The sequence below is a fragment of the Shewanella sp. DNRA4 genome, assembly GCF_012843185.1.
GTDB lineage: Bacteria > Pseudomonadota > Gammaproteobacteria > Enterobacterales > Shewanellaceae > Shewanella > Shewanella xiamenensis.
On sequence record NZ_JABAIP010000008.1, the window covers coordinates 57,672 to 115,342 of the forward strand.

Annotated in this window: 54 protein-coding genes and 1 pseudogene (2 of these 55 cut by a window edge); 3 read left to right on the forward strand and 52 right to left on the reverse strand. The window is 44.8% G+C overall.

All coding sequences use genetic code 11. The annotated features are described in order from the left end of the window. The 6 genes from rfbA to rfaH all read right to left on the reverse strand — a co-directional run. On the reverse strand, positions 1-715 hold the 5' portion of the coding sequence (gene rfbA / locus HG547_RS10145) for a glucose-1-phosphate thymidylyltransferase RfbA (RefSeq protein WP_169547786.1). It extends 161 nt beyond the left edge of the window; 715 of the gene's 876 nt are visible here — the first part of the coding sequence; it begins with the start codon at positions 713-715; the stop codon falls past the left edge of the window. A gap of 70 nt (positions 716-785) precedes the next feature. Then, positions 786-1,865, reverse strand: a complete 1,080-nt coding sequence (gene rfbB, locus HG547_RS10150) for a dTDP-glucose 4,6-dehydratase (RefSeq protein WP_169547787.1) — start codon at positions 1,863-1,865, stop codon at positions 786-788. Positions 1,866-2,093: 228 nt separating this feature from the next. Next, positions 2,094-3,056 carry a Wzz/FepE/Etk N-terminal domain-containing protein gene (locus HG547_RS10155; protein ID WP_169547788.1) on the reverse strand — a complete coding sequence of 321 codons (963 nt, stop codon included), beginning with the start codon at positions 3,054-3,056 and terminating at the stop codon, positions 2,094-2,096. Between the two features lie 253 nt (positions 3,057-3,309). Next, positions 3,310-3,669, reverse strand: a complete 360-nt coding sequence (locus tag HG547_RS10160) for a four helix bundle protein (protein ID WP_169547789.1) — start codon at positions 3,667-3,669, stop codon at positions 3,310-3,312. A 232-nt stretch (positions 3,670-3,901) separates the two neighbouring features. Beyond that, positions 3,902-6,391, reverse strand: coding sequence for an SLBB domain-containing protein (locus HG547_RS10165; RefSeq protein ID WP_169547790.1), 2,490 nt, complete (start codon positions 6,389-6,391; stop codon positions 3,902-3,904). A 917-nt stretch (positions 6,392-7,308) separates the two neighbouring features. After that, entirely contained in the window at positions 7,309-7,809 is a 501-nt protein-coding gene (rfaH, locus tag HG547_RS10170; RefSeq protein ID WP_037424726.1) for a transcription/translation regulatory transformer protein RfaH, read from the reverse strand. A 475-nt stretch (positions 7,810-8,284) separates the two neighbouring features. Here rfaH and HG547_RS10175 point away from each other — a divergent pair, with 475 nt between their 5' ends. Continuing rightward, positions 8,285-9,754, forward strand: coding sequence for a peptide MFS transporter (locus HG547_RS10175; RefSeq protein WP_037420415.1), 1,470 nt, complete (start codon positions 8,285-8,287; stop codon positions 9,752-9,754). A 304-nt stretch (positions 9,755-10,058) separates the two neighbouring features. Here the strand turns inward: HG547_RS10175 and HG547_RS10180 are convergent, their stop codons facing one another. After that, a complete protein-coding gene (locus HG547_RS10180) occupies positions 10,059-11,162 on the reverse strand; it encodes a response regulator (RefSeq protein WP_037424734.1) in 1,104 nt (367 codons plus the stop codon). Positions 11,163-11,282: 120 nt separating this feature from the next. Then, entirely contained in the window at positions 11,283-12,068 is a 786-nt protein-coding gene (locus tag HG547_RS10185) for a VacJ family lipoprotein (RefSeq protein ID WP_144375168.1), read from the reverse strand. 220 nt (positions 12,069-12,288) lie between these two features. Here HG547_RS10185 and HG547_RS10190 point away from each other — a divergent pair, with 220 nt between their 5' ends. Next, positions 12,289-14,289 (forward strand): hypothetical protein, encoded by a 2,001-nt coding sequence (locus tag HG547_RS10190; protein WP_169547791.1) that lies wholly within the window; start codon positions 12,289-12,291, stop codon positions 14,287-14,289. Positions 14,290-14,304: 15 nt separating this feature from the next. Next, positions 14,305-14,613 carry an EscU/YscU/HrcU family type III secretion system export apparatus switch protein gene (locus tag HG547_RS10195; protein WP_037420403.1) on the forward strand — a complete coding sequence of 103 codons (309 nt, stop codon included), beginning with the start codon at positions 14,305-14,307 and terminating at the stop codon, positions 14,611-14,613. A gap of 95 nt (positions 14,614-14,708) precedes the next feature. Here HG547_RS10195 and HG547_RS10200 read toward each other — a convergent pair whose 3' ends face one another. The 44 genes and pseudogenes from HG547_RS10200 to flgF form a co-directional block, all read right to left on the reverse strand. Beyond that, positions 14,709-15,107 (reverse strand): DUF2802 domain-containing protein, encoded by a 399-nt coding sequence (locus HG547_RS10200; RefSeq protein WP_037420401.1) that lies wholly within the window; start codon positions 15,105-15,107, stop codon positions 14,709-14,711. A 147-nt stretch (positions 15,108-15,254) separates the two neighbouring features. Further along, positions 15,255-15,749: a chemotaxis protein CheW gene (locus HG547_RS10205; RefSeq protein WP_011073088.1), complete on the reverse strand. Its 495-nt coding sequence runs from the start codon at positions 15,747-15,749 to the stop codon at positions 15,255-15,257. Between the two features lie 7 nt (positions 15,750-15,756). Further along, a complete protein-coding gene (locus HG547_RS10210; RefSeq protein WP_055647473.1) occupies positions 15,757-16,737 on the reverse strand; it encodes a chemotaxis protein CheW in 981 nt (326 codons plus the stop codon). Next, positions 16,721-17,512, reverse strand: a complete 792-nt coding sequence (locus HG547_RS10215; RefSeq protein ID WP_037420395.1) for a ParA family protein — start codon at positions 17,510-17,512, stop codon at positions 16,721-16,723. The genes HG547_RS10210 and HG547_RS10215 overlap by 17 nt, the downstream gene beginning before the upstream one ends. Before the next feature lie 66 nt (positions 17,513-17,578). Then, positions 17,579-18,073 (reverse strand): membrane anchored protein in chemotaxis locus, encoded by a 495-nt coding sequence (locus tag HG547_RS10220; protein WP_109277579.1) that lies wholly within the window; start codon positions 18,071-18,073, stop codon positions 17,579-17,581. A 37-nt stretch (positions 18,074-18,110) separates the two neighbouring features. Further along, on the reverse strand, positions 18,111-19,235 hold the full coding sequence (locus tag HG547_RS10225; protein WP_055647472.1) for a chemotaxis response regulator protein-glutamate methylesterase: 1,125 nt from the start codon (positions 19,233-19,235) through the stop codon (positions 18,111-18,113). A gap of 20 nt (positions 19,236-19,255) precedes the next feature. Then, entirely contained in the window at positions 19,256-21,559 is a 2,304-nt protein-coding gene (locus tag HG547_RS10230) for a chemotaxis protein CheA (RefSeq protein ID WP_169547792.1), read from the reverse strand. Between the two features lie 15 nt (positions 21,560-21,574). Next, a complete protein-coding gene (locus tag HG547_RS10235; RefSeq protein ID WP_037424753.1) occupies positions 21,575-22,312 on the reverse strand; it encodes a protein phosphatase CheZ in 738 nt (245 codons plus the stop codon). Positions 22,313-22,325: 13 nt separating this feature from the next. After that, a complete protein-coding gene (gene cheY / locus HG547_RS10240; protein WP_007649667.1) occupies positions 22,326-22,709 on the reverse strand; it encodes a chemotaxis response regulator CheY in 384 nt (127 codons plus the stop codon). Positions 22,710-22,756: 47 nt separating this feature from the next. Then, entirely contained in the window at positions 22,757-23,470 is a 714-nt protein-coding gene (locus tag HG547_RS10245; RefSeq protein ID WP_047539533.1) for an RNA polymerase sigma factor FliA, read from the reverse strand. After that, positions 23,463-24,344 carry a MinD/ParA family protein gene (locus HG547_RS10250; protein ID WP_037420384.1) on the reverse strand — a complete coding sequence of 294 codons (882 nt, stop codon included), beginning with the start codon at positions 24,342-24,344 and terminating at the stop codon, positions 23,463-23,465. The genes HG547_RS10245 and HG547_RS10250 overlap by 8 nt, the downstream gene beginning before the upstream one ends. Positions 24,345-24,348: 4 nt before the next feature. Continuing rightward, a complete protein-coding gene (gene flhF / locus HG547_RS10255) occupies positions 24,349-25,728 on the reverse strand; it encodes a flagellar biosynthesis protein FlhF (RefSeq protein WP_037420382.1) in 1,380 nt (459 codons plus the stop codon). A gap of 11 nt (positions 25,729-25,739) precedes the next feature. Beyond that, positions 25,740-27,839: pseudogene (gene flhA, locus HG547_RS10260) on the reverse strand (flagellar biosynthesis protein FlhA). A gap of 610 nt (positions 27,840-28,449) precedes the next feature. Then, the gene (gene flhB / locus HG547_RS10265; RefSeq protein ID WP_037424768.1) at positions 28,450-29,580 is read right to left on the reverse strand and encodes a flagellar biosynthesis protein FlhB; all 1,131 of its coding nucleotides are present in this window, start codon (positions 29,578-29,580) and stop codon (positions 28,450-28,452) included. 17 nt (positions 29,581-29,597) lie between these two features. Continuing rightward, a complete protein-coding gene (gene fliR, locus HG547_RS10270) occupies positions 29,598-30,395 on the reverse strand; it encodes a flagellar biosynthetic protein FliR (protein ID WP_069453227.1) in 798 nt (265 codons plus the stop codon). A 4-nt stretch (positions 30,396-30,399) separates the two neighbouring features. Continuing rightward, positions 30,400-30,669 (reverse strand): flagellar biosynthesis protein FliQ, encoded by a 270-nt coding sequence (fliQ, locus tag HG547_RS10275; protein ID WP_037420368.1) that lies wholly within the window; start codon positions 30,667-30,669, stop codon positions 30,400-30,402. Positions 30,670-30,686: 17 nt separating this feature from the next. Then, positions 30,687-31,430 carry a flagellar type III secretion system pore protein FliP gene (gene fliP / locus HG547_RS10280; protein WP_172588141.1) on the reverse strand — a complete coding sequence of 248 codons (744 nt, stop codon included), beginning with the start codon at positions 31,428-31,430 and terminating at the stop codon, positions 30,687-30,689. After that, positions 31,430-31,837, reverse strand: coding sequence for a flagellar biosynthetic protein FliO (gene fliO / locus HG547_RS10285; protein ID WP_037424769.1), 408 nt, complete (start codon positions 31,835-31,837; stop codon positions 31,430-31,432). Before fliO ends, fliP begins: the two co-directional genes overlap by 1 nt. A gap of 34 nt (positions 31,838-31,871) precedes the next feature. Beyond that, positions 31,872-32,246 (reverse strand): flagellar motor switch protein FliN, encoded by a 375-nt coding sequence (gene fliN / locus HG547_RS10290; RefSeq protein WP_037420360.1) that lies wholly within the window; start codon positions 32,244-32,246, stop codon positions 31,872-31,874. Positions 32,247-32,258: 12 nt separating this feature from the next. Continuing rightward, positions 32,259-33,290, reverse strand: coding sequence for a flagellar motor switch protein FliM (gene fliM / locus HG547_RS10295; RefSeq protein ID WP_037420356.1), 1,032 nt, complete (start codon positions 33,288-33,290; stop codon positions 32,259-32,261). Positions 33,291-33,330: 40 nt separating this feature from the next. After that, positions 33,331-33,852, reverse strand: a complete 522-nt coding sequence (gene fliL / locus HG547_RS10300; protein WP_037420354.1) for a flagellar basal body-associated protein FliL — start codon at positions 33,850-33,852, stop codon at positions 33,331-33,333. An 83-nt stretch (positions 33,853-33,935) separates the two neighbouring features. After that, entirely contained in the window at positions 33,936-35,630 is a 1,695-nt protein-coding gene (locus HG547_RS10305; protein WP_169547793.1) for a flagellar hook-length control protein FliK, read from the reverse strand. 150 nt (positions 35,631-35,780) lie between these two features. Further along, complete coding sequence (gene fliJ, locus HG547_RS10310; RefSeq protein ID WP_047539527.1) at positions 35,781-36,224, reverse strand: flagellar export protein FliJ; 444 nt, start codon at positions 36,222-36,224, stop codon at positions 35,781-35,783. Positions 36,225-36,235: 11 nt separating this feature from the next. Then, a complete protein-coding gene (gene fliI / locus HG547_RS10315; protein WP_037420345.1) occupies positions 36,236-37,573 on the reverse strand; it encodes a flagellar protein export ATPase FliI in 1,338 nt (445 codons plus the stop codon). Beyond that, complete coding sequence (gene fliH / locus HG547_RS10320; RefSeq protein WP_169547794.1) at positions 37,542-38,489, reverse strand: flagellar assembly protein FliH; 948 nt, start codon at positions 38,487-38,489, stop codon at positions 37,542-37,544. Before fliH ends, fliI begins: the two co-directional genes overlap by 32 nt. Further along, complete coding sequence (gene fliG / locus HG547_RS10325) at positions 38,476-39,522, reverse strand: flagellar motor switch protein FliG (RefSeq protein ID WP_169547795.1); 1,047 nt, start codon at positions 39,520-39,522, stop codon at positions 38,476-38,478. The genes fliH and fliG overlap by 14 nt, the downstream gene beginning before the upstream one ends. Further along, entirely contained in the window at positions 39,515-41,200 is a 1,686-nt protein-coding gene (gene fliF / locus HG547_RS10330) for a flagellar basal-body MS-ring/collar protein FliF (protein ID WP_037420337.1), read from the reverse strand. The genes fliG and fliF overlap by 8 nt, the downstream gene beginning before the upstream one ends. 44 nt (positions 41,201-41,244) lie before the next feature. Next, positions 41,245-41,583 carry a flagellar hook-basal body complex protein FliE gene (gene fliE, locus HG547_RS10335; protein WP_011625692.1) on the reverse strand — a complete coding sequence of 113 codons (339 nt, stop codon included), beginning with the start codon at positions 41,581-41,583 and terminating at the stop codon, positions 41,245-41,247. A 175-nt stretch (positions 41,584-41,758) separates the two neighbouring features. Then, positions 41,759-43,099, reverse strand: coding sequence for a sigma-54 dependent transcriptional regulator (locus HG547_RS10340; protein ID WP_169547796.1), 1,341 nt, complete (start codon positions 43,097-43,099; stop codon positions 41,759-41,761). Next, entirely contained in the window at positions 43,092-44,174 is a 1,083-nt protein-coding gene (locus HG547_RS10345; protein WP_169547797.1) for an ATP-binding protein, read from the reverse strand. Before HG547_RS10345 ends, HG547_RS10340 begins: the two co-directional genes overlap by 8 nt. A 108-nt stretch (positions 44,175-44,282) precedes the next feature. Beyond that, positions 44,283-45,716, reverse strand: a complete 1,434-nt coding sequence (locus HG547_RS10350) for a sigma-54 dependent transcriptional regulator (RefSeq protein ID WP_069453234.1) — start codon at positions 45,714-45,716, stop codon at positions 44,283-44,285. Between the two features lie 286 nt (positions 45,717-46,002). Beyond that, positions 46,003-46,416, reverse strand: coding sequence for a flagellar export chaperone FliS (gene fliS, locus HG547_RS10355; protein WP_144375186.1), 414 nt, complete (start codon positions 46,414-46,416; stop codon positions 46,003-46,005). Positions 46,417-46,422: 6 nt separating this feature from the next. After that, entirely contained in the window at positions 46,423-46,743 is a 321-nt protein-coding gene (locus HG547_RS10360) for a flagella biosynthesis chaperone for FliD, FliT (protein ID WP_169547798.1), read from the reverse strand. A 28-nt stretch (positions 46,744-46,771) separates the two neighbouring features. Beyond that, on the reverse strand, positions 46,772-48,142 hold the full coding sequence (gene fliD, locus HG547_RS10365) for a flagellar filament capping protein FliD (protein ID WP_047539515.1): 1,371 nt from the start codon (positions 48,140-48,142) through the stop codon (positions 46,772-46,774). Between the two features lie 47 nt (positions 48,143-48,189). Beyond that, a complete protein-coding gene (locus tag HG547_RS10370; RefSeq protein WP_169547799.1) occupies positions 48,190-48,576 on the reverse strand; it encodes a flagellar protein FlaG in 387 nt (128 codons plus the stop codon). 131 nt (positions 48,577-48,707) lie between these two features. Next, positions 48,708-49,526 carry a flagellin gene (locus tag HG547_RS10375; RefSeq protein ID WP_109277546.1) on the reverse strand — a complete coding sequence of 273 codons (819 nt, stop codon included), beginning with the start codon at positions 49,524-49,526 and terminating at the stop codon, positions 48,708-48,710. 256 nt (positions 49,527-49,782) lie between these two features. After that, on the reverse strand, positions 49,783-50,604 hold the full coding sequence (locus tag HG547_RS10380; RefSeq protein ID WP_109277545.1) for a flagellin: 822 nt from the start codon (positions 50,602-50,604) through the stop codon (positions 49,783-49,785). A gap of 94 nt (positions 50,605-50,698) precedes the next feature. Beyond that, the gene (flgL, locus tag HG547_RS10385) at positions 50,699-51,910 is read right to left on the reverse strand and encodes a flagellar hook-associated protein FlgL (RefSeq protein WP_169547800.1); all 1,212 of its coding nucleotides are present in this window, start codon (positions 51,908-51,910) and stop codon (positions 50,699-50,701) included. 11 nt (positions 51,911-51,921) lie between these two features. Continuing rightward, complete coding sequence (gene flgK / locus HG547_RS10390) at positions 51,922-53,847, reverse strand: flagellar hook-associated protein FlgK (RefSeq protein WP_169547801.1); 1,926 nt, start codon at positions 53,845-53,847, stop codon at positions 51,922-51,924. A gap of 40 nt (positions 53,848-53,887) precedes the next feature. Beyond that, positions 53,888-55,042, reverse strand: a complete 1,155-nt coding sequence (gene flgJ, locus HG547_RS10395; protein ID WP_169547802.1) for a flagellar assembly peptidoglycan hydrolase FlgJ — start codon at positions 55,040-55,042, stop codon at positions 53,888-53,890. Positions 55,043-55,059: 17 nt separating this feature from the next. Further along, entirely contained in the window at positions 55,060-56,151 is a 1,092-nt protein-coding gene (locus HG547_RS10400; RefSeq protein WP_037420597.1) for a flagellar basal body P-ring protein FlgI, read from the reverse strand. A gap of 11 nt (positions 56,152-56,162) precedes the next feature. Then, the gene (flgH, locus tag HG547_RS10405) at positions 56,163-56,837 is read right to left on the reverse strand and encodes a flagellar basal body L-ring protein FlgH (RefSeq protein WP_011716401.1); all 675 of its coding nucleotides are present in this window, start codon (positions 56,835-56,837) and stop codon (positions 56,163-56,165) included. 12 nt (positions 56,838-56,849) lie between these two features. Beyond that, the gene (gene flgG / locus HG547_RS10410; protein ID WP_011716400.1) at positions 56,850-57,638 is read right to left on the reverse strand and encodes a flagellar basal-body rod protein FlgG; all 789 of its coding nucleotides are present in this window, start codon (positions 57,636-57,638) and stop codon (positions 56,850-56,852) included. Positions 57,639-57,648: 10 nt separating this feature from the next. Beyond that, positions 57,649-57,671: the final stretch of a flagellar basal-body rod protein FlgF gene (gene flgF / locus HG547_RS10415; protein WP_011716399.1), read on the reverse strand. The gene runs 721 nt beyond the window's last position; only the last 23 of its 744 coding nucleotides appear in the window; the start codon falls outside the window, past its right edge; it ends in the stop codon at positions 57,649-57,651.

Here is a 57,671-nt window from a genome sequence, read left to right on the forward strand (position 1 = left end):
ACTGTGCAGCTTCTAGTAAGCTTTCATGGGTACCAGTATCAAGCCAAGCAAAACCGCGCCCCAACATTTCAACATGCAAATGCCCCTGGTTAAGGTACATATCATTTAAGGTTGTAATTTCAAGTTCACCACGCTCAGATGGCTTAACTCGCTTTGCCATCTCAACGACATTATTAGGATAAAAATAAAGACCAGTAACTGCATAGTGACTTTTAGGATTGACAGGTTTTTCCTCAATAGAAATGGCTTTTTGGTTTTGGTCAAATTCAACAACACCAAAACGTTCAGGATCTTTAACTTGGTAACCAAAAACAGTCGCACCTTCGCCAGTCTGAGCCTTCTCAACAGCTTTTTTGAGCTTGGCACTAAAACCCTGACCATAAAAAATATTATCGCCAAGAACCAAACACACACTGGAATCACCAATGAACTCTTCACCAATAATAAATGCTTGTGCTAAACCATCGGGACTTGGCTGGAGAGCATATCCAAGTGTAATACCGAATTGGGAACCGTCACCCAAAAGACGCTTAAAGCTATCGCAATCTTCTGGAGTAGTGATAATCAAAATATCCTTAATACCCGCGAGCATTAATACCGATAACGGATAGTAAATCATCGGTTTATCGTAAACTGGTAGTAACTGCTTTGATACGCCCATAGTAATGGGATACAGTCGAGTGCCTGAGCCGCCAGCTAAAATAATTCCTTTCATTTAAATCAAGTTCCTAGGTAAATAGGCCCTAGGTAAAAACTAGGACTTTAAAATAAAGTTGTTAAAGAGATTAAATGCCTAAACGCTCTCGCTGATAGGTGCCATCTTGAACGTGGTGGCACCATTCTTGGTTAGCTAAATACCATTCGATGGTTTTACGCAGGCCAGTTTCAAAAGTTTCTTGTGGTTGCCAATTAAGCTCAGCAGTCATTTTGCTTGCATCAATGGCATAACGGCGATCATGGCCAGGTCTATCAGTTACATAGGTAATTTGCTCAGCATAAGACGTGGCTTTAGGGACTAATGAATCTAAGATTCTACAGATGGTTTGTACCACTTCTAAGTTCTGCTTTTCGTTATGCCCACCAATATTGTAGGTTTCACCAACTTTACCCTCTGTAACCACTTTGTATAGTGCACGAGCATGGTCTTCAACATACAGCCAATCACGGATCTGGTCGCCTTTTCCGTAAATAGGTAATGGCCTACCTTCGAGGGCATTTAAAATCACTAAGGGAATTAATTTTTCAGGGAAGTGATACGGACCATAGTTATTGGAACAATTAGTCACAATCGTTGGCAGGCCATAGGTACGCAGCCAAGCGCGAACTAAATGGTCGCTGGAAGCTTTAGAGGCAGAATAAGGGCTGCTTGGTGAATAAGGCGTGGTCTCGGTAAATAGAGGCAGCTGCTGATTAACCACTTGGCCTTCTTGTTCATCAGGATGTGGCAAATCACCATACACTTCATCGGTTGAAATATGATGAAAACGAAAAGCTGATTTACGCTCAGAATCAAGTTGCGTCCAATATTGACGGGCGGCTTCGAGTAGCGTGTAAGTCCCTACTATATTAGTTTGAATAAAATCAGCTGGGCCGGTAATTGAACGGTCTACATGGGACTCTGCCGCCAAATGCATTACTGCATCAGGTTTATATTGTGAAAAGACTCTATCCAGCTCAGCACGGTCACAAATATCGACTTGCTCAAATGCATAACGCTCACTTGCCGCCACGCTTACAAGCGATTCTAAATTACCTGCATAAGTCAATTTATCAAGGTTAATTACACTATCTTGAGTATTGCTGATAATATTACGAACCACTGCAGAGCCAATAAAACCTGCCCCACCTGTAACTAGAATTTTCATTTTTACTACCAAATTTGATGAGATTAGCTATTAGCTAATTAAAGGACTATTTTTGAGTGATAAATGATGAGAATTTTCATATATACATCTCAGCCTTCCAAACCAAGCTGAGACACTTTTCATCCATTTTGGGGGAGCCGTATTTATTTTTAAGTAAGCGCCATCCCATAACAGAAAGATTCTAGGTTCTAGGTCATAGAGGCCGAAGGCCGTCCTAGAATCTAGATTCTAGTTTTGTTCTTTTCTCATAAAATGCCTTACCAGCACTAACATCACCCCTAACATACCGCCGAGCATGGTGCCTAAAACACAAATTAATGCGCGTTTGGGTTTGGCCTTTTCTTCAGGCGCTAATGCGGGGTCAATGGTTTTGAAAACGTATTCATCACGCACTTCGGCAAACATAATGGTTTTTGCTTGTTCTTCAATCAACTTATAAAGAACGGTTTTGATATCTGCGACATTGGTTAAAGCGATTTGTTTATTTAAAAACTCAGTACTGCGGTGCGCTTCAGCAACATCACGCTCCTTCATTACTTTATTAATATCTTGAATTAACCAAGTCACCCATTGCTGCGCCACTGTTGGGGATAAATGCTCAACCGATAAAGTCACCATTCCTGTATCTTTGGCTTTATTGACAACAATCATTTTGCTAAAAGCTTTATAGGCTTCTTGCATTGATGGCTCAGGTTTAAATGGCGCTTTAACTTCGCGCACCCAAGTATTGGTTTGCTCGTTATATAGCTCAGGGTCGTAGATAATTTTATCTGCATCTCTATCCCATTTTTCTGCCGCCATTAAATCGGCAAGGATATTGTGCTTTTGAATAAACTCGCTGGTAAATTGGCGAGACTTTAATACCTCAATTGCCAATTCGGTTTTATCTGTACCGCCTTTAGCACCCAGATTCACGCCCGCAAGGCTAGCTAAACCTCCAAATTGCGATGCCAAGGCACTTAAGCCACCGCCCTGCTCCTCTGATGCTGGCGCCAACAACGCTTCGGATTTATAGATATTGGGTTGCAAAATAGCAAAGGCGACAGAGGCAATAGCAAAAACAGCGGTTATGGCAATAATGAGCCATTTGCCTTGCCAGATAACGGCAAAAAGCTCACGAAGATCGATTTCGTCGTCTTGCACTTGAGGGAATCTGGCGTCTTTCATATATTTATTTAATTCATTAGACATTTAAAACTTATCTCGTTATGTAAGTTCTCATAAACTGTTGGCGGGTTATCGTTGACGGTTGACGGAACGTTCGCAAGTTCTCTCACGGAACGCTCGATAACTGCTCCTGCGTTATTCTACCTCTGCATCCATGCAGTCGTTCGCTTACGGTAAGGGCAAAAACTTAGAGCGCTGCATTTACCGTGAGTGCTAAGCCCGTTCCGTTATCTGTGAGTCACGCAGTGACGTTCTGTAGTCTCAATCCGTCGTGCCCTTATTTATTTTCTGAACTTCGATCTTTAATCGATTTAATTAGTCCAGCTAACATTGCCGATATTCTTTCAGTTTTTATAAGTAATTCATTAACATCATTTGGCTCTAGATAGCCAATATCTCTGCCAATCATTGCTTGGGTTATCAATTCTGCAAGTGAAGCTTTTGCAATATATAAAAACTGTATTTGCTCTTTAGCGCCATAACGTTCCATTCCCTCAGCAATATTTGACGGAACGGAGAGCCCTGACCGAGTAATTTGATCTCTAAAGCCCCAATCTCGGAGGTCTTTTGTTGCTATATAAATAGAACACGACAATTCATAGCTAAGTTGCCAGACTTCTAGCTTTTGAAACTTCATATCCAGTCCTTGGAAACGTTAACGGAACAAGAAACGTTGACTGTTGACGGAACGCTCGATAACTACTCCTGCGTTATTCTACCTCCTGCATCCATGCAGTCGTTCGCTTACGGTAAGGGCAAAAACTTAGAGCGCTGCGTTTACCGTGAGGGCTAAGCACGTTCCGTTATCCGTGAGTCACGTAGTGACGTTCCGTTATCCTATTAACATCCGTGAGCCACGCAGTGGCGTTCTAAATCCCCGATATCGCGGATACAGCCACAGCGGTGTTATAGATAATGCCGGTCACTTGCGTCCATAGCGTGAGGTTATCTTTGTATTCGGTATCTAATGGCACAACGATAGTGTCGCCAGGCTCCATTGAGCTGCCACCAGTAAACCACATTGAAGATTCTGGCATTTGAACAGCACCATCGGCTTTTAATATGTAAGTACGAGATTCATCAGCACGTTTACGCGGGCCACCGGATAATGCTAAGTATTGCTCATAGGTTAAACCCGGTTTATAGCGATGAGTACTTGGGTGTTGTACTTGGCCCATAACTGATACAGTTTGGTTAGTTGCCGGAATATAAAGAGTATCGGCGTCTTCTAACATTAAATTGGCACTTTCGATACCTAATTCAATGGCATTAATATCAACCACTAAACGGCCAACGGTTTTTACATTTTCCAACTGATTTAACATCATTTGCGCGTCGTTATAACCCACCGTTGGAGTATCTTTGGTCAAGGCTTTAGCTGCAATCTCTCGGCGCAGTTCGTCGGCAAGTTTGGCAATCTCTTGCTGTTCTTTTTCTTGGATAGATTTACGTAAAAATACTGCACTACGTGGTGCGGCATCACTTGTCATACCGCCTGCTCGGGCAAGTACCTGTTTTAAGGTTTCGCCGCGCTGGATGCTGTAAGTACCAGGGAATTTAACTTCCCCCTTGATAGTCACCCAGCGGGTTTCTTGCCAGTCAGGCAAGGTACGTACCGTTAAGATGTCACGGCTTTGCAGTTTGATATTGGCGGCAGGATCATTTTGCATAACGCGATCTAAGCTCAACTGCACATGCTCCACTGTGACACCATTCAGCTCTGACACTTGTTGGCGAGTCAGTTCAGCAGATAAGGTGTATGCACCTTCTTCTAAACCACCTGCTGCGATGAGTAATTCTTTAACATCCGCATTAACCGTTATTGGATACTGTCCGGGGAAGCGTACATTACCATTGATATTAACCAGTTTGGCGGCATCACCAAAACGGCTTTGCTCTTTTAGCTTTTTAATGATGGGCTTAAGCAGCTCTTCACGGTCGGCATAGTCAAATACGATGACTGAATCCCGTGGTTTTAGCTGGAGGTTGTAATGGGATTTGGGTTCACCAATGGCACGGCCAAGATTAATCCGCTCAACTTCAATATCGCCGCGTTGGTTGATCTCTCGAACGAGTAGACTGTAATCCAAGTCGGCAGAGATGGTTAAATCCCCCCAAATTGAAGGCAATAAGTCAGCAACGGTTAAACCGTTAGTCCATTGATATTTACCAGGGCGAATTACCGCACCAGCAAGGGTGATTGCATTATCAATACGGCTTGAGGCTGAGCGCACATTGAGTAGATCGCCATTTTTAGCCAGCGTGCTTAGGCCTGAGTTTTCAGTTAAATCAACGGTAACAACAGTCTTTACCGCATCACGACTATAGCGCTCGATAGTACTGGCTTTGGGATAAGCGCCAGGATTTAAGCCACTGGCCATGTTAATCACATCAGCCATGGTCTCGTTATTTTTAAGCTCGTAAATCGCAGGGCGACGCACTTCACCAATAACGCTAACGGTGCCACCCGCTGATGGAATAAACACTACATCGCCAGATTGCAAGCGCATATCACCTGAAGCATCGCCACGCAGCAATAAATCATACAAGTCTAAACGGCCAATAGTGTTACCGGAGCGCTTTAATTGGATATTACGCAAGCTACCAATTTCATTTACCCCACCAGAGATAAACAAGGCTTGAGTAATTGTTGATAGACTTGATACGGTGTAAGAACCTGGTTTATATGCGTCACCGGCCACGAAAATTCGGATTGAACGCAACTCACCCATAGTGATGTTGGACTCAATACCTATCATGCTTTGGCTGATTTTTTGCTGTAATAATTCACGTGTTTCAGCAAAGGTTAAACCAACAAGTGAAATTGGGCCCAAATTCGGGAATTGCACTGCACCATCGCGGCCAACAGTTAATGTAAACTGATTGTTTTCTTTACCAAAAAGTTGCACGTTTAAGGTATCACCAGGGCCCATCATATATTCTGCGGGCACTGGCACATCTGAAACGGGGGCAAAAGTGCTTGGCGAGCCCGCAAAAAGATCGTAGCCAAAGCGTTTTAGCTCATTTTCTTTTTTGCTTTCAATTGCTTCAACCTTCGCTTCAGTTTTAGTTGCCTGATTAAGCTTATCGTCTTCTGATTGATCAGCGACACTGTTACCGTTTTCCGTTCGTGGCGTCACCACGGTTGGATTTTCAACAACCGTAGCGGCTGGTGAGGCTCCAATTATCATTGACGGATCAATACCGTACTGGCGAGCTAAACGTTCTTGCTCTGACTTAGGTAATTGCTTGAATTGTTCAATCATCTGCGGAGAGGGCGTAACGGCTTGCGCCTGAGTGCCCATCAATATCGTGGCACTTAAACCCACTATGATGAATTTTTTGATTTGTTGTAACACCAGATATCTCCGATTGGGTTAAAGATGGAAAACAATGATACAGCAGAGCGTCGCTACGCTCCTTCTAGATTCTAGAGCCACGTAGTGGCGTCCTAGAGCAGCGCTTTTTGCTGCGTCCTATCAGTTGCGAAGCAACGTCCTTCTTTTATTTCAGACACGCTACCGATTATTCCGTATGTCCATATACTCCACCCTGCGGGCTTGCTAAAGCAATTTTGAAGTGTTCCTGACACTTCTATCGCGTGGCGGCCGGAGGCCTTATTCAGTGCATCCAGCACTTCATCCTTCGGATCAGCTAACGCTGTTAATAATTGTTCCAGACAATTATTTGCGGCGTCCGCTTAACGAATGAAACTATTCATTCGATGCCTTTCAGGCACGCTACCGCCCATAGATTGCGGCCTCTATATTGCCCTTCGCTCTGCGAATATTCTAATTTTTCAAAAGGTTAAAGATTTTAGAATGACGAGATTTTACCTGCCATCAATCTAAAGTCATTAAAGTCTAAAGCCATTAAAGTTTACGATTTACACATCAAGAACCCTATGTGCTTCGATGAACCAAAAAGCCAATACTTAATGAAAATCTAAAACCTGATACTGCTACAACATAAAAACCAAGTAAAACTTTAGTTGTACAAACAGGTTTTGGCGACTTAAATGAGTCGCAAATTGTACTGCTAAACCACTACATTGCTTGTTTAATAAACGGGCACATAAATTGTTTTTGATTACTTATTGTGCAAAACCTGTTTTGATAAACAATGTAAAAACAAAAAAAACATGTAACACACTGAAATACAATAATTTTTTTATTTCTGCTTAATATTGCTTAAAATCAAAAAACTCAATCTATAGCAAATGTCCTACACGTCTCTAAGCAAAGATCCTACTTAGCAAAGTGAACTCATTAACAAATCACACTCGTTCAACTGAGTGTTCAGGTACAGATAAGGTATTGATCTGCCCCATAATATTAAATAAAACATGGCAACGTTTGTTTGGGCATTTTTCTTGAAAAATACCTTCTAAATCAACAAATGGGCCGTCTTTAAAGCGGATTTTCTCCCCTGTTTTTAGTTCAAATTCGCTGTCTAAAACAGATTGGGAAGGCGTTAATTCTTTCATGCGAATGGCGTGAATGACTCGGTCATCAATGGGTGTCATTCTTTCCTGACAATTGACAATACGACTCACACCGCGAGTAGAGTGGACCTGCTTAACGCTAGTTTGGCTTGGGTCAAAATTGATAAACAAATAATTTGGAAATAAAGGCACACGACAGATCCGCTTCTGACCGCGTTGAGATTTTTCTTCAGAGACCATTGGTAAATATGTCTCTAAATTTTGAAGAGCTAAATTTTGTTGTGCCCTCGCTTCACTACGAGGTTTACAGTACAAAAGGTACCATGCCTTCATCGATTAATCTCACTACCCTATGTTAAGTGACGTCCATTCACGGGTCGCAATCATAACAAAGTTGTCAAGACGGATGGAAGCAGTTTTTTGCCTTAAAACCCTTGCTGTTCGGTATCTAAACAAAGTGCCGATATATTAGGAAAATCAACATAAATCGATATTTGGTGGCGAGTTGCAGATAATCTCACCAGTTAGCAAGTCAAAATTGACTTTAGTGACTTTTAAAGGGTATATAAGGTGGGAATTTTAGCGAAAATATCCTAATTAACGCTTAAAATATTACTTTTATTATAAGAACGTAACAATAACTCATACTTAAATCTCAGCAATTCAACAATTTACTCATGCTTTTAAGCTAGAGCTAAATATCGAATTGACTCAAGATAAATGAGAAGAGCAACAATCATTTTTCTGTGGTGACATCATCCTGTTTCAGGGGCGCCACAGGCAATCACGAGCTTAAGGTGGAAACTTCATGAGCGTAGCAAAACCACAAGGGACAATGCTTGGCCATCCCAAAGGTCTGTTCCTACTGTTTACAACAGAACTCTGGGAACGTTTTAGTTATTATGCAATGCGTGCCATTTTGGTACTGTACTTAGTTGATAAAGTGCAAAGCGAAGGTGGACACGGTTTAGGTTGGAGCCAAGCTGATGCCATTTCGTTATATGGCACCTTCACTGGGCTTGTTTATTTGACCCCACTTCTAGGTGGTTGGTTAGCAGATACCTTTCTAGGCCAACGCCGCGCCATTATGATTGGCGGTACTTTAATGGCGGCTGGTCAATTTATTTTAGGTACGCCCCATGCGTGGGTACCTGGGATGGAAACCGAAGTATTCTACGTCGGCTTAGGCACGTTAATCTTAGGTAACGGCCTGTTTAAACCAAATATTTCTACTATGGTGGGCGATCTGTACCAAGAAGGAGATCACCGCCGTGACGGTGCTTTCACCATTTTCTATATGGGGATCAACGTTGGTGCTTTCCTCTCAGGTATTATCGTAGGCTCAGTAGTTGCCGCTTATGATGGTAATTTCCAAGCTGGTTTTATCTGCGCAGGTATCGGTATGATCCTGTCGTTAATCATCCAACTTGTGTTTGCACAAAAGTTACTCGGTGATATCGGTAGAACTCCTGCTGCTAAGCTTGAAAAGCAAAAAGCAGCAGAGAAAGGAGAAGTCCGTAAAGAACCACTGACGAAGGTTGAACGTGACCGTATTAAAGTCATCATGGTGATGGGTTTATTTACTATTATTTTCTGGGCGGGCTTCGAGCAAGCTGGCGGCCTGATGAACTTGTTCACGAACGATTTTACCGATCGCATGATCGGCACATGGGAAGTACCAACCACTTGGTTCCAATCCTTAAACGCAATGTTTATCGTTATTTTCGCCCCTGTTGTTGCTTCGATTTGGGTACGTTTAGGTAAGAACGAACCTAACTCCCCGATTAAGTTTGCTTTAGGCTTAGTGCTGTTAGCCGTTGGCTTCTTATTTATGATCGGTGCCGTTGTCGAAATGGGCGGTGACGCTACAGCTAAATCAAGCATGTGGTGGTTGGTTGGCGCTTATTTCTTCCATACCATGGGTGAACTTTGCTTGTCGCCTATTGGTTTATCTATGGTCACTAAGTTAGCTCCACTACGCATCGCTTCGTTAATGATGGGTTCTTGGTTCCTCTTTGTGGCTGCAGCTAACAAAATTGGTGGTGTGGTGGGTTCCTTTATTGGCCATGGCGGCGAAAAAGAAGAACAACTTGCCAATGCAATGGCTATCTTCTCGGGTATTGCGATTACCGCAGCACTTTCTGGTGTGATCTTATACTTTATGGCTGACAAATTAGTCGATTGGATGCACGGTGCGGAAAGCAAGCATCACAATGAAGCCGAAGCATTAGAAGATGAAATTGCGGTAACCGCTGAACACGAAGCCATTAAAAGATAACGCAGCTAGAAGCTAGGACGCAGCCAAATGCGCTGCTCTAGGTGACTTAGCTGCAAGAAAAAGCAGATCGGGCTTCGTCCTGATAGGGCGCTTCTACCATCCTGAATAATTTATATTCGATAAAAACGCTGCAGAAATGCAGCGTTTTTTATTGCTTTGCTCCCAAAGCACGTTGAGATTAGAGATGGGATGTTTCGCACACAGACAAATTAGAATATGGGGACTAGATGCTAGAGTCTAGCTTCTCGAGCCACGTAATGGCGTTCTAGCAGCGCTTTTGGCTGCGTCCTAGCATCTTATCTTCTTATAAACTTAATTGAATAAAACCACCCGCAGGCAAGTTTGAATTGTAGACTAATCCTTTAAATTGATTATCTAATAACTGCTGCTTATGTTCAGGCTCATTGGTTGCGATACAAAGTTGCTCCTGGGGCAGAATCGTTCGAAACTGAACACTCGGTTTACCCCAATCTAATACCCCTAGTGGTAAACTTTCTGAAATAGCCAATGGACTTAACCCTTTGTCATTACGTAAATAGCACCTCAGACCCTTGCCAGCTAGGGCAATGGCTGCACGATAACGTGTTAATTCGATTGCGACATAAACAATATCTACGGTGATATCTAAACCGGACTTGACTAAACGCTCATTCAAGTAGCTCAGCATATTGAACGGCTCGATAATGGTTTTACTCTGACCACTTCGATAACTTTTCAGCTTTTGGTTGACAAAACTGCGAAGCAAAACACAAGCAAACGCCGCGCGATTGTCTTCGGGATAGAGGTGAGCCATATACATGATCAAATGATCACTGCCCACCATTGTTGAGTCAATAAAGTAGCTACTGATATCACTGCTTTTAAATAAGCTGTAATCAACTTTGGCGGCGGGATAACTGATATTTGAGGCTGGGAAAAGTTGCTGCTGAACTTGTTTGGCCGCTTCAACACTTTGCTCTAATAAGGCTAAATTATCATTCAACTCTTGGTGAGATAAAGCATCAAAGTCTGCCTGAGTAATATCATCGGGGTGATTTCGCTGCAGCCCTTGTTGAATGGCTTGCTCGATAATAAAGAGATCGGCAACAGGTTTAACCAAATAATCACTCGCACCGATGCGCAGCGCCTCGACAACATCCGCCATAACATTATTACCTGAAATAACAATAGAAGGCACTAATGGCTCTAACCTGCTCATTTCCTTAAGCATATCTAAGCCACCAAGCTTTGGCATACTCAAATCGGCAAGTATGATATCGAAACGTTGTTGCTTGAAATGAATCAGCCCCTGCTCTCCATCGCCAGCCTGCACTACCTGTGCACCGCGACCATTTAGAAAGGTAGCAACGATTTGCCTGAATACTGGGTCATCTTCAACCCACAGAATTGAAACACCATTTAACGCCATAAAGATTCCCGCGTAACGTTTACTGCAACAGCAATCATTCGATGATGACATGGGAAGAATCATTTATACGGCATGGGCTTGGCTGCATATTCATGCCTGCAGCCAAGTTAGCGCATGAGCTTACTCAAGTTCCTGCATGTACTGGTCGAGTAACTCATCATCTTCTTGTTTTTGAGGAACATTGCCATCATAGACCTTATAGTCCATGTGTTGTAAGTACGCATCTTTCACGAAGGCATAGGGATCGAGCGCATTATCAACAAGTCTTTCCTGGTCAATTGCCGAGGCTCTAGCATGTAAGCTTTTAAGGCCCCATTTAACCACGGATTGCCACACTGTGAGTTCAGATAGTGGAAAGTATAGACCATCAACCCAATCTGATGCGAGTTCACGAACAACATATGGACCAGCAAAGGGTGCCATAAAATAGGGACCATTAGGTACACCGTAATAGCCCAACACTTCGTTAAACTCGTCCTGCTTACGTGGCATTCCCATCATATCAGCCACATCAATAACGCCTAGTAACCCTATCGTCGTGTTAACCGTAAAACGACCACCCGCATTCGCCGCCCAACCCCATTTGCCTTGCAATAAGTTGTTTACCACGCTGCTGGGTTCTTCCAAGTTTTGCACAAAGTTATTAATCCCTGTTTTAGCAGGCAACGGGATATAATCGTTATAACCATGTGCAACGGGCCGGTATAGGTACCTGTCGAGAAACAGATAGTTAAAGTCCCACATGGCACGGTTGAACCCTTCAAAGGGATCTCTTGGATCTTCGTAAGTAATTTTTACAGCTGAAGCCCCGTCCTTTGGAGTGCTATCGGGTACGGCTACCTCTGCGCCATAAACCTTGGGCAGTAATGCAAAGCCTAAAAGTCCCCCTATCCATTTCAACTTCATATTGCTCTCTTAAATAAATGTACTGCCGAGTTCACGAGTTTTCGTTAAAGTGACCATCAACAAGTGACGATAAAAGATTAGTCATCCGAGTCGTATACTAAGTATGACAGACAAAATGCCACTGACTTTACAAAGCGCATAAGCATACTTGGCAAAACAGTTTGGTCAATTGTTAATTTTTTAAATAACGCACCGCGAGTTATTCCAACAAAGGTTTAGTATGGAGTCGATTCCACTTAGTCAGATTACCAACGCACCATTAATCACTTCAGGGACTCAAAACACTGCCCTGAGCACCAATGCGCGTCCGATTCCCGCTGAAGTCCAACTATCTCCTGAAGGCGATAGTATTATTCTAAACGGTACAGAATATAATTTAAAGCTCGTTAATGCTCAGCAACGCCAAGCATTAATTATTGCTAGTCAATTTTTAGTCAATCAAGTCGTGAATAGCCCCTCTGAATCGAGTGCTATGACCCAAACCTCGCAACTGATTGCCTTGGGTTCGACAGTCAACCTTAAGCTCCCAGAAGCGATCACATTACTTGCACAACAAAATGGGATTTCAGAGACAAAATTATACGCTCTCTCTGCCCGCCCACAGGGCTACCCCCTCCCTAATGTCATTGTTACTGCAAAAGAATTCCAATTTACTAATGGAACTGTTGTGCCACAGGATCCAGGAACACGACTTAATGCGGGTGAATATCAAGCAAAAATTACCCTTTTACAAGGGAAACCTATTTTAGTGTTGACCCCAATACTGAGCAAACTCGAAATCCAAATTGGCGCTCCGATAAATGAAACTCAGCTTCCCATTATTGACAAGCAAGCGAGTCATGTTGTGATAAGCAAAATGGAACCCGTTCAGATTATTGCGAGTTTTTTACGGAAACTTGAGGGCTTAGTCCCCCAAACGGATAGCACTGCTGCAAAAGTGAATACGTCTAGCACCCAAGGTGGATCAATTTCCGACATAAAAATATCCCAGACTCAAACGGGTTCTATTGCGGATGAAGTGACATCCGTAAAAAACTCACCATCCAAGATTGCTATTAGCGTCAATTTACAATCCACCACTGAAGCAAAGCTGACGACAGGACAAACTACCAATCAACAAATTGATCCCAAAACGGCTATTCCTGAACCTAAGGCACTGACTAAAGATGCAAGCGCATCGGATGTAAAAAATACCGTAACGGTGTCAAATACTTTGCAAAGTCAACATGCAAAATCGGACTTTAGCAGCTTACAGACTAAACCACAGGTCCCCGCTAATGAGTTAGCGATGACCAAAAATTTGTCCAGTAATGAAACACAGCTAAATCTTAAAACCCCATCAGACTCGTTAGGTGCTGACAAACAAAATAAGCTCAACGAAGCCAATATCAATGTTAATCAAGTGCTTCAAAAAGCCTTTACCAAGGCCGGTGCTCTCCCCATCGAGCAGATGGTCTCTCGAGCTAGCACAAACTTAGCTGCCGAGCTGTTAAAACATTTGCCTCATCTAGCCCCACATCCTTTAGGTCAATTAAGCGATCCAAACGAACTAAAAGACAGCATCCTTGGTCTCGCAACCTTAAATTTAGCAACGCCGCAGCTCGCTCAAGCCTCAATGCTATTCAATGCGGGAGCCATTAGCTCATTGTTTCAGTTGTTATTGGGGTTTAGGGCAAATAATGCCAATAGTAAAATGAGTGCTAAATTGGCCGATTACTTAGAGCAACTCCAAACTAGAATCGGATTATCTAACCACCAGCTGGGACAATTTAGTAAAGCTGGCGGCCTAGAAAGCATGGTACAACTAGCTTCAAGCCTACAGCTTTATCAACAAGCCAGTAGTGAAAATAATGGTAATTTAGTGTGGTTTTTTGCCCTTCCCTATGGGATTAATCAACGTCATGAACAATTAGAAGGTAAATTCGAGCGAGAAGCCGATAGCGATGAACAGCAACATCATAAAGGCTGGAATTTACAATTGAAGTTTAATCTCGCCCAGGGTCCATTACTGATATCGGCACGTTTTCACCAACAAGTACTAGATATTCAGTTCAAAGGTGACAGTCAGTCATTACTTCGCCGAGTAGATAACTTTCTGGCTCCACTGGGACAAAAACTATCGCAATTAGGATTTACACCGGGTGAATTATCCACCCAATTAGCACCAGTTCCAGCAACGTTGCTGCCTGGTGATCATTTTCTTGTGAAAACAAGAGCATAATTAAAGAGTCTATCTATGGCGGAAGAATACAAAACCCAGCAAGCAGTTGCCTTGAGTTATGACGGAAAACATGCGCCTAAAGTAGTCGCATCGGGTGAAGGGCTAATCGCTGACGAAATTATCGCTCTAGCAAAGGCCTCAGGCGTTTATATTCACCAAGATCCGCACCTGAGTAACTTTCTTCGATTGCTTGAATTAGGCGAAGAAATTCCAAGAGAACTGTATCTGCTTATCGCCGAATTAATCGCATTTGTGTATATGTTGGACGGAAAATTCCCAGAACAATGGAACAATATGCATAAGAAGATTGTTGATAAGGCTTAAAGCAAAAGTGGCTAGCTCCTAGAGCCACAACGTGGCGTTCTAGAGCAGCACTTTGCTGCGGCCGAGAGTCACGAAGTGCGTCCCAAATTATTCACCTATTTACGGTGTAAACGAATTAACAACTCAGCTTCAGCTTTAGGCAATTCACACTCTTTGATTAGCTCATCTACACCAGCTCCGAGAGCCACCATCTTCATCGCACGCGTATAAAGCTTTGCTTGGGGATCCTGTTGAGTAGATTCTTCAATGCGTTCAGATTGTTGATGTAAGCGTTTTTCAAGCTCAATCACACGACGTCCCATACCAATAGTACCGCTTCGAAGCTCCTGCATTTCACGCTTAAAGCCCTCGCGCTGACGATCGCCCTCTTTCACTAATACGGTTAACGCTTCAACTTTACTGCGCAACTTACTTAATTGTTTCTGAAGGTAAAGAACTAAACCTAAACACGCAATCACATAAACTAAGGCTGCGATTAAAAATTCATCGCCCATTCATCATCCCTACGCATCACAATCAGCTGAAATTAGCACCGACTCATCAAGTGGCATTCTAAAAGAGTAAATTAAAGCCAAACGAACCGTTCGCATAACAAAAAGCAAAGCGGCAGATAGACACTATCTGCCGCCTCCGATGAATATTTAGAGTTGATTTAACTCAGCCCACTCTTCATCAGATAATAGTTTGTCTAAATCAACTAAGATCAATAACTCATTATCACGATTGCTGACGCCTTGAATAAACTTCGCACTCTCTTCTGTACCAACGTTAGGCGCGTTATCAATTTCAGAACGGCGTAAGTAAACGACTTCAGCAACACTATCGACCAAAATACCAATGACTTGTTTTTCTGCCTCGATGATCACGATACGTGTCGAATCATCCACTTCCGCTGATTGCAACCCAAAACGTGATCGGGTATCAATAACAGTAACCACATTACCGCGTAAATTAATAATCCCTAAAACATAGTGTGGTGCACCAGGTACGGGAGCAATTTCGGTGTAACGCAGCACTTCTTGCACTTGCATGACATTAATACCATAAGTTTCGTTGTCTAACTTAAAGGTAACCCATTGCAATACTGCATCATCTTTACTTGCAGCCACGGCTGCGACATTTCTTGTATCTTTCATGTTTACCTCAACCAATGGAGTCCTGACAGCCTAAACCCGCATCAAGCATTTCAACTAAGGCTTGTACGTGCAAAATGCCACACATTTGTTCTTTAACCACACCAGCTAGCCAAGGACGTTTCCCAGCTTTGCTGCGCCAATTTACTTGCGATTTGGTAATTTTTACTGCATTAAGCAGGGACTCACAAGCTAATCCCCAATTACTGCCCTCTAATAATACAAGATATTGATAATTTACCGATTGCGCCAGTTTATCTGTGTATTTTTCTGGCATAACCCATGCACAGGTATCCACTAGATTTAACTGTTCTTCTCGATGAGTTTGTACACCAAGGAACCAAGAAGGACGGCCAATAATATGATTAATCCGTTCTACTTTGACGATACCACCGAGACTGACTAATGGAACCGCTAACGTCAACCCAGCTACCTTAAAGAATAGTACTTGAAACTCATCATCGAGTACTTCTTGCAGATCTTTTGTCACACTTGGAGGCGCAAAGCCGACTTGAGTGTCGGGCACAGTCGATAAGTTATCGACTTGCGTCGGCGCAACATTCGCAGTCTCATCGACATCAGCTACCGTTATTACTACAGGTTGCTTGGGTGCTGGTAAAGGTTGCTCGATAACCTCCGTTGGCTTATCAACAACTGTAGCTTCCGCTTTTAGCACTGGCGCAAGCAGTCGTTCTAGCGACTGTTTATTCACTAACGGCTCAGCACTCTCCTTAGAGGAGACAGTAACAATGCTTTTTGCCCGAATAGGTTGTACTTCAGGTTCTAGAGTAGCTTTAACATCCGCTTTAGACCGCTCATGCTCTGCCAAAATGGCATTATTGAGCTGCTGAGTTTCCGTTTTTTTACTGCTATCAAAAGCGGTCGCAACATTTTCTTGAGATTTAATTGGGGAAGCACCAAAGGCACTATCATCTTCGTGCAATAATAATTCAAAAAAATCAAAAACAGTTTCATCAACCGATTTTGACATGGCCAAACTCCCCAGCTAAAAGAAAATCTAATAATCTTTCATAGGCCTTCACACCACGACAACCGCTTGCATAATGGGAGGCGGGTAAATGCGCTAAACTTGCATCTCTAAACTTAGTATCTACAGGAATAACATCACGCCATAGACTCTCACCATACTGTTCACTCAACACCTGCAACGCAGCAGGAGATGCCTTAGTACGCTTATCAAACATGGTTGGGACTACGGTATAACTGTAACGAGTCTTCTTTGACCGCCCCATGATTTCCATAGTTTTGACCATGCGCTCAAGCCCTTTAATCGCTAAGAACTCTGTTTGCACAGGAATGACAATATGTTGGCTTGCGGCTAACGCATTCACCATCAGCACACCTAAGACAGGCGGGCAGTCGACGATGGCAACATCATATTCATCAGCAACAAGGGCAAGCAAATTACGTAAGACAAGTCCCATGCCTTCTTGATGGCCTAAAGCTCTATCCAGTGTTGCTAGCGCCATAGTCGACGGTAATAAATCTAAACCATCCACCAAAGTTGGTACGATATGCGATTTAACCAGCTCTTTTGTAAGATGATTGTGCGCAACAAATACATCAAAAAGAGAACCGGGCACCTCTTCTGAGTCAACCCCAAGGTAGTAACCGAGTGAAGCATGAGGATCGGTATCAATCATCAAGACGCGCTTACCCCGTTTAGCGAGTGCTCCCGCTAAACTTGCTACCGAAGTGGTTTTACCGACCCCACCTTTTTGATTCGCTATGGTCCAGACTTTCAAAGCACTGACCTCTTAAATGTTGATTCTGTGCCATTTACAAGTGGAATGATTACGCGGCCCACCACGTTACTCTTCTTCCCTTGTCGTGACTCTTATGCCACCGTTAGGCAGACTTATCACCTTAACACCGTCGGCATTTTCCGAAATCACCACAGGAACTTGAGTCGACTCCTGTCGAACCTCTGTTGTCAATGCTGCTTCATTTTGCAAACGCAAAGAGACTGATGATTCAGCAGGTGACTGAGAGGATAACTGTTGTTTATCCATCTCAGGCACTTTTTCAAGTAAAGGCGGAATATTATTACCATCCGCCGCTGGCATTTCAGGCCCAAGAGTCACCGCATTATGTTCACCAGGCGCAACCATTTTTAGCATAGCCTTAGTTTGTTCTGGGTGTGTGGCAAGCCAATCAGCAATGACCTTAGCTTGTTCATCAGGCACCATGAGCACGACTTGGGTCGATGCTAAGCGTTTAACATCAGCAAGCAATTTTATGTTTTTTCGATGATAATCGAAACTTAAGGCACCAAGACAAACTATCGTCATCATCATTAGCACCATAATAAGCACAATATTTGTGCTTATCTGTGACTTGCTACTAGCCACGTGCAGACTCTTTTAAAATCGATTCAGCCATGTGCTCCAGTGAAATGGATTGAGTGGCAATTCCCGCACTGGCCACTGCTTGAGGCATGCCATAAACGACGCAACTCGCTTCATCCTGCGCCCAAATGGTCGCACCGGCAGCTTTAAGCATGCGTGCTCCTTCTCGGCCGTCAGCTCCCATTCCAGTTAACACTACAGCAAGCACATCTCCACCGTAGGCTTTTGAGGCTGAAGCAAAAGTGATATCGACACAAGGCTTATAATTCATTTCAGCACTACCGGCGAGCACTTTTATTCGGCCTGTGACGCCTGTACGCTCTACCATCATCTGCATTCCACCTGGCGCTAGATACGCACAACCTGGACGCAAAATATCGCCATTTGCCGCTTCTTTTACCTCGATTTTACATAAACCATTTAAACGATTTGCAAATGCTGGGGTAAAAGCGGCTGGCATGTGTTGGATCAGCAAAATAGGATGCGGATAATTTGCGGGAAACTGAGTCAAAATTTTCTGTAAGGCGACAGGCCCCCCCGTCGACGTACCGATTAACAATAATTTGTATTGCTTACCACTAGCACGAATAGACGATACAGGTGACGTACGCACTGGCGCAGGTGCACTTTGAACAGGAGTGGCCACATTCCCTAATACCGAGCCAGAGCTTGGTCTTGGGGTAATTGGGGCAACGCTAGGACGCGCCACTGGACGGAAAATTCGACGACGACCAAGAGCCTTGACTCTTTGCTGCAATAACAAAATCGCTTCATCTTTATTGGTCGCGATATCTTCAAAACGTTTAGGTAAAAAATCTAACGCACCCGCATCTAGGGCGTCTAAGGTGGCCTTAGCGCCATCATGGGTTAATGATGAAAACATCAGAATCGGGGTTGGACACTTTGCCATGATTTCACGGACGGCGGTGATACCGTCCATGACAGGCATTTCAATGTCCATAGTGATTACTTGGGGATTAAGCTCAGCAGCCATCTTCACCGCTTCAGCCCCGTTAGCAGCCGTCGCGATCACTTCCAGTTCAGGATCTTGATTGACTATTTCACTAACACGTCGTCTAAAAAAGCTTGAGTCATCAACGACTAATACTTTAATGGCCATTCCATTCCTTAACTTGGGAACTAACTTTTATTTTTCGCATAATGCTTTAATAGCCCAGGAACATCCAAGATAAGCGCAATACCACCATCGGATGTAATCGTTGCCCCAGCCATACCTGGCGTACCGTGCAACAAGGCTCCCAGTGGCTTAATCACCACCTCTTCTTGGCCAATCAGTGCATCCACAACAAAACCGATCTGCATCATACCTAACTGCACTATCACAACATGACCATGTTTCTTGTCACCATGTTTGAAGGTAGTTTTATTTCGATGCAACCAATGCTCTAGATAGAAGAGCGGCACGGCCTTGTTGCGAACGATGACAGTGAGTTGTCCGTCAACAATATTGGTTTTGGTAAGATCGAGATGAAAAATCTCATTAACACTGGATAAAGGTAATGCAAAAACTTGTTTCGCAACATCAACCATAAGCGTTGGCATAATTGCCAAGGTTAACGGCACTTTAATCTCAAGTATGGTGCCTTTGCCTTTCATCGAGTCAATATGCACAGTACCGTTGAGTTGGGTGATACGGGTTTTAACCACGTCCATTCCCACGCCACGACCAGAGATATCTGAAATCTCGACCTTGGTTGAAAAGCCTGGGGCAAAGATCAAGTTATAAGCTTCGTTGTCCGTCATACGCGCAGCGGAATCTTCATCCAGCACGCCACGTTTAATGGCAATCTGTTTTAACTTTTCGGGATCCATACCTGCGCCGTCATCTTCGATTTTTAGCAGAATATGGTCACCCTCTTGGCTTGCCGATAGAGTAATCGTCCCCGTCCTAGGTTTACCTGAGGCTTCACGGTCATTTGGCATTTCAATACCATGGTCGACCGAGTTACGAACCAAGTGCACTAAAGGATCCGCCAGCGCCTCAACCAAGTTTTTATCAAGGTCAGTTTCTTCACCGACCAACACTAAATCAATTTCTTTATTGAGCGTACGGGCTAAATCACGAACAACGCGAGGGAAACGGCCAAAAACCTTTTTAATTGGCTGCATACGGGTTTTCATGACCGCGCCTTGCAAATCAGCAGTCACTAAATCTAGATTCGCGAGTGCCTTAGACATCTCTTCGTCATCACGACTAATGCCCAAACTCACCAAACGGTTACGTACTAATACTAGCTCTCCCACCATATTCATGATTTGGTCGAGTCGTGCAGTATCTACGCGAACGGTCGTTTCACCTTGAGGAACATTTGCTGATGCGGCAGCGGCCGCTTTAACAGGAGCCTTCTCGGCGAGCGCAACTTCGGCCTGAGGTTTAACCGCTGGAGGGGTTACCGGAGTAACACTGGCTTTAGGCACAGCAGGAGCCGCAGCAGATGTGGCAGGAGTGGGAGTCGGTTTCGCAGATTCCACTTTTGCAACAGCTTTGGCTGGTGCCCCACCTTTTCCATGAAGTTCGTCGAGTAAACGCTCAAATTCATCGTCAGTAATTTCGTCTGAATCGACAGCAACAGCAGTTGGTGTTGACACTGGTACAGCAACAGTTTCAACCTTAGGCTGAGGTGATATAGGTGTATCTACTTTGCCATTAAATTTTCCTGAACCATGAAGCTCATCAAGCAGGGCTTCAAACTCATCGTCAGTGATATCATCACCCGAGCTGGTAGCTTGTTGTACTTTGGGCTTGGCTGTATTTGATACAGAGGGAATTGACGCAGTGGGCGCTGCCACAACATCAGCATTAGTAGTGTTAGTCACACCGGGACCTTTTCCACTACCGTGCAGTGCATCAAGCAAAGCCTCAAACTCCGCTTCATTAATCTCATCAATACTTGAGTTTGAAGAACTCACAGCCTCAACAGGCATCTCTTCAACTGCGACAACGTCAACAACAGTTTCAATAACGGGCTCGGGTTCGGGCTCAGCAATAGATTCAGGCTCTGACGCAGTTTGTCCTAATTCTGACGGCAGAGGCTCACCAGAACTAAGTAACTTTAATTTTGCAAGTAATGCAGCATCAGCAGGATCTTGTTGCTCTCCCTGCTGGGTTTGAGCAAACATGGTGTTAATTGCATCAACAGCCTGAAGAATAATATCCATTAATTCTGCTGTGACACTGCGCTTGCCAGTACGCAATAAATCGAATGTGTTTTCTGCCTCATGGCAGACATCAACCATGGGAGTCAAACTTAGGAAACCTGCGCCGCCCTTTACGGTGTGAAACCCCCTAAAAATGGCATTTAGCAAGTCAGTATCATCAGGATTATTCTCAAGGGCAACAAGCTGCTCTTGAAGCAACTCTAATATTTCCCCCGCCTCGATTAAAAAGTCCTGGAGTATCTCTTCATCTACATCAAAGGCCATCAAATTGACTCCCAGTTAGAAACCCAGACTCGATAGCAGATCATCCACTTCGTCTTGACCTGTTACTACATCTTGACGAAGCTCGGCATTCATTATCGGCCCTTCAGCTTCAATATTATTTTTCTGAGTAATCTGACTCTCAATCATTGGCTGCTCACCAAACACCGTCAGCATAGACACCAGATTACTTTCAACTTCCATCACTAGATCGATTACCCTGCGGATCATTTGTCCAGTCAGGTCTTGAAAATCCTGCGCCATCAATATTTGGTTGAGCAATTCGCGTAATCGGTTTGAGTCCAATTCACTTCGCGACATCAAATGCTGAACGTTATGGCAAAGCACCTTAAAATCACTGAGGGCAATTTCACGACGCATTAATTTGTCCCACGATGGCATCACTTGTTGGATGTTCGCGGTTAATGCATTCGCTAACGGCAAGCACTCCTCAACAGCATCCATAGTCTTATTTGCAGCTTGTTCAGTCATGTCAATGACATAACTTAGCCGTTCCTTAGCATCGGGTATTTCTGTATTTGCTAACTCAACTAACCGATTATCGATTTGGAAATCCATAAGAGCGCTATGCAATTGGCGAGTGAGTTTGCCTACCTCATCAAAAAGTTCCCTCTGAAGAGGAGCTGCCAGTTCTCTTAATAAATCATCAGCTTGATTTTGTTCATTCGCGCTTAACAGTTCGACTAAACGCTGAGCATGCTCGAGCGTGATGAGCCCTGATGTATGTGACTTCATAGCTCATCCCTGCTTAAGCGAGTCGTTCAAATATTTTATCTAGCTTCTCTTTCAATGTTGCTGCGGTAAAAGGCTTTACCACATACCCATTCACACCCGCTTGTGCAGCAGCAATAATTTGTTCACGTTTTGCCTCGGCAGTGACCATTAATACCGGTAGATGCTTCAAGGAGTCATCGGCCCTAATGGCTTTAAGTAAATCGATCCCCTGCATGCCTGGCATATTCCAGTCTGTAACGACAAAATCAAAATCGCCTTTTTGCAACATTGGCAAGGCGGTTGAGCCATCGTCCGCTTCCTGGGTGTTGTTAAAGCCCAAGTCTCGCAACAAGTTCTTGATGATACGTCTCATTGTCGAAAAGTCATCAACGATGAGAATCTTCATATTCTTGTCCAAGGTTTCCTCCGGTGAGCTGACATTCAGTGCTCAATTAATAATTATACTTATGTCCAATGCTTGAGTTTGCCTTTGAGTCGCAACATTGCCTGACTTAATATCTGGCTAACACGCGACTCGCTTACCTCAAGAATGGCGCCAATCTCTTTTAAATTCAATGCTTCATCGTAGTATAACGATAGCACTAGCGCGTCCCTTTCGGGCAATAATTTTATCGCCTCAACAAGTGCAGAATGAAACTGGGTTTCTGCCAAGACCTCAAACGTACCATCGCTAATATCATCACTTGTAGTGAGTATATCCTGTGATACGCCTAAGTCTTCTATCCCTATGATTTTACCAACAGAAACATCGTTAAGAATATGATGGTACTCATCGAGCGTCATATCAAGTTTTTCTGCAATTTCTGTGTCGCGCGCATCACGACCTAGCACTTGCTCTAATTCATCAATAGCTTGGGCAACTCGACGATTATTTCGGTGGACAGAACGAGGAACCCAATCGCCACGGCGGATTTCATCCAACATGGCGCCACGGATCCTTATGCCGGCGAAGGTTTCAAACTTTGCACCTTTACCGCCATCAAACTTAGATGATGCTTCTAATAATCCCATCATCCCCGCCTGTAGCAGGTCATCTAACTGCACAGAGGCAGGTAATCTGGCGAGCAAGTGATGTGCAATTCTTTTAACCAACGGTGCATACTGTTCAACGATTGACGTTTTATTGTCTAAACAAGTATACGCTGCGGCTTTATTCACTCGTTTTTTCCTCTTGAAAATCTGGTCGTTGAACTAAGCGCTCAACGAAAAACTCCAAATGCCCACCAGGTTGCTGGGGTACTGGCCAGCTCATAATTTTATTCGCTAGGCCTTGGTAAGCAATTGCAGCGGGAGACTTAGGATAAGCTTCAACCACTAACTTTTGCTTGCGAACCGATTTACGCAAATTTTCATCAAATGGAATGGTCGCAACTAATTCAAGTGCCACGTCCAAGAATCTGTCGGTCACTTTACTGAGTTTAGCAAACAATTCCATACCTTCGCGTAAACTACGCACCATATTTGCAACAATTTTAAAGCGGAAGACGCCGTGTTCACGGCTGAGGATTTTGATTAATGCATAGGCGTCAGTAATAGACGTTGGTTCGTCACAAACAACAACCAACACATCCTGTGACGCACGGGAGAAACTGAGTACCATGTCAGAAATCCCCGCGGCAGTATCCACGATGAGAATATCAAACTGGGTGCGCATCTCACTGAAAGCACGAATTAAGCCCGCATGTTGCGCAGGACTTAGCTCTACCATTCCCTGAGTACCCGATGTGGCTGGCACAATCCCAATACCTTTAGGCCCCCGGACAATAATGTCATCTAACTCAGCATCGCCAGACAATACATGGGAAAGGTTACGTTCAGCACGGATCCCTAACATGACATCGACGTTTGCTAAGCCAAGGTCAGCATCAAGCACTAAGACACGCTTGCCCTTCTCGGCTAATGCTACGGCAGTATTGATGGATACGCTGGTTTTACCCACACCACCTTTACCACCCGTAACCGCGATTACTTTCACTTTTTCGTTATAGGGTTGATTCATCATACGTAAACCACTTGCTTGATCCAGGGTCATAACTCTACTCAAATGCACAGGTCATATTATCTGACCACGCTGTGTCTGGTAACGATTGTTGTTCTGTGTTTTCTAAGGCCGCTAATGCTTGCTCAGCGAGCATCAAAGTATCAGCAACTTTCATATCTTCGGGCACTCGCTGCCCATCCGTAACATAACTTAATGGCAATCCACTTTGGATCAACACACTTAATGCGCCCGCTAACGACACAGATTCATCAAGTTTGGTGAGTACAACACCAGATAAGGGAATGCGTTTAAAGTGATTTACAGCATCTTGCAGCACGCGGCGCTGTCCTGTGGCAGACAGTACCAGATAACTGCGGATAGGTATTCTGCTATTTGCAGTTAAATTATCAAGTTGCTGGTAAAGCCGCATATCTCGTTGGCCCATACCCGCGGTATCTATCAATACTAGCTTGCGATTTCTAAACTGATACAGAATTTGCTCTAGTTCAGCAAGGTCATGGGCTTGTTTGACTGGGCAGCCCATGATTTTGCCATAGGTGGCCAATTGCTCATAGGCGCCAATACGATAATGATCTGTGGTAATCAATGCCACTTGGTCAGCACCATGGTGAGCAGCAAAGCGTGCGGCCAGTTTAGCCAAGGAAGTGGTTTTCCCCACACCAGTGGGACCAACTAATGCCACAACACCGCCTTGCTTAACAATATCATCACCTTGATTATCAAGCATATTAGCAAGACTTTGCGGCAGTGCACGAACTAATTCTGCAGGAGTATAGTGTTGGCTCAGCGCAGCTAATTTGTTTGCCACCGCTGGTGAAAACTCGGCCTCCAACAACTTTGACTCCAGCATGGCACCGACAGGGTCGATACGCTTTTTATGCTCAGTCATCAATGCTGAAACCTGATGGGTCAACAAATTACGTAAGGATGATAACTCGTCGCGCATGGCTTCAAGATCGGCATTTTGCTTTTGCGAACTCTGTGACTTTTTATCGAAGGGATTGCCCATATCACGGCGCTCAGCTTTAGGCGCAGCTGCGGTGGCTTGTAATCCTTTAGCCCATGCAGGAAGCTCAGCATCTTGTTGTTGATGCGTGAGTTGTTGGTTTAAACGATTTTGTTGCTTCTCAAGCAAGGCTTGGAGTGAGTCCGCTGGCGCCGAGGGTTTTAGCTTAGTTTCAGCGCGGATCGGCGCTTTGGCGCCGAGCGAAACTAAGTCATCACTCACATCCATAAAGGTCGGAGTGGCAGCAGGCGCTTTCGCTTTTGGCTCGTCGTAGTCAACGGCAGCGACAATCTCAATACCGCCGTTCACCTTTTTATTGGACATAATCACCGCATCGGAGCCGAGCGTGTCCTTCACTTGGGCCAGTGCAGCACGCATGTCTTTGGCAAAAAAACGTTTAATCTTCACTTATGCGTCCTCTACTGGCCGACGGCAGATACGATGCGTATTTGCTTTTCATCGGGGATTTCTTGGTAAGAAATCACTCTGAGATTAGGAATAGTATATTTAACAAAGCGAGACAGGGTCGCACGTAACATACCAGACGTTAGCAAAATGGCAGGCTGTCCGACCATTTCTTGCTTTTGAGCGGCATCCGCTAAGGATTGTTGCATACGCTCCGCAAGACCTGGCTCGATATTGGGGCCATCGCCACCCGTTGCTTGCATTGATTGATGCAACATCTGTTCCAACTCTGGCGCCAAAGTTATGACAGGGATTTCGAGTTCAGGGCCAGAGATCTCTTGAACGATCATGCGCTTCAATGCGATACGCACCGCCGCTGTTAACACTTCAGTATCGTTACTCTTAGTGCCGTATTCTAACAAAGTTTGCACTATGGTACGCAAGTCTCTGACAGAAACTCCTTCATTTAATAGGTTTTGCATCACTTTTACGACATTTCCGAGCGGCATCACATCAGGAATAAAGCCATCCACCAACTTAGGCGAGTGTTTAGCAAGCATATCCATCAGTTGTTGCACTTCTTCGTAGCCTAAAAGTTTTGCTGCATTATTCGTCAATATTTGGCTGATATGAGTTGCCACTACCGTCGCGGCATCCACCACGGTATACCCTAAGGTTTGGGCATGTTCACGCAGTTCGGGGGCAATCCACACGGCTTCTAGACCAAAGGCAGGGTCACGGGTCTCAATGCCATCTAACTTACCGTACACTTGTCCTGGATTAATGGCGAGCTCGCAGTCATGGCGAATATCCGCCTCACCCACAACAACGCCCATAAGAGAAATACGATAGGCATTAGGCGAAAGGTCTAAATTGTCACGTATGTGAACCGCAGGAACCAAGAATCCCAATTCTTGCGAAAGCTTTTTACGTACGCCCTTGATCCGGCTGAGTAATTCTCCACCTTGACCTTTATCGACTAAGGGGATTAAACGGTAACCCACTTCAAGACCGATAGTGTCAACATGATGCACATCGTCCCAGCTAAGTTCCTTAGGCTCTCTTTCAGCTCTTTCCGTTGGGCCCGTTTTGACTTGTTCGAGGGCTTTGGCACGTTTAGCCTCATTACGTTTAAATATAAAATAAGCCGCACATCCCGTTAAAACGGCGAAACTTAAAAACGCCATGTGCGGCATTCCAGGCACAATCCCCATAACGAACAATACGCCAGCAGCAATCCCTAGCGATTTATGACTGTCAAACATCTGACTCATCAACATCTGACCCATATCGCCAGATTCATTTTGGCGAGTTACCATCAATGCCGCAGCAATTGACAGTAATAAGCCTGGGATTTGGGCGACTAACCCGTCACCTATTGTTAAGAGGGTTTAAATTTCAACCGCTTGAGAGAATGTCAAACCATGCTGAACAATCCCGATAATAAAACCACCGAGAATGTTGATCACTAAAATCATGATACCCGCGATAGCATCGCCCTTAACGAACTTAGACGCACCGTCCATTGCGCCATAGAAGTCAGCTTCGCGGGTGACTTCAGCCCGTCTGGTTCTGGCTTGATCTTGATTAATAATGCCCGCATTTAAGTCAGCATCAATTGCCATTTGCTTACCGGGCATCGCATCTAAGGTAAAGCGAGCACTCACCTCAGCAATCCGGCCAGCACCTTTGGTAACAACAGCAAAGTTGATAATAATCAGAATGATAAATACAACTAGACCAACGGCATAGTTACCACCAATCACTACGGAGCCAAAGGCCTCAATCACCTTACCCGCCGCATCACCACCGTTGTGACCTTCGAGTAATACCACACGGGTCGATGCCACGTTAAGTGCAAGTCGAAGCAGTGTCGCAACTAATAAAACGGTTGGAAAGGCAGCAAAGTCTAAAGGTCTATCGGTGTAAATCGCGACCAAAAGCACAATCAAGGCTAAAGCAATGTTAAAGGAAAATAAGATGTCGAGTAGAAACGGGGGAATTGGCAGTACAATCATCGCCAATGCTGCAAGCACTAGTGCTGGCGTACCTATGCCCTTAAAAGAGCTTAGCTTCAACTGTTTTACTTGGCCTAGGGAGGCTTTAACATCCATTCACAGATACCTAAACTTTGACGTATAACAGCCTAAAAGCAAAAAGCACGCCAACAACTAACAATCAGGTAGTGAAGCTAATATGTAGCTAGCTAACTTTACGTTAGAGCACTATTTACTCGTTACTAGGACTTGTTGAGATTTCAAGATTATATTTTGTTCATTCTGGCGCGAAACGAAGAAAGATGTGTGGTTGTCTTACTCAAATGACGAGCAGCTTTTATGACAGAAAGTAAGAGTAAGGGCTTACAAGACGATTCCTGATGGCTGCATTTGGCTGCATTTGGCTGCATTTGGCTGCAAAAATAATACTGAAACATCTATCGTTCCTAGAGCGTGTTGACGTTACGAGATTAAATTTTGTTCGCTCTGGCAAGCACGTGCTCGCGAAACGAGGAATGATGTGTAGTTATTCTACTCAAATGACGAGCGGCTCTTATGACAGAAAGTAAGAGCAAAGGCTTGCCAGACAAACCCTTCGGGCAGTATTTGGCTGGCTTTTCTGCCGCGTTATCGTCCGTTTATGTAGAATAACTACACTGCACGGACTTTGCCTTGCATAAAAGCCAGCCAAACTGCTGCAAAAATAACCCTGAAACGTCAACACGCCCTAGTACTTCAGATCTTCAGGAATAGGTTGATTAACGGGGATAGGGATAGGTTTGCGGCCACGCCCTTTTTGATACTGCCTTAACTGGAATACATAAGCGAGTACCTGTGCTACCGCGGTAAATAGGCCTTCGGGGACTTGTTGATCAAGTTTAGTGGTATGGTAAATCGCCCGCGCAAGTGGTGGTGCAGTAACGATGGCTATATTATGCGCCCTTGCTACCTCACGAATTTTAAAGGCAACCTCATCGACGCCCTTAGCAATCACAAAAGGTGCTGCAGAGCGCTTAACATCATATTTTATCGCCACTGCATAGTGCTCAGGGTTCACCACAATCACATCCGCATTGGGAACTTCGGCCATCATGCGTCGCTGCGCTAATTCACGCTGCATTTGGCGGACTCGCCCTTTGACCTCAGGTTTACCCTCGGTATCTTTATACTCGTCTTTGACCTCCTGCTTTGTCATTTTCAGCTGTTTATTATGGTTCCAGATCTGAAATGGCACATCGATCACTACAATGAATAGAACGGAAGAGCAAAGTAGGATAAACATCCATACCAGTAAATCTAAGGCGTGGTAGACATTCCCAGGAAGATGATCGGCAGAAAGGAGTAAAATATCATTAAAATAATGATTTAGAAGAAAATATGCCGCCAACGCGACAACAGAAAACTTAGCAATGCCCTTCGTTAATTCAACCAAGGCTTGCACGCCAAACATCCGTTTAAAACCCGCAATCGGGCTCATTTTGCTGGCTTTAGGCATCATGGCTTGGGTAGAAAAATTCATTCCACCAAGGGACACGTTTCCGATAAATGCCACCACCACAATCAGCAGCATAATCTTAAGCAACGGCCAACCTATTTCGCCGCCGACAACGCCCCAGACATTAAACATTTGATTAGTATCAAAAATTGCAGCTCTATCCATGGTAAACACACGTTCAAACACATTGGAAAGTGCTTTTGCAATACCAGGACCGAGCATATACAGTCCTGTTGCAGCCGAAAGCAGAACTGTGGCCGTACCTAATTCTTTGGAACGGGCAACCTGACCTTTTTCCCGCGCCTGTTCGAGGCGCCTCCCGGTGGGTTCCTCGCTGCGTTCGCCGCTACTTTCTTCAGCCATTACGCGTTCCTATCCGGTTAAAGTATGCCATCGGCTTGACACTGAAGCCCTAAAATATCACACAGCAAAAGCTGTGCCGATGCCCATACTTCATCGAAATGAGCCATAACAGGAGTTAAGGTTAACCATAAAATTAACAATCCACCGATCATCGTAATCGGAAAACCAATCGAAAAAATGTTTAGCTGTGGTGCAGCGCGGGTCATAACCCCAAAGGATAAATTGACTACCAATAACGCGATAATTGCTGACAGCGACATAGTTAATGCCGCACCAAACATATAAGACCCCCATTCCGCCAACGCGCGATAGCTGGTCAACGTTAATCCCACATTAGAAATCGGCAGTGTATCAAAACTGGCCACAAGCATACGGATCATCAACAGATGACCATCAACAGCTAAAAAAATTAAGGTTGCGAGCAACAGGAAGAAGTTACCAATCACTGGAGTTTGTTGTCCTGAGCTCGGATCAACCATAGAGGCAAAACCTAAGCTGGTCTGCATGCCGATAATCTGACCCGTTAACACAAAGGTTTGCATCACCATTTGGGTCACAAAACCCATGGCAACACCAATAATAATTTGCTGTGCAGTAATAAAAACGGCGCTTAAGGAAAAGAGTTCTGCATCCTTAACGGGCGGCAACACGGGGGCAATTGCGAGGGTTATGGCAATAGCAAGAAGTAAACGCACACGAGTGGGAGTTGTTGCCGCGCCAAACACCACCATAACCATCAGCATACTGGCGACTCGAAACAGTGGCCACATATACGAAGCAATGGTTTGCATTAACGTATCAAGCAGCAACTCCATGGGATTAACCTACCACTTGAGGAATACGGTTAACCATTTCAATAAAGAAGTCCATTAAGGTCTGTACTAACCAATGACCCATTAACATCAAAGCAAGCAAGGTCACAATAAGTCGAGGTAAAAAACTTAAAGTTTGCTCGTTAATTGAGGTCGCAGCTTGGAATACCGCCACAATTAAGCCAATGCCGAGCCCAGGCAGAACAATAGCCGAAACCATCATCACAATAACGGCTAGAGCTTCGCGAAAAATATCGATTAGCGCTTCTGGCGTCATCTCAGTACTCCGCCTGTCTAACCGAAGCTATTGGCTAAGGTGCCCATCACAAGCCCCCAGCCATCAACAAGTACAAACAGCATAATTTTAAAGGGCAATGACACAATCATAGGCGAGAGCATCATCATCCCCATGGCCATTAAGATACTGGCCACCACTAAATCGAGTACTAAAAAAGGCACAAACAACATAAAACCAATTTGAAAGGCCGTTTTGAGCTCGCTGGTAATAAATGCTGGCACAAGCACACTCATTGGTGCTTCTTCGGGTGAATTAATATTCTGGTAACCCGAAATATCGATAAAGGTTTTGAGATCCGTGGTACGCACTTGCCCCAACATAAATGCCCTTAACGGCTCTTTGCCCTTATCAAAGGCCTGTTGCAGAGTAAGCTGTTCATCAATATAAGGTTTTACCCCTTGATCATAAATTTTGTCGAACACTGGCGCCATAATGAAAAAGGTCATAAACAGGCTCATACCGATTAAGACTTGGTTAGACGGAGTCTGCTGTAAACCAATCGCTTGGCGCAAAATGGAGAGCACCACAATGATGCGGGTAAAGGACGTCAACATAATGACCATGGCGGGTAAAAAACTCAGCGAAGTCATTAGCAATAGGATTTGCATGGTAACCGAATATTCGGTCGAACCATCGGCGGCGGTTTTTACGGTTACCGCAGGCAGTACACCATCGGCAGCGCCTACCGAGGTCGCAAACATCAGTGCACTGATCCCTATAAAAGTGAGTATGTACTTCATCATTGTTTTAATTTCGCCTGCCGTAGCTTGTCCGCAAAAGATACGGACTCAATTTCGATAGGCTCAGCTAATTTATCAATTAAATTAACTTGTTGCCCACTCACGCCAAGTAAATACTGCTGTTCACCCACTTGAACCAAAACAAGGCGCTCTTTCTGACCAAGGGATGTTACTGCAAGGGTTTTCAGCACACTATGATTGGTTGGCACTAAATTAAATCGCCTTAGCAGGTAAGCTAAGGCGAAAATAAGCAATAGAACTAAAATAAGCCCACCGAGCATACTCGCCGCTGCTGCCATTTGTGATGGCTCAGTCACTTTTGCTGTCGCCACTGCACCTTGGGTAGCCACTTCAGCGACACTCGCCTGAGCTGCTGACGCGGCATTGAGAATTACCGATGTGCTCATCTCGCTCCTTCAGGCTTTTTCTTAATGAGTGATATTACTTAAGCTTTTTAATTCGCTCTGTCTGACTAATTACATCTGTTAAGCGAATACCAAATTTATCGTTTACCACCACCACTTCACCATGGGCGATAAGCGTGCCATTGACCATCACATCCAACGGTTCACCTGCAACTCTGTCGAGCTCAACCACTGAACCTTGGTTCAGCTGTAACAGGTTACGGATACTGATGAAGCTGCGACCAACTTCCATCGAAATCGTCACAGGTATATCTAAAATGGTATCTAACTTAGCCGCTTCTGCCTTGCTAATCGGCTGTGAGTCATCCACTAACTCATCAAGATCAACGGCATTAGCCTCTTCCAGAGCTTGTTCGGCCATCGCTGCTGCCCAATCATCATCTGTACTCATCTCACTCCACCTTTATAATTCTGATATGTCTCTAGCTTTGCCTTTACGCGTCACTAATTGTAATTCGGATTTGACCGTCTCAGGACGAGGGATTTTTTCGTAAATTTTAAGTGCTAGATTATCTCGTGAACGTCCCATTTTACAGCGGTAAGTCGGTAAGTCCTCAATTCTCATCATAATGTACTCTGGCAATTCAATAGGGATAATATCCCCAGCCTTAAAGTTCATTACATCTTTAAGTGTGAGTTCGTGCTCAACCACGGTGGCATCAAAGCCTACTTTAACGTCCATAATCTCGTCATGCAGCGCCTGTGACCAACGCATATCGGTATCTTGTTTATCACTCTGTACGCCCGCATCGAGTAATTCGCGGATTGGCTCAATCATCGAATATGGCATCGTGATGTGGAAATCACCGCCACCACCATCCACTTCGATATGGAAGGAATTAATGACAACGACTTCAGTTGGACTGACAATGTTAGCCATCGCTGGGTTAACTTCGGAGTCTAAATAATCAAACTCCACATCCATGACGGGTGCCCAAGCATCTTTATAATCTTCAAAGATAATTTTAAGTAATAACTGCACAATACGCCGTTCAGTGGGGGTAAATTCCCGCCCTTCAATCTTGGCGTGGAAACGGCCATCACCACCAAAAAAGTTATCCACCAAAATAAATACCAGTCGCGCTTCCATGGTAATCAGCGCAGTACCTTTTAGGGGGTGGAAACGTACCATGTTCAGACTGGTTGGGACGAATAGGGTATGTACGTACTCACCAAACTTGAGCATTTGCACGCCGTTGATCGACACTTCGGCCGCGCGACGCATCATGTTAAACATGCTGATCCGCAGGTGACGGGCAAAACGCTCATTAACAATTTCGAGCGTGGGCATACGACCACGCACAATCCGATCTTGGGAAGAAAAATCGTAGGAACGAGCCTCCTGCCCAGCGGCATCAAGCTCATCATCCTCTTCGACATCATCGACCCCGTGTAAGAGCGCATCAATTTCGTCTTGGCTTAATAAATCACTCACAGTATTGTCTTCGCCTCTTTAAGGTGCTGAAGATGAAAGGTTATTGCATGACAAAACCAGTAAAGAGCACTTTTTCAACGACTTTACGTCCCGTTACAGATTGCAACGTGTTTTGTACGCTCAACAGGGCTAATTGTCGTAATTCATCTTTACCCGCCTGTGTACTTAGCTTTTGCACATCGGCACCACTAAAAGTGGTTAGCAGCGCATCTTCGATCAAGGGAATGTGCTTTTGCGTCAACACATCATCATCTTGACCTCTGACCATAAGTTGCACTTTGATTTCAACAAGCCGAGCGCGATCCGGTCCTGGAAGGTTAAATAAAAATGGGCGAGGCATCGGCACATAAGCTGCCAATGCCGGCTCAGCAGCCGGCGCTGCCGTTTCGGTTTTAGCACCTTCGGCCTCGACAGGAGCCTCTTCACTACTTCCAAGGAAAAACCAAAGCGCGCCACCAATTAATAGCGCAACAAAGACACCCACACCGATAAAAATAAATAGCTTCTTTTTACTTTTTGGTGCTTCAGTACTTTCAAGTTCTAGTGATTCTTCCTTGGCCATTTTCTGTTCTCTTTAATAGGCTAAATTTGGGAATGGGATTAAGGCTCAGTTTATAATCCACTTTGTTACTATAGGTTACCTGCTTAAGCGTAATAATCTATACCCGAATTTAAACTAGTTGCTTGATTTAAACCTAAATCGAGTTCTTCTGCCGAGAAATCATCCACATTTCCACCACTTGAACCGCCACTGTCTGCAAATCCTCCCTCACGGCGTTGTCCTTGGTCACCTTGAGAGACGTGACTGTCAGCGAGTTGCATGCCTTGTTCTTGTAATAATTCACGTAAACGAGGAATCGCTTGCTCAACCACATCGCGGGTCTGCGCCTGAGCAACATGGAATTGTACTTGCGTCTGCTCACCATGAACTTGTATTTTCACTATCATGTGTCCAAGTTCGGGTGGATCTAGGCGAATTTCCGCCTGTTGAATACCTTGGCTAACCATAGTAACAAGCTGCTGTTTCATCACAGGAGAAAAGCGCTGGATCATTTCCTGCATCTGATTTTGGTTTTCAACGCCTTGACGTAAGGAAAGATGAACCTGTGGTATCTCTTGGCGTTGAATTTGCTGGTTAGCTAAAGAGTGTTGTATCGATACCGCTTTAAAATCAACAGGCTTAAATTCTGTAACAGATTCTTCATGGCCAGTATCGAGCGAAGATAAGGCGTTTTCTTGCCGCGAATCCAGTGTGACGGCTAACTTGGCATCTTTTAACAATAATCCTGCCGAAATTTCGGCGCGTGAAGGATTGTCGTCAATAGTATTAGGCTCAACCGAAACCGCACCTAAGGCATTAAGCTCTTTAGTCGTAGAGTTTAATATCACGGCATCAGCATCGGTAACTGACATATTAGCTGTATTGACTGACGGTGACTGTCCAACCGTTGGCGCAGTCGTTTTATCTGTTGATGGGAGCGACAGATTTATCGACTTATTGCTTAGTTCAACCTCTTTCGCCTCTAACTTGTTAGCTTCAGAGATAGATTCCCCTTCAATCGGTAAAATGGGGGTTTCTGGCGGTTTAACCCATTTTTCAGTTCGCATCTCTGCAAGCATTGATGCATCATCTATAAGCGTATCATCGGTCGAAGCGCCAGTCTTATCCACAGTTTCAGTATTCGCCGTTGCAATCAAACCTACTGTATTAATAGGGGGTGCCTGCCTAGGTGCAATATCTTGCAGAGAGGAGGCTATATTTTCTTGATCACCAGATATCTCATCTTGCTGAAATCCCAATGGTTGATTTTGTGGTAATTGTTGCAGATGTTCGACCACATTAGCTTGATCTAAAACTTGTTCACCTATTGTTTCATCTAATGAGTCATTCGTTAAGGTAGCTTCATGCGACTGTGCAAATTTCGCTAGCTCATCTAAAAAAGTTGGCTTGATAGTCTCTTTCATTGGTAAAGCGCCATCCTCTGTTGCAGGGGCTAAGATGCTAGCGGCATCTTCTGTCGTTAATTGAGCTTCAAGCGGCAAAGAGTCGCTCGGAGCGGCCGCTTTTTTCATCTCGTTTGCCATGCCTATTTGAGCAAAAATCAAGCTAATATCAGCTTCATCATCTGCACTAGTATCATCAATATCTGTTTTCTGTTTTGTCGATTTGGCAGAAACATCTGGAGAAACATTGGTGTTAGTCGAGGATGAGCTAATAGATGTCACTGAAGCCAAAGCGGCAGAAAAGTCTTCACTATTAGCATCTTGCCCCAATATTTTACTTGAGCCAGCACTATTTTTCGCATTAGATACTAATAGGATATTGTTCATTTGTTGCATAAAAGCTCCTAAACATCCGCCCAGAGGAAAAAGAGCGTGGGCAAACGTCAATTTATACGGCTTTGGCTATATCTGGCATAAATCAAGCAAATAAAATGCCAACAAATGGATATTAAAAATTCGAGTATTATTGATTGTCGGATTGGTTAATTACTTCTTACGACGGAAAAATTGCTGCGAAGCAAATTCATCCGTCATTTTTTGCTCTTTTTTGAGCTCAATGACTTGGCGCTTTTTCTCTTTATTTTCTAACAGTAGTTCTACAGCCTTACGTTTTTTTTGTTTTTCTAGCCAGTGCTGCTGACGGTAGTGTTTCTGCTTTTCACCATCGGCTACGACACGATTTTGCTGAGCAATAGCCTCATCGATTTGCCGAATAAAACGATGGAATTGGTGGTAATGACTCGCACTAATGGCCTGCCCCTGCTGCGACTGCATCTGCTTCATATAATCCAAGCGATAGTTATTTAGCGCATCGAGCTGATTTTGGCGCTTTTGGCACTCAAGTTGTGCCGACTTGAGCAGCAGCGCAGCCTGTTCCTCGGCATCGAGGGCTAACTTTAATACGAGTAATAGGGGATCGGCATTCGCCATAACGGCCTCAATTATTTACATTGCGCAGCGAGTTGCCCGAGCATCATTTGACTATCAGCAAAACTAAAGGCATCACGCATGGTTTGCCGCAGAAAAGCGTTCATTGCAGGTTGTAGACGTATCGCATTATCAATACGAGGATCGCTCCCTTGTGCATAAGCGCCAATCGAAATAAGATCCTTATTCTGCTGATAAAGGGAATAGGTTTGCTTGACGCGGCGCATGGCCTCAAGATGTTCATTGGAAATCACCATTGGTGCTACACGGCTAATAGAAGCTTCAATATCAATGGCAGGATAGTGCCCAGAATCAGCAAGCGATCGTGACAGCACAATATGACCATCGAGGATAGCCCGAGAAGCATCAGCAATTGGGTCCTGTTGATCATCACCCTCGGTCAGCACAGTATAAAATGCAGTGATAGAACCTTGTCCTGGACCGCCATTACCCGCCCGTTCAACCAGACGCGGCAATTTAGCAAACACTGATGGTGGATAACCTTTAGTGGCTGGCGGTTCACCGACAGCCAAGGCAATCTCACGCTGCGCTTGGGCGTAACGAGTCAAGCTATCCATTAATAACAATACGTTATAGCCTAAATCACGAAAATACTCAGCGATACGAGTCGAGGTTTCACAGGCGCGAAGGCGCATCAGCGGGGAGGTATCGGCGGGCGCCGCCACCACAACAGAACGCGCTCTGCCCTTTTCACCTAGGATCTCTTCAATAAATTCTTTGACTTCGCGGCCACGCTCCCCAACGAGCCCCACCACAATAATGTCTGCGGTCGTGCCCCGGGTCATCATACCTAACAGCACACTCTTACCCACACCCGAGCCCGCAAACAAGCCCATACGTTGTCCCTTGCCAACAGTTAGCATGGCATTGATGGCGCGTACGCCCACATCGAGTGGTTCAGTGATCGCACGGCGAGAAAGTGGGTTGATGGCGTTACTGTGTCTTGGTGCCTGCTGTTCGGTAGATAACGCGCCGAGGCCGTCTAACGGCACACCATTACCGTCGAGCACGCGCCCTAACAGGGATAAGCCCACATTCAGACCCGCCTGCTCTCCAAGGGGAACAACCCGCGCACCGGGTAACACGCCACGCAGCTCTTCAATTGGCATGAGATATAATAATTCATCATCAAAACCAACGACTTCGGCAATTAACTCTCCAGCCATGGTCTCAATAGAACACAAACTACCGACGGGTGCTCGACAGCCACTTGCCTCTAAGGTTAAGCCGACAACGCGCACTAATTGCCCACAGGCAACGGCGCGAAATGGGGGCACTTTATTGATGCAATGATTCAGTTTATTCAGCAGTTGATGGCGGCGATTGTGCATCTTGCTCTCCATCAGCTTGCGGTTGAGCTAACAGTTCATTATCGTCCAGTGTTGATTTAGGGGCGATTTTAGCGGCATTTTCGTCATCAAGAGCAGCTTGTCGCTGTTGTTGCTGTAACGCTAAGTGAGATTGCTGATTACGCAGCGATTCAAACACGGCATCAATCCGCGAGGAAAGGGTTAAATCCACCAACGAGCGTTGGCTACTGATAATACAATCCCCCACTGTTAAGCTAGGATCGGCCTCTAATTGCCACTGATTACGGTTCAACTGGGTACTGGAATATAAGGTTTCAACCAAGGCAACATCATCAGGATTCATACGAAGGTTGACGCTTTGTTCCTTAATAGGGAGAGATTCGACCCCTAAACGCAATGCGGACAGGATTTGCTCGGGATGAGTTTTGAGTTCATGACCAATCACAGATTTCGCCAGTGCCATAGTGAGCGTCATTAAAGAATGTTCAATGTCGCCATCGAGTAATTGCAGTGGTTTTTCAAATTGACTTAACAGCTCCTCAAAGCGGCAAAGCAATGATTTAGCTTCAGCAAGACCTGCTTCTAAGCCCTGTTCATGCCCCTGCGAAAAGCCTTCTTTATGGCCTTGTTCAAGACCTTCTAGTCGACCTTGTTCTAGGCCCTCGCTATAGCCTTGCGTTTTACCCTCATCAAAACCTTCAGCTTCGGCTTGGGCGCGAATGTCTTCGATTTCTGCCATAGTCGGCGGCGAAATCGTTTCGATGACTGCCGCTTTGGGTACTTGTTGGGCGCTATAACCGAATAGATTAGAAATACTATCGTCTTCGGCTTCAGTCACATCGGGCAATTGCCAATGGCTAAACTCAAGCTCAGCGTCGCTGACCACCCTGTGGGACAATTTATTGTCGCTATTGTCGCTCCGATTAGAGGAACTCATCGCCACCACCGCCGCCTAACATGATTTCACCACTGTCACTTAACCGACGTGCAATTGACAGAATTTCTTTTTGGGCGATTTCCACTTCGCTGATCCGTATTGGGCCCATGGCCTCTAAATCGTCACGCAGCAATTCGGCGGCCCGTTTCGACATATTGCCCAAAATTTTGTCTTTGAGCTGATCATCTGCACCTTTCAGCGCCTTCATCAATACATCCTGCTGCACTTCACGCAGCAAGGTTTGGATACCACGGTCGTCCACATCGATTAGGTTTTCGAATACGAACATTAAGTCTTGGATTTGCTGCGCCATTTCCTCGTCGGTTTCGCGCATGGTTTCCATCAACTGACTTTCGACACCCGTATCGAGGTAGTTCATAATGTTGGCCGCCGCCTTTAGGCCGCCCATCTTCGCTGCTTGCGCGCCACCTTGGCCGGCGAATTGTTTCTCCATGATGTCGTTTAATTCTTGCAATGCTGCAGGTTGCACTTCTTCAAGATTGGCGATACGCATCATTAAGTCTAACCGGGTATTCTCAGGGAACTGGCCGAAAATTTCTGCGGCTTGATCTGGCTCTAAATACGATAAAACAATGGTTTGGATCTGTGGATGTTCGTTTTGGATGATAGTGGCAACTTGACGCGCATCCATCCATTTAAGGGAATCCAAACCTTTGGCGCCGCTGCCCATGATAATTTGTTCAATTAAATTACCAGCTTTGTCTTCACCTAGGGCCGCCGTTAACGCTTTACGGACGAACTCTTCGCTGTTAAAGCCAATAGAAGAATACTTTTGAATATCATCGAGAAACAGCTTATGCACCCCGATGACTTTCTCCTGCCCAAAGTCTTCCATGGCCGCCATCGCCATACCGACCTTTTGCACTTGTTTAGGTTCTAAGTGCTTTAAAATAGAGGCGGCATCGGCTTCACTCAAACTTAACAGTAAAATCGCCGTTTTTTCGATGCCACTGAGATCCTTAATATTGAAACTTGAGGTTTCAGCGGTGTCTTTTGATTTATTCTCAGCCATTGTCTTGTAACCAGTTTTTCACGACTTGGGTTGAAAGCTCGGGCTCATTGGCCACAAGCGCACGGATAGCTTTAATCATATCATCATCTTTATGCAGATTAGGGATAAGAATTGAGCCATCGTCGGCATAACTATACTCTGCTTCTTTGGTATTGAGCATCCCTAAGGTGTCAGCAGCATATTGATCTTCGATCTCGGCGAGCTCATTACCCAATCTTGCATCGTCTGGCATGTTAACGCTATCAGGATAGATTAAGCGTTTGAGCATTGGGCGCACCACAGCAAGGATCAGCACTAAGATAACTAAGGCACCGATACCTAACTTAACCGCACGCCAGAACCAAGGCTGTTCCCAAAGCTCAGGCGCAGGTACATCTTCAACCAATTGATCCATAAAGGGAACAGTGACTACCTCTAAAACATCACCCCGCTGCGCGCTAAAGCCTACCGCGCCTTCCAGTAAACGGCGGATATTGGTTAATTCTTGCTCGGTACGGGCAACGCGTGCCACTTGGCCATTTTCACCCGCAGCGCCCGGTTTAAAGTCCACCGCAACCGACACACTGACGCGGCGCACTACGCCAATTTGCTGACGGGTATGGCTGATGGTGGTGTCTAATTCAAAATTACGAGTGGCTTCGCGGTGTGAGTTACCTGCGGTAACACTTTCGGTTGCTTTATCAGCCTCCTGAGGAATATTAGATTCCATCGGAGGTTGGTTCGATAATGCGCCAGGTATCCCCCCGCTCGAGCCACCAGTAGAGTTATTTTCAACCGTCATTTCACTGCGTAGTGACGGTAAATCTGGATTGAACCGTTTGGCCGTTTGTTCAACAGCGGTGAAATCCATGCTCACGTCCACTTGGGAGGTGAAATTATCAGGCCCGAGAATAGGCGATAAAATCGAGTCAATTTTAGTCCGGTATTCGGTTTCTTTTTGCTGTACCAACTCAAGCTCACGACGAGCTCTAGCAGAAACACCATCTTGGCTACCGGAGTTGAGTAAGCGACCATTAGAATCGGTTACCGTGACGCGTGAAGGCTCTAAGCCCTGAACCGCAGAAGCGACGATATCAACGATGGCATCAACTTCACCTTGGCCTAAGCCACCACGGCGAGTGTTAATTACAACTGTTGCACTTGGCTGAGAAGTATTACGGGCAAATACGTTTTCTTTGGGGAGTGCCAAAATCACTTTAGCGCGGCTTACGCTTTGTAACTGTTCAATCGCGCGGGCAAGGTTTTCTTCTTGGCTATGCTTGAGGCGAGCCTGTTCCATTCTTTGGCTCACACCAAAACCACTGTCTTGGGTAAGAAAGTCTTGGGTCGATGCAGCAGGACTATTAACCCCTGCACGGCTAAGCATCATTTTGACTTCTTGGTATTTATCTTCTGGCACTTTAACAACATCAACTTCGATCTGATATTTGATCTTGTTTTTATCAAGTACATCGAGTACTTGCACCATTTCCTGAGTTTCCATTTTACCTAATGGACGGTACTCAGGCTCCTGTGCCCAGATCATGACAAACACGGCTAACGCCAAACAAATGGCGAGGGCTAAAATCATGGTGATTTGACGCATCATATCGACGCCACCAAGACTCCCCAGCACGCCGGATTTATTTTCCTGTTGGACCCCTTGGTCCATTACGCCGGCATTCGATCCGACAATCATTTCTGTGCTCACGATTCGTACCTGCTAATTGCGTTATTCAAGGCCTAAACAGGCATGCTCATTATTTCTTTATAAGCTTCAACGAGCTTATTGCGCACTTGGACAGTGGCTTCAAAGGCAACACTGGCCTTTTCGCGGGCGATAACAGTATCAGACAAGCTCACGGTGGTATCACCCATTTCTAAGCGAGTCGCGAGGTTAGATGAGGTTGACTGCAAACCACTCACATTACCAATGGCTTGTGAAAGTAGCTGGCCAAAGTCAGCACCGCTGGTGTTATTCACTTGCTGCACAATATTATTAGGTGAAATCCCAAAAGAGGGTTTGATTTCACCTTGAAGTGACTGCATTTCTTGCAGTAATGAATTCGCGCCAATTTGCATGTCGTGCTCCCCATCGTCGAGTTATTGACGATTAAACTCTCAAGATAACGAGGATATGCAAAACTACGGCCAAGTTTTTACTTGGCCGAGCTAAAAAGAATTGCAGGGGTCATAGGTGTGAAATCGCCAAAGGATAACCAGTGGCGATGGTGCTAGAAAGGTTGCAAAACTCGACTTAGTTAGGCAATTGAATCCCCATATCGCGCATTCTGGCCATCTTGTATCTTAAGGTGCGCGCGCTGATCCCAAGTTTTTCGGCAACCAACTTACGGCTGCCTTGGCATTGCGCTAGGGTTTCGAGAATGATCACATGTTCCTGCGCCTTTAACTCTTCACCTAACCCCTCTGGCTCACTGCAATATTCAGCATCATCGGACGATAACGGCACATCTTGAGCATCAATAATAATGTCATTGGCAGTAATCACCGTACCTGATCGCAAAATCAAGGCTCGCTGCACAACGTTATCGAGCTCTCGCACATTACCTGGCCAGCGATGGCCAAGTAAACGGCGGCATGCGGCCTCATCAAATGAGGGTACGTCGATGATACTCAGTGCCTTTGCGTGTTTTGTGAGTAAATGCCGAGCTAAGGGTAAAATATCCGCAGGGCGTTGATTCAGTGCAGGCCACGTCAGTGGAAACACATTAATGCGATAATAGAGATCTTCCCTAAATTGCGCCGCGGCAACCACGGCTTTTAAATCACGATTTGAGGTTGCCAGCACTCTCACATTCAGCTTGATGGTTTTACGGCCGCCTAACCGCTCTACTTCACGCTCTTGCAATACGCGCAGCAGTTTGGCCTGTAACCCTAAATCCATCTCTGAAATTTCATCGAGTAATAACGTTCCGCCCTGTGCTTGTTCGAATTTACCGGGGCAAGCTTGGTAAGCACCGGTAAAAGCGCCCTTTTCATAACCAAATAATGTGGCTTCAAGCATATTCTCGGGGATGGCCGCACAGTTGATGGCCACAAAGGCCTCGTCAGCACGGCTACTATGTTGATGAATATAACGGGCTAACACTTCTTTACCCGAACCACTTGGCCCGAGGATCATCACCGAAGCATCAGAAGCTGCAACCCTCTGTGCTAAGGATAATAATGCAATGCTCTTTTCATCCGCCACGACGGGTTGATCGCTACTTTGTTTGAGCGGTAAATAGCGGGAAACTTGGTTGAGCAACACCTCTGGAGCGAAGGGTTTAGCCAAATAATCGACGGCGCCCAATTTAATTGCACTGACCGCACTGCCAATGGTGGCATACGCCGTCATCAATAACACTGGCAGCTTGGGGTGATGTTGCTGTAAGTAATTTAATAATCCTAAGCCGCCAATGCCCTGCATCTGCACATCGCTGATCACAAGATCAAATTGATGTTGTTTTAGTGCGATTATGGCTTCTTCACCAGATGCCACATCAATACAGTCGTATTGTGCCAACATTAAGGTGTCCAGCAACGCCTCGCGTAAGGATGCATCGTCTTCGACTAAGAGTAATTTGGCTTCAGACATAGGGTTTCTCCAGCGGCAATACAGTAGCAGATTTAGCCTGCGGGAAAGTAAGCGAAACAGTACAACCTTTATTGGGCATACAGCTTAATTGCAGTTGGCCGCCATGATTACGCACCACAGACTGTACAACAGCTAAGCCTAAACCTGTCCCCTGAGCTTTAGTGGTAAAGAAAGGTTCAAGCACTTTTTGCTGCATTTTGGCATCCAATCCTTTGCCATTATCGATGACATTGAGATGTAACTGTTCATTGCTATCACTAGCAACGATTTGGATCTGCGTTGCCCCGGCTTCAAGACTGTTCATCACGAGGTTATTGACGGCTGAACTCAGCGCATTCACATTCGCCAGCATTAAGCTATCAGAAATATTAGTTACCGCCAGTTCAGCGCCATGCTTAGTAACTATTGGTTCACAGTTAGCAACAACATTCTCGATAACATCATTAAGATTAATCAGTTCGCCCAGCTCATCTTGACGTCCTTTGGCCATCAGCAGCATATCGTTCACTTGGCGTTCAAGCTCATTGAGTCTATCCACTAATTTCTGCTGAAATTTTGCCTTAGCAGATTCCGATAATTTGGGACTGGCCAGATTAGCAGCATATAACAGTGCAGCCGACAGTGGCGTACGTACCTGATGCGCCAGCGTCGCCACCATTTTGCCGAGGGCTGACAGGCGCTGCAGATGGGAAAGATTCTTTTGCAGTAGACGAGTTTCGGTCAGATCCGTCAGCACAATTAATTGGCCAGGTTCCGGCGTTAATGGGGTAATCGCAAATTTGACTCGGCGGCCATTGCGTAATGAGACTTCATGGCCATCATCGTCCTGTGGCGCAAACGCAGTATGGATCACATCAATCCAGCGGGCACCGCATAACGACTGCTCCAGCAATTCGACGGCAACGGGGTTTGCATCGGTGACAATACCATCGCCGTTCAAAATCACCACGCCAGAGGGCATAGCCTGTAAAATATGCTCCATCCGATTGGACATATTGGCGGCCTCACGCAGTTGGTTCCATTGTTTGCTAGTGTGCTTGAATGTTTCAATTTGCGCTAGTGGATGAGCAGACATAGTCACTCCGTCAAAAAATTGCTTATGACGGAGTGTGTGCAGATTCTATGCCAAATTAGGAAATGAATTTAGATAGATAAAACAATAAGATAAATAACATCAAAATGACTATTCTTTCGTCATTCCGTACTTACGCATTTTCTCAACCAAGGTAGTACGGCGAATACCGAGCATTTCTGCAGCACGCGCAACCACGTTATCCTGCTGCTCTAACGCCTGGCGAATCATATCGATTTCAAGCTCTGCCAGCAGATCCTTGAGGTTAACGCCTTCAGGTGGTAACTCACTGGGGAAACGCGTTTCAGGAATTTCTACTGGCTCTTCGCTGGTGAAGATCGAAGCGAGCGCATCACGTTCTTGCTGCTCTTCACTGAGTTCGACACTATACTCAGGCACATCAATATGACGATACTTTATCGGCAAGTCGTTCACATCAACTAAACCGCCTGGATATAAAATCGTTAGGCGTTCAACAAGGTTAGATAATTCCCGGACGTTACCTGACCAAGCATGTTCTTTTAACGATTCAATAGCACGCTGAGTAAAACGAACTTTGCCACGCCCCTCGTTATAGACACGACTCACTAACTCTTGCAGCAGTAAAGGAACATCATCCTTACGCTCACTTAATGCTGGCATTTCGATCGGGAAGACGTTAAGGCGGTAATAAAGATCTTCACGGAACTCATTGCTGCTGATCATAGTTTCAAGATCCCTATGGGTTGCCGCTACGACACGTACATCAGCATTAATCGTTTTAGTTCCCCCAACACGCTCAAAGACACGTTCTTGCAACACACGCAGCAATTTTACCTGCATTTGCAAAGGCATGTCGCCAATTTCATCGAGGAACAGCGTGCCACCTTCGGCAAGTTCGAAACGGCCCTTACGAGAACTAATTGCCCCAGTAAAAGAGCCCTTTTCATGGCCAAATAATTCACTCTCCAATAACTCAGGCGGAATCGCGCCACAGTTAACCGGAATAAAAGGACCATCTCGGCGCTCAGATAAATAATGAATGTTCCGAGCAACCACTTCCTTACCCGTCCCCGACTGACCCAGGACTAATACAGTGGCATCAGAGGTGGCGACTTGGCTAATCAAGTGACGCACATTGGCAATGCCTTCACTACGACCCACTAAGCTACGAAACAGTTTGGTTTGATTTGCACTGGTTGGGACTTGTGGACGTTTGACTTGCCCATAAACCTGACAAAAATGCAGGAGTTCAGTTAGTTGTGGGTAGTTTAGTGGCTCTTCAATCTGACCCAGCACATTCGACACTTGCAGATCATCTACATTGCCAAATAACAAAATGGGTTGCCATGGGTACTGACTCGCAAGTGACTTGAGTGCATCAGCAGGCATATTATCAGCACTGACCACTAAAGCGCGGAACCGGGTATCTTGCAGACAAATACTTAACTTTTCGATGGCGACGATTTCAATCTGCTCACCCAAAAATTCAAAAATGCAACACAAGCGACTTAAGCGCTCTGATGGGGTTCCGACAAGTAAAATTCGTTGATCTGTTTGCATCATTCAGTAGGCCGTAAAGCGCTAATTAGGTATCAATTCGCATTAATTATTTATGATTAGTTGCTGTAAAAGCTTAACAAATTCAATGTAACAATCTGTGCCACCATCACTACTGTGATGAATATTGTATTATCAGCAGTCGAGAAGCAAGCCTCGAATGCCGATTCTGCCAAACTGAATTGATTTTAGTTCATTTAAGCTATGATTCTAGCTAAAAAGGTCAATTAATTGACACAAGACAAAAAAGACGCACTTTAGGGTGCGTCTTTTTCATTACTTAAAAGTAGGGTTAACGAGCTTCTTCAGTATGGGAAGAGATATTGTGTTTATCTATAGGGATGGCATCCCACCCTTCTTTGATGGTTCGTAAAATATCACAAACATCATCAATGGCCTTAACATCGTTATTGAGGTTAGCTTCAGAAATCTTACGTAACATAAAATCGTATAAATCACTCAAATTTTTAGCTATTTGCCCACCAGCATCCATATTTAAACTATTACTTAGCCCAATAATGATACCGACGGCTTTATTTATATAAATCCCTTTATTGACTAAATCATTCTGCTCAATCGCATAACGGCTTTGTGCAAGGCGCTGTAGAGCACCAGCAAACATCAACTGAATAATTCTATGTGGGGAAGCAACTGTAATTTCACTTTCAAGTGAAACCTTACGATATGATTGCAGTGATCCTCTCATAAACACCTACCTATTTGAATCTATAGTCTCATAAACACTGATCTGGCGCTTATTCTTATTGCTCGCATGTAATAATGCTTGCCTGTCAGCCATGATAATACTCGCCTTTTTCGAAAAGTCCTGAGTAAATTCAAGCTGACGCTGAAGATAGTTAGCATCCGTCATATTGGCATCGGCGACTAATACATTGAGTAAAAGTTGACGCTCGTCTACCATACTGTGCAAATTTGAGACCAAGTCATCTGTTTGGGGATCCTCAGCAGGAATTCGGTTTAGCTGCTCTAACACTTGCGCAAGTGTAATATTAAGCTCATCGAGTTGCTTCACAACAATATTCCTTTTTACTTAGATCGATTTAGCTTTTTTTAACTGCACCAGGCAAAGAGTTTAGTCGGTCAACTAAACCGCTACTCTGCTGATTGAGTTGCCCAACAACAAGATCCATCGCATTAAACTGTTTGGTTAAACGGGCGGTTAGCTGGTCCATCTTCAATGTAAATGCAGCTCTTTGATCAGCTAAACGACTTTGCTGACTCGTATAGCTAGACTGACGATCAGCAATCAAACCTGTTGATTTAACATAGCTATTAGCAAGATCGTTAAACCGATTAGCAAGACCTTTATCTGGAGTTGCAAACAGTGCTTCAACGCTCGGCATATCTTCGGTGAGTGCTTTATTGAGTTTTGTGTCATCTACGGATAATTTTCCGTATCTGTCTGTTTTAATACCAATATCATAAAGCGCTATTGAACCACCATCCGCAGTGGGAACACGTCCACTTGCCACACTGCGAAGCTGGGATTCAATTGAGCGAATCATAGAGTCGCCCTGTAGTGCGGCAGCCGTTTTTTTGTCTTTGTCGTAGGCGGACATCTTATCGATGGCCGTCACTAAACTATTGTAGGCATCAACAAAAGCTTGAACGTTTGTTTTTACAGCTTCATTGTCTTGCTCAATTTTAATCGTCGTTGTTTTAGCAACATCGGCATTGGTTAAATTCAGTGTCACACCGGTTATGGCATTTTTTACTTCATTACTTTGTGAGGTGACTTTTTGACCATCAATATAAAGTACTGCATTTTTAGCATCTTGCAATATCGAAGTATTGCCAGAACCAAACATATCAGTAACCCCAGAACCAGACGAATTCGTTGCTGTAAGACTAATTTGGTTATCTTCACCGGTTTTATTTGAGCTAAACACTAACCGGCTTCCTGCATCGCTGGTAATCACAGTTGCAGTGACACCAACATTATCAGAAGCTTCATTGACTTTTTTGGCAATTGTAGCCAAAGAATCGGTAGCAGCTATATCAACAGAAAAGCTTTTACCATTAACACCAAATGCTAAACTACCCTCCCCTACTGGTTGTGTAGCATCGGTAACATTGGTACCAGCAATCTTATGGTTAGTTGCTAATTGCTCAACTTTAATCCCATAGCTACCAGCTTGAGCTGTTTTTTCAGCTTTTGCGCTAAGGTATGCATCAGTGCTAACAGATATTTTCCGTTGATTTAACGCATCACCTGTTTGAAGTTTCTTAACGGCATCCTGAAACGTAGATAGCGCACTCTTTAAAGTCCCCATTGCAGAAACTTTTGCTTTGATGCTGTCTTCCGTCTTATTAAACATCGCTTCTTTGGGGGCTTTCTCGGCATCAACTAACACTTTTACGATGTTAGAAATGTCTAAACCAGACCCCATACCTGTCGCTGTTAATGCCATAAAAACCTCTCACTCATCAAAGGATAACTTACTGTGTGGTGTGAGTTTTAAGCTTCTGTCTTCATTAGCAGACCTGTCACTTCTGACAATTTTTCTGCTAATTTTAGTGCTTCCTCACTCGGCATCTGTCTGATGACATCACCAGTATCTCTATCTAAGACTGTTACTACTGCTTGCCCTGAATTTTCGTCAACTTTAAATGCAAGCCCTTTACGCATCATTGACATCATGTCAGAAAGTTCAGTAGCTACTTGGGTTAACTTTTCAGGATTTTGTTCATCTTCTGTTGCTCTTTGCTCAGTAGACTGTTCAACAGCTGATACGGCAGCATTGCGTTTTAACTCAACATCCGCCGTCGGTGCTTTCAGTGGTACTTGAGCCAAATCAATACGGTTTGAAGCCGCCATTGATGTGCTTGCTATATTAGTATCCATAGCTATACCTCACCATCATAAGCATTTGTCTTTTATACAGCCTAACAAACACTATAACTTAATGATCATTTATGTGGCAAAGGGAGATCCGTCACCGAACCTCCCTTATAACCTTATGCTTCAATAGATGATTAAAGCAGTGATAAGGCCACTTGAGGTAATTGGTTAGCTTGCGCCAACATTGCAGAACCTGTTTGTTGCAACACTTGGTTCTTGGTCATTTGTGACGTTTCTTTCGCAAAGTCAACGTCTACAATGCGGCTCTTCGCATCGGCAACGTTTGCTTGGGTGTTAGCACTGTTACTGATGTTATGGGCTAAACGGTTTTGGATAGCACCTAAATCCGCACGTTGCGCGTCAATGGTTTTGATTGCTGCGTCGATTTTCTTTAAAGATGATGCTCGGTCCGCTGATGTTGTATTACCTAAAGAGCCGACAGATAAAGAAGATTTGTTACTGGCTTTTACAGTAACTTTAATATCTTCGCCATCTTGTGCACCAACTTGGAAGCTCTTACCTGCAGAGAAACCACCTGCTAAGAGCTTAGTTGTACCAAAAGCCGTGGTTTTACCAATTTCATCAATCTCGTTGGCGAGTTGATCCATTTCAGCTTTTAGTGCGGTTAAGTCTGCAGTGCTGTTAGCACCGTTTTCAGACTGAACGGTTAAGTCACGCATACGTTGTAACATGTTAGTTTGTTCTTGCATCGCGCCTTCAGCAATCTGTGCAATAGAGATCGCATCGTTGGCGTTACGCATACCCACTTCTAAGCCACGAACCTGACTATTTAAGCGGTTAGAAATAGCTAAACCTGCTGCGTCGTCTTTTGCGCTATTAATGCGAAGACCACTGGATAAACGTTCCATTGAAGTGGCCAAACCGCTAGCGGAAGTATTTAAGTTTTTCTGTGCTTTTAAAGATGTAACGTTTGTGTTTACTGTAATGGCCATGATCGTTTCCTCTTTATACCTGGCTTGTCTAAACTTGCCTGTCTACTTAAGCCAGGCGGGTCTTAGTGGTTACAGTAAATATAACGGCAGCAATTTTTTTATCTTTAGGACTATTTTGATAAAAATTTTTATCTTTATAAAAACACATTTATTTTCATAAAGATAAACTTTTTCTTAACTAAAACTTTGCCTACTTTTCTAACCTTAGCTAGAAAAAGTAGGCAAAAGTACTCTACAAAAAGTGCGCGAGCTTAATCTAGCCCAATAGTGACAACGCCACTTGCGGTAATTGGTTTGCTTGAGCGAGCATCGCAGAACCCGTTTGTTGCAATACCTGATTCTTGGTCATTGCAGAGGTTTCTTTCGCAAAATCCACATCCACAATACGGCTCTTAGCATCGGCAACGTTTGCTTGAGTGTTCGCACTGTTACTGATGTTATGGGCTAAGCGGTTTTGAACCGCACCCAAATCGGCGCGTTGAGCATCAATTGTTTTAATCGCAGCATCAATTTTAGCCAATGAAGAAGCTCTGTTGGCGGACGTTGCGTTAGCTAAAGCTGCCACTGATAAAGAGTTTTTATTACTGGCTTTTACCGTAACTTTGACATCTTCACCTTCTTGGTGACCCACTTGGAATACCTTACCAGCAGAGAATGTACCCGTTAGTAATTTAGTATTACCAAAAGCAGTACTATTACCAATACTATCAATCTCTGTTGCCAGTTGATCCATTTCAGCCTTTAGAGCAGCCAAGTCAGCAGTGCTGTTGGCACCGTTTTCAGACTGAATCGTCAAGTCACGCATACGTTGTAACATGTTAGTCTGTTCTTGCATCGCACCTTCTGCAATCTGGGCAATGGAGATCGCATCGTTAGCGTTACGCATACCTACTTCTAAACCACGAACTTGGCTATTTAAGCGGTTAGAAATAGCTAGACCAGCAGCGTCATCTTTCGCACTGTTAATACGCAGACCGCTCGATAGACGTTCCATAGAGGTTGCTAAACCACTACTGGAGGTATTTAAATTTTTCTGTGCCTTCATCGAAGTCACGTTGGTATTAACTGTAATAGCCATGTTGAGTTCCTCTTCCTAGTTATACCGCCAAGGCTTGGAGCTTGGCTAAATTTTTAACAATTTATCTTACAGATGGTTAGGTCTTTGCTTTCTGTTAAATAAAGTCAAACAGGGAAACAGAACCCACCTTACTAAACACGTTAGAGACTGCGTTCAATGCAAGCTGCTGCTTTTCAAATTCCGTAATCGCTGACGCATAATCCAGATCTTCCAGAAGTGATAGTGCCGAAGTATTCACCACTTTCTCCTCTGTATGAGTATCCTTGTAACGCTCTACGGTTTTCAGACTATTTCCTGCCACACTTCTGGCTGAACTCATCTGATTGACGCCGCTATCGATGTTATTCAATAACTGTGCCAACTGAGCTTTTCCTTGGGGAGAATTTGCTGCGTTTGGATCTTCGATCAAAGCGATCGCATTACTGATCGTGTCAAAAATACTGACCTCAGCCTGAGGTTCCATGCTGAAACTATCACCAGCACTGGGTTTACCGTCTATCTTGACCTCTATTCCATTAAAACTCACAGGTGTCGTGGCATCGAAGTTTGCGACGTTAGCGACAGGGTTATTTGCAGAATCAAGCACCTGTAGATTGACGCCGCCAGAACCGTTATCAGAGAAATTAAACGTATATGTATCAGCCACATAAGTCGCTTGATCGGCTATTTTGGCTGTATCAACGTTAAATCCACCTTGCTGACTGGCCAAATAATTGACGCTATAATCGCCAAGCCCATTGGGAGCCTTCATAAACGCGAGATCGCCAGGAATATTGGTTCCAATGGCAACACCTGATTGCACTAAGCTATCGCGAACCCCAGAATCGCCGCTGTATACGATCTTGGGTGGAGTTGAATTATCAAAAGAGAAGGGTTGTTTGTCGGTACTAAACCCAGAAAACAGATAATTACCCGATTCATCTTTGCTATTGGCAATAGAGAGTAGTTCTTCAAGACTATCTTTCATCTCATCGGCAATCATTTGCCGCTCTGAGTCAGATAAAGTGCCGTTGACAGCACGCATCAACTGTTCACGAATAGAACCTGTTAAGTCTTCCGCACTGCCCAACTTGCTTTCTGTAACGGCAAGGCGGTTATTGGCATAGTCGATATTCTTCATAAATTGATCGACTAAGGCATTACGTTGATTTAGGTTGTCGATACCTAAAGCCGCAACAGGGTCATCCCCAGAGGTGTTGACCTTTTTGCCAGTGCTAAGCTGTTCTAAAATTTTGCTCGTTGCGGTTTGTTTTTGCAGCACGCTAGTAATACTTTGATTAAAGAGCTGCGCGGTTGATAATCGCATCGTCACTTCTCCTAACGCACTGAAGTCAATAGACTGTCAAAAATTTGCTGCGCGGTTGACATAATTCGCGCAGAAGCCTGATAAGCTTGTTGAAAACGCATCAGGTTGGCCGCTTCTTCATCTAAGTTCACGCCTGATTCACTTTCAACTCGGGTATAAGCTTGCTTATAAATGGCTTCTGCAGACCCCACTCGTACTTCAGCAGCTTTTGTTTGACTGCCAATATCCTGTTTGGTCTTTTGAAATACGTCTGCAAGCGTTGACTTACCACCATTCATCACTTTGGTTTCACTCAGTTTTGCCATCGCAACGGCGTTGGTGTTATCGCCCTCGGCAAAAGATAAATCGAAGGTAAATTTGTCACCCGCGGCTGCGCCGCTACTCTCAACTTCAAAGGTAAAACCAAATGCATTGATGCTCGGTGGCGTATAAGGCGCAGCAGCACCGAGTGATGCGCCTGATGCATCAAAGGCTTCAAAGGTCGGCGGCACGGCAGTTGTATTTAACTGAATAGTCAGCTCCCCCCCTTTTACAGGGAAATTCGCCGCATTACGGTCAGTAATTTGCGTGAGCTTAACTTGAGTGTTACCTGAGTTCGCAGTATCTGCGGTAATTTTGGGCGCCGCGGCAGCGATACCTTTAGGATCGGTCATCACTACTTCAATACCATTCGCGGCCCCTGCGGTTGGGCGAATGGCAAATCTGTCGCCAGAGGCCATGGCGCCAGCTTTAATATCAATAGAAAATCCAGCACCGCCTTCTAACTTAGTGCCGTTTAAGGTAAGCGGCGTTATCGCGCCGGTTTGCGTATCTCTCAGTTGATAGGTCGACGGCGCCGTAAACGACAGCTCATATGAGCCACCCGTTAAGGTACTGGTATCATCAATATTGACGCCTAAGGTCGCGTTACCTGTATTACCAGAAAGACCAGCAACACGGCCTAAGGACATTAGAGGATCGTTAATATCTTTGAACATATTTGCGCCAACTTGGCCATTAAGATCAAATCCTTGCGCTTGCAGTTTATTAAAGCTGTCTGCAACCCCTAAGGCCAATTGATCAAGCTCTAAGCTCGCAGGCATTAAGGTTTGGTCACGGTATTCAAACAATGCCCCCAACTGCCCTCCTAACTTGCTAGGATCGGCTTTTACGCTTTGTGAGCCAATGGTCGATACCAATTGCAATTCGTTGGGGAAGGGATCGCCCGTCGTCGTGCTCATCGACATTGCCACTTCCCCCGAAACCAACATGATAGAACCGCCTAACATGATGCTCTTTGCCCCATTATCCAAGGGGATCACATTCACCTGCGCATACTGACTTAGCTCTTGCACGAGCGCGTCTTGCTTATCTAATAAAATCGGATCTTGATTAGGCGATTTCATCAACTCAAGATTGAGATTAGCAAGTTCAGTGCTGATCTCATTAATGCGCTTAGTCATCCCAGTGATTTGATCATTGGTTTGATTTAGCTGCCCGTTCAAGGTTGACTGCATTTGATTCAAGCTATTTGCCAGTTGTTTGGCATCATTTAAGGTTGAGCTACGAATACCTAAATCAGCAGGTAAGTCTGCCAAGCTATTTAAGCCTGCAAACAAATCGTTCAAGCTCTGTGGTATCACTTTACCAATTTGGGAGAAAATTTGGTCCAGCTCACTAAGCTTGCCATAGCTAGCCTCAGCCGCACTCAGGGTCGTTTGGCCAATACGCAGTTCGCGCGAGGCATAGTCATTATAAATACGTTTCACATCAGACACATATGTCCCAGTACCGTAAAAACCATTTCCAAGACGTTGAGAATCTAAGGTGGTTTGGGTTGCCACTTGTCGGTGATACCCCGCGGTATTGGCGTTAGCAATGTTATTACTGGTCACCCCTAGTTGCGACTGAGAAGCGAGCACCCCTGTACGAGCAATGTTTAATAGATCGATAGCCATTAGCCGATACTCCTCAACACTAATATCTTATGAAGAATGATCATTTGTCTTCTCCTGGCAGTATCGATTTCAGCTCTTCACTGATGGACTGCATGACTTTAATCACTTTTTCAGCATATTTTGGATCGGTAGCGTAACCCGCATCCTGCAATGCACGGATAAACTGAGTCGGTGACGCTGCCACTTTCTTGGCATCTTGATAGCGCTCACCGTCAGCAATAAAGGAAACAAAATCGTTAAAACTATGCTCAAAATCGTTGTAAACTCGGAAATCGGCTTTTTGTCTAACGGCAATACCCTGCTCAAACTCCAAGGTACTCACGTTAGCTTTATCACCCAGCCAACGACGATCCGCTTTAATATTGAATAAGTTATGGCTAGGAGCGCCGTTATTTCCGCGAACAATTTTTTGCCCCCAACCAGTCTCGAGGGCCGATTGAGCCAATAACACTTCAGGTTTAGTGCCAAGGGCTTTAGCGGCTTTTTCTGCATGGGGATATAACGTCGCTAAAAATTCTTCACGGCTACCAAACTTAAGCGTCTTTTGCGTTTCTCTAAATGCCACTGTCGGCAATATTTGGCCGCTGATAACAGGTTCTATCGGTGATAAGGGTTGCTCAGACCAGGTAGGCTTAGGTGTATCTATCGCCAACAAGCGTTCAGGTCGGTCAATGTCTAAGGAAGAAGTGACACCATCGGCCTTTTCAAATTCAACATTTGGACGCGCTATCGATACAGGTACACCTTGTGCGGCTTGTTCTGAAGTGTTGTTATTTATAGCTTCTGCAGTCGATGGGGCTTGAACAGGAATATTAAACGCTTTAGTGTCATGTTCTAGTTTCATGCCACCATCATTACGTAGCACCGATGCCGGTGTAAACGGGCTAGACTCAGGGGATAACTGCTGCACCATCATGTCCGCCAGTCCCAATACGCCTTTATCCGATAAATCGACGGATAATTGCTGATCCCGCATCTGCTCATAAAACTTAGTGTATTGGCTATTTAGAGGGCTATCGGACTCGAACACCGCATTTGCGTCACGCATGCTCTTCATTAGCATTTGTACAAAAACGCCTTCAAATTGTTGGGCGACTTTTTTCAAGGCGCCCTTTTCATCTTTCTGAGCCTGGGCACGCAGGTTATCCAGCCCGCCCAGATCAAGAAAATGTGATGAACTTGAAAGCTTTTCCATGATTTTCCCGACAGAAATTAGATGATGATAAGTTCACCATGCAAAGCACCTGCCACTTTTAACGCCTCCAGAATGGCAAGGACATCTGAAGGGGCTGCACCGACCAAATTCACGGCGCGCACTAATTCATCTAAGGTCGTGCCAGGATTAAACATAAACATCCGGCGATCACTTTCAGTTGCATTTATTGTGCTATTGCTGGTCACTGTTGTTTGGCCATTGGCTAGCGCATTTGGCTGAGACACCTGAGTCGCTTCGGCGATCGTCACAGTCAAACCACCATGAGTCACAGCCGCAGGTAATAACTTGACGTTCTGCCCAACGACTATCGTGCCTGTACGCGAATTCACAATCACTTTGGCAGACTCTTCAGCAGGTTCCACCTCAATATTTTCGAGCGTAGCTAAAAAAGACACCCGTTGTGATACATCCCTTGGCGCACTGACCTGAATCGACGTTGCATCCAACGGGCGCGCCATATCAGGGCCGAGCAGATCATTAATCGCATCGGCCATACGCTGCGCGGTCGAGAAATCCGAACGACGTAGGTTAAACGTCAAATAATCGCCAGTAGAAAACGGCGTAGCCACACTGCGTTCAACAATTGCGCCGTTAGGAATACGGCCAACCGTTGGCGTGTTTTGAATCACTTTCGAACCATCCAAACCATCGGCACTAAAACCACTTACCACTAAGCTGCCTTGGGCAATCGCATATACATTGCCATCAACCCCTTTGAGGAAGGTTTGCAGTAACGTCCCACCACGTAAGCTTTTTGCTTCACCTAGGCTTGAAACGGTCACATCCAATTCTTGGCCTGGTTTAATAAACGCTGGCATATCGGCATGTACAGCAACCACGGCTACGTTTTTAATTTTGGGTCTAAAATTTTCAGGCAAATTGATGCCGAAATTTTTAAGCATGGTGGTAAATGTTTGCTCTGTGTAATTGGTTTTCTCACCCGTACCAGGTAACCCCACGACTAAGCCATAACCAATTAACTGGTTATTTCGTACCCCTTGCACATTAGCAATATCTTTAATGCGTTCAGCCTGGCTTGGCATCGAAAACGCTAACATAACAACGGCCAAAATGAGTTTATATTTCATGATATGACTCCTTAGAAGGGCCACCAATCGCTCATAAAGAACTGGCTTAACCAGCCCACTTTTTGCGCTTCGGCGAAAGTACCAGTACCGCTATATTGAATACGCGCATTGGCCATACGGGTTGAATCAATGGTGTTATCTGGCTTGATATCCTGCGAGCGCACAATACCGGTCACGCGAATAAACTCATCACCATTGTTGATTGAAATCCACTTTTCACCGCGCACAACTAAGTTACCGTTATTGAGCACTTGCATAATATTGGCGGAGATACTGCCATCTAAGCTATTGCTTTGATCTGCATCGGATTCTCGCTTAGTATTCATGCTGTCTTTGTAGCGTAAATCGAGGGGAATACCGCCTAAAGACACATTGCTCCCGCCGGCATAAATGGGATCGAGTGTCATATCAGAACCTTTTTTGATCTGATTACCGGCACTCTTTTTCGCCTGAGTCGCTTCTTTCAACACGATAGTAATAATGTCACCGACTTTATGGGCACGAATATCCGAGTAAAGACTCGCCGCTTGGCTATCTTGGTAAATCGACCCCGTTGCAGCAATTTTAGTCGGTGGTGCTTCGGGATAAACTGGGGCATAGAAGGGATCATCCGCAATCGGCTTCTTTGGAGTTGAACTACATGCCGCCAGCAAGAGCGTACTAGCCAATAGTAGATATCTAGCCATGATCATGTGCCTCTATAGATTCTGATTCACATAAGCCAGCATCTGATCGACCGCCGAAATCACTTTGGAGTTCATCTCGTAGATCCGCTGACTTTCAATGAGGTTAACTAGCTCTTCGGTCACGTTCACGTTAGAGGTTTCTAACGCACCTTGACGAATCGCTCCCATACCATCAAGTGATGCAGTGCCTTGAATAGGCGTACCACTCGCACCAGTTTCGGTGTATAGGTTTTGTCCCATAGGATCTAAACCTGACGGGTTAATAAAGTCGGTCATACTTAGCTGCCCAACGACCTGGTTTTCCGCCGCACCTGGTGTTTTTACCGAAACTTCCCCTTCAGCAGAGACCGTAATACTGGTTGCATCCTCAGGAATAGTGATCGCAGGTTGCAACACATAACCCGAACCCGGCGTGACAATTTGCCCTGTATCATCTAAGGTAAATTGACCATTACGGGTATAAGCCGTAGTCCCATCGGGGAGCTGCACTTCGAAAAATCCAGGACCTTCAATCATCAAATCGAGCGAGTTATCCGTGGTCAGCATATTGCCTTGGGTAAACATTTTTTGGGTGGCTACCACCTTGGTACCCGCACCAATGTTCAAACCGTTTGGCAACTTAGTGTTAGAGGCGCTGATCCCACCCGCTTGGTTAACAGTTTGATAAAGTAAGTCTTCAAATACCGCGCGGCTTTTTTTATAGCCCACAGTACTGGCGTTAGCGACGTTGTTTGAAATCACCGCAATATCGGTTTGCTGTGCGTCTAAGCCAGTTTTACTAATCCATAACGCTGGATGCATAATTTATCTCCTAACTAATCCGCATTAATGAGG

What these genes read in the sequence shown, in the direction of transcription:
- rfbB (WP_169547787.1), bottom strand. Translation starts at nt 1,865, where the DNA reads ATGAAAATTCTAGTTACAGGTGGGGCAGGTTTTATTGGCTCTGCAGTG.
- HG547_RS10155 (WP_169547788.1), bottom strand. Translation starts at nt 3,056, where the DNA reads ATGTCTAATGAATTAAATAAATATATGAAAGACGCCAGATTCCCTCAA.
- HG547_RS10160 (WP_169547789.1), bottom strand. Translation starts at nt 3,669, where the DNA reads ATGAAGTTTCAAAAGCTAGAAGTCTGGCAACTTAGCTATGAATTGTCG.
- rfaH (WP_037424726.1), bottom strand. Translation starts at nt 7,809, where the DNA reads ATGAAGGCATGGTACCTTTTGTACTGTAAACCTCGTAGTGAAGCGAGG.
- HG547_RS10175 (WP_037420415.1), top strand. Translation starts at nt 8,285, where the DNA reads ATGAGCGTAGCAAAACCACAAGGGACAATGCTTGGCCATCCCAAAGGT.
- HG547_RS10180 (WP_037424734.1), bottom strand. Translation starts at nt 11,162, where the DNA reads ATGGCGTTAAATGGTGTTTCAATTCTGTGGGTTGAAGATGACCCAGTA.
- HG547_RS10185 (WP_144375168.1), bottom strand. Translation starts at nt 12,068, where the DNA reads ATGAAGTTGAAATGGATAGGGGGACTTTTAGGCTTTGCATTACTGCCC.
- HG547_RS10190 (WP_169547791.1), top strand. Translation starts at nt 12,289, where the DNA reads ATGGAGTCGATTCCACTTAGTCAGATTACCAACGCACCATTAATCACT.
- HG547_RS10195 (WP_037420403.1), top strand. Translation starts at nt 14,305, where the DNA reads ATGGCGGAAGAATACAAAACCCAGCAAGCAGTTGCCTTGAGTTATGAC.
- HG547_RS10200 (WP_037420401.1), bottom strand. Translation starts at nt 15,107, where the DNA reads ATGGGCGATGAATTTTTAATCGCAGCCTTAGTTTATGTGATTGCGTGT.
- HG547_RS10205 (WP_011073088.1), bottom strand. Translation starts at nt 15,749, where the DNA reads ATGAAAGATACAAGAAATGTCGCAGCCGTGGCTGCAAGTAAAGATGAT.
- HG547_RS10210 (WP_055647473.1), bottom strand. Translation starts at nt 16,737, where the DNA reads ATGTCAAAATCGGTTGATGAAACTGTTTTTGATTTTTTTGAATTATTA.
- HG547_RS10220 (WP_109277579.1), bottom strand. Translation starts at nt 18,073, where the DNA reads ATGGTGCTAATGATGATGACGATAGTTTGTCTTGGTGCCTTAAGTTTC.
- HG547_RS10225 (WP_055647472.1), bottom strand. Translation starts at nt 19,235, where the DNA reads ATGGCCATTAAAGTATTAGTCGTTGATGACTCAAGCTTTTTTAGACGA.
- HG547_RS10230 (WP_169547792.1), bottom strand. Translation starts at nt 21,559, where the DNA reads ATGGCCTTTGATGTAGATGAAGAGATACTCCAGGACTTTTTAATCGAG.
- HG547_RS10235 (WP_037424753.1), bottom strand. Translation starts at nt 22,312, where the DNA reads ATGAAGTCACATACATCAGGGCTCATCACGCTCGAGCATGCTCAGCGT.
- HG547_RS10250 (WP_037420384.1), bottom strand. Translation starts at nt 24,344, where the DNA reads ATGACCCTGGATCAAGCAAGTGGTTTACGTATGATGAATCAACCCTAT.
- flhB (WP_037424768.1), bottom strand. Translation starts at nt 29,580, where the DNA reads ATGGCTGAAGAAAGTAGCGGCGAACGCAGCGAGGAACCCACCGGGAGG.
- fliR (WP_069453227.1), bottom strand. Translation starts at nt 30,395, where the DNA reads ATGGAGTTGCTGCTTGATACGTTAATGCAAACCATTGCTTCGTATATG.
- fliQ (WP_037420368.1), bottom strand. Translation starts at nt 30,669, where the DNA reads ATGACGCCAGAAGCGCTAATCGATATTTTTCGCGAAGCTCTAGCCGTT.
- fliP (WP_172588141.1), bottom strand. Translation starts at nt 31,430, where the DNA reads ATGAAGTACATACTCACTTTTATAGGGATCAGTGCACTGATGTTTGCG.
- fliO (WP_037424769.1), bottom strand. Translation starts at nt 31,837, where the DNA reads ATGAGCACATCGGTAATTCTCAATGCCGCGTCAGCAGCTCAGGCGAGT.
- fliN (WP_037420360.1), bottom strand. Translation starts at nt 32,246, where the DNA reads ATGAGTACAGATGATGATTGGGCAGCAGCGATGGCCGAACAAGCTCTG.
- fliL (WP_037420354.1), bottom strand. Translation starts at nt 33,852, where the DNA reads ATGGCCAAGGAAGAATCACTAGAACTTGAAAGTACTGAAGCACCAAAA.
- HG547_RS10305 (WP_169547793.1), bottom strand. Translation starts at nt 35,630, where the DNA reads ATGCAACAAATGAACAATATCCTATTAGTATCTAATGCGAAAAATAGT.
- fliJ (WP_047539527.1), bottom strand. Translation starts at nt 36,224, where the DNA reads ATGGCGAATGCCGATCCCCTATTACTCGTATTAAAGTTAGCCCTCGAT.
- fliI (WP_037420345.1), bottom strand. Translation starts at nt 37,573, where the DNA reads ATGCACAATCGCCGCCATCAACTGCTGAATAAACTGAATCATTGCATC.
- fliH (WP_169547794.1), bottom strand. Translation starts at nt 38,489, where the DNA reads ATGAGTTCCTCTAATCGGAGCGACAATAGCGACAATAAATTGTCCCAC.
- fliG (WP_169547795.1), bottom strand. Translation starts at nt 39,522, where the DNA reads ATGGCTGAGAATAAATCAAAAGACACCGCTGAAACCTCAAGTTTCAAT.
- fliF (WP_037420337.1), bottom strand. Translation starts at nt 41,200, where the DNA reads ATGATTGTCGGATCGAATGCCGGCGTAATGGACCAAGGGGTCCAACAG.
- fliE (WP_011625692.1), bottom strand. Translation starts at nt 41,583, where the DNA reads ATGCAAATTGGCGCGAATTCATTACTGCAAGAAATGCAGTCACTTCAA.
- HG547_RS10340 (WP_169547796.1), bottom strand. Translation starts at nt 43,099, where the DNA reads ATGTCTGAAGCCAAATTACTCTTAGTCGAAGACGATGCATCCTTACGC.
- HG547_RS10345 (WP_169547797.1), bottom strand. Translation starts at nt 44,174, where the DNA reads ATGTCTGCTCATCCACTAGCGCAAATTGAAACATTCAAGCACACTAGC.
- HG547_RS10350 (WP_069453234.1), bottom strand. Translation starts at nt 45,716, where the DNA reads ATGATGCAAACAGATCAACGAATTTTACTTGTCGGAACCCCATCAGAG.
- fliS (WP_144375186.1), bottom strand. Translation starts at nt 46,416, where the DNA reads ATGAGAGGATCACTGCAATCATATCGTAAGGTTTCACTTGAAAGTGAA.
- fliD (WP_047539515.1), bottom strand. Translation starts at nt 48,142, where the DNA reads ATGGCATTAACAGCGACAGGTATGGGGTCTGGTTTAGACATTTCTAAC.
- HG547_RS10370 (WP_169547799.1), bottom strand. Translation starts at nt 48,576, where the DNA reads ATGGATACTAATATAGCAAGCACATCAATGGCGGCTTCAAACCGTATT.
- HG547_RS10375 (WP_109277546.1), bottom strand. Translation starts at nt 49,526, where the DNA reads ATGGCCATTACAGTAAACACAAACGTTACATCTTTAAAAGCACAGAAA.
- HG547_RS10380 (WP_109277545.1), bottom strand. Translation starts at nt 50,604, where the DNA reads ATGGCTATTACAGTTAATACCAACGTGACTTCGATGAAGGCACAGAAA.
- flgL (WP_169547800.1), bottom strand. Translation starts at nt 51,910, where the DNA reads ATGCGATTATCAACCGCGCAGCTCTTTAATCAAAGTATTACTAGCGTG.
- flgK (WP_169547801.1), bottom strand. Translation starts at nt 53,847, where the DNA reads ATGGCTATCGATCTATTAAACATTGCTCGTACAGGGGTGCTCGCTTCT.
- flgJ (WP_169547802.1), bottom strand. Translation starts at nt 55,042, where the DNA reads ATGGAAAAGCTTTCAAGTTCATCACATTTTCTTGATCTGGGCGGGCTG.
- HG547_RS10400 (WP_037420597.1), bottom strand. Translation starts at nt 56,151, where the DNA reads ATGAAATATAAACTCATTTTGGCCGTTGTTATGTTAGCGTTTTCGATG.
- flgH (WP_011716401.1), bottom strand. Translation starts at nt 56,837, where the DNA reads ATGGCTAGATATCTACTATTGGCTAGTACGCTCTTGCTGGCGGCATGT.
- flgG (WP_011716400.1), bottom strand. Translation starts at nt 57,638, where the DNA reads ATGCATCCAGCGTTATGGATTAGTAAAACTGGCTTAGACGCACAGCAA.